Origin of the sequence: Occultella kanbiaonis (assembly GCF_009708215.1) — a bacterium.
In the GTDB taxonomy this organism is placed as follows: domain Bacteria; phylum Actinomycetota; class Actinomycetes; order Actinomycetales; family Beutenbergiaceae; genus Occultella; species Occultella kanbiaonis.
Map to the genome: position 1 here is coordinate 1,430,669 of NZ_CP046175.1, position 55,595 is coordinate 1,486,263.

The 55,595-nt window shown below is 72.4% G+C and carries 55 protein-coding genes, 1 tRNA gene and 1 pseudogene (2 of these 57 running past the window's edge); 29 read left to right on the forward strand and 28 right to left on the reverse strand.

Going from position 1 to position 55,595, the window contains the following annotated elements:
• The 5 genes in view from dapE to GKS42_RS06365 are tightly spaced (at most 38 nt apart) and all read left to right on the forward strand, a layout consistent with a single transcriptional unit that may run on beyond the window.
• A protein-coding gene (dapE, locus tag GKS42_RS06345) for a succinyl-diaminopimelate desuccinylase (protein WP_154793074.1) crosses the window boundary here: on the forward strand, positions 1-191 show its final stretch. 967 nt of this gene lie to the left of the window's left edge; the window shows 191 of its 1,158 coding nt (coding positions 968-1,158); its start codon lies off the left edge, out of view; it ends in the stop codon at positions 189-191.
• Entirely contained in the window at positions 188-994 is an 807-nt protein-coding gene (locus GKS42_RS06350; RefSeq protein WP_154793075.1) for an LOG family protein, read from the forward strand. Before dapE ends, GKS42_RS06350 begins: the two co-directional genes overlap by 4 nt.
• A gap of 38 nt (positions 995-1,032) precedes the next feature.
• Complete coding sequence (locus tag GKS42_RS06355; protein WP_154793076.1) at positions 1,033-1,284, forward strand: hypothetical protein; 252 nt, start codon at positions 1,033-1,035, stop codon at positions 1,282-1,284.
• Entirely contained in the window at positions 1,256-1,423 is a 168-nt protein-coding gene (locus GKS42_RS06360) for a DUF3117 domain-containing protein (protein WP_133106452.1), read from the forward strand. Before GKS42_RS06355 ends, GKS42_RS06360 begins: the two co-directional genes overlap by 29 nt.
• Before the next feature lie 8 nt (positions 1,424-1,431).
• Positions 1,432-2,970, forward strand: a complete 1,539-nt coding sequence (locus GKS42_RS06365; RefSeq protein ID WP_154793077.1) for a leucyl aminopeptidase family protein — start codon at positions 1,432-1,434, stop codon at positions 2,968-2,970.
• Positions 2,971-3,040: 70 nt separating this feature from the next.
• On the opposite strand, the gene GKS42_RS06370 is transcribed toward GKS42_RS06365, so the two are convergent.
• On the reverse strand, positions 3,041-3,565 hold the full coding sequence (locus GKS42_RS06370; protein WP_354002700.1) for an O-methyltransferase: 525 nt from the start codon (positions 3,563-3,565) through the stop codon (positions 3,041-3,043).
• A 282-nt stretch (positions 3,566-3,847) separates the two neighbouring features.
• On the opposite strand from GKS42_RS06370, the gene GKS42_RS06375 reads away from it, so the two are divergent.
• From GKS42_RS06375 to GKS42_RS06395, 5 genes are all read left to right on the forward strand, one after another.
• Entirely contained in the window at positions 3,848-4,588 is a 741-nt protein-coding gene (locus GKS42_RS06375) for a tetratricopeptide repeat protein (RefSeq protein ID WP_174791052.1), read from the forward strand.
• A 118-nt stretch (positions 4,589-4,706) separates the two neighbouring features.
• On the forward strand, positions 4,707-5,315 hold the full coding sequence (gene sigE / locus GKS42_RS06380; RefSeq protein ID WP_154796576.1) for an RNA polymerase sigma factor SigE: 609 nt from the start codon (positions 4,707-4,709) through the stop codon (positions 5,313-5,315).
• Positions 5,312-6,202: an anti-sigma factor family protein gene (locus GKS42_RS25970; RefSeq protein ID WP_168217770.1), complete on the forward strand. Its 891-nt coding sequence runs from the start codon at positions 5,312-5,314 to the stop codon at positions 6,200-6,202. Before sigE ends, GKS42_RS25970 begins: the two co-directional genes overlap by 4 nt.
• A 93-nt stretch (positions 6,203-6,295) precedes the next feature.
• Positions 6,296-7,741, forward strand: a complete 1,446-nt coding sequence (locus GKS42_RS06390; RefSeq protein ID WP_232847955.1) for a S1C family serine protease — start codon at positions 6,296-6,298, stop codon at positions 7,739-7,741.
• Positions 7,742-7,760: 19 nt separating this feature from the next.
• Positions 7,761-8,207, forward strand: coding sequence for a twin-arginine translocase TatA/TatE family subunit (locus GKS42_RS06395; protein ID WP_154793080.1), 447 nt, complete (start codon positions 7,761-7,763; stop codon positions 8,205-8,207).
• A gap of 54 nt (positions 8,208-8,261) precedes the next feature.
• Here GKS42_RS06395 and GKS42_RS06400 read toward each other — a convergent pair whose 3' ends face one another.
• The 3 genes from GKS42_RS06400 to GKS42_RS06410 all read right to left on the reverse strand — a co-directional run bounded on the left by GKS42_RS06400 (position 8,262) and on the right by GKS42_RS06410 (position 11,296).
• Positions 8,262-9,446 carry an Mrp/NBP35 family ATP-binding protein gene (locus GKS42_RS06400; RefSeq protein ID WP_154793081.1) on the reverse strand — a complete coding sequence of 395 codons (1,185 nt, stop codon included), beginning with the start codon at positions 9,444-9,446 and terminating at the stop codon, positions 8,262-8,264.
• Positions 9,447-9,510: 64 nt separating this feature from the next.
• The gene (locus tag GKS42_RS06405) at positions 9,511-10,023 is read right to left on the reverse strand and encodes a DUF1003 domain-containing protein (protein ID WP_154793082.1); all 513 of its coding nucleotides are present in this window, start codon (positions 10,021-10,023) and stop codon (positions 9,511-9,513) included.
• Positions 10,016-11,296 (reverse strand): magnesium transporter MgtE N-terminal domain-containing protein, encoded by a 1,281-nt coding sequence (locus GKS42_RS06410; protein ID WP_154793083.1) that lies wholly within the window; start codon positions 11,294-11,296, stop codon positions 10,016-10,018. Before GKS42_RS06410 ends, GKS42_RS06405 begins: the two co-directional genes overlap by 8 nt.
• 75 nt (positions 11,297-11,371) lie before the next feature.
• Here GKS42_RS06410 and GKS42_RS06415 point away from each other — a divergent pair, with 75 nt between their 5' ends.
• Positions 11,372-11,875, forward strand: a complete 504-nt coding sequence (locus tag GKS42_RS06415) for a YflT domain-containing protein (RefSeq protein WP_154793084.1) — start codon at positions 11,372-11,374, stop codon at positions 11,873-11,875.
• A gap of 118 nt (positions 11,876-11,993) precedes the next feature.
• On the opposite strand, the gene GKS42_RS06420 is transcribed toward GKS42_RS06415, so the two are convergent.
• Both GKS42_RS06420 and GKS42_RS06425 read right to left on the reverse strand, forming a co-directional pair.
• Positions 11,994-13,439, reverse strand: a complete 1,446-nt coding sequence (locus GKS42_RS06420; RefSeq protein WP_154793085.1) for a DUF2079 domain-containing protein — start codon at positions 13,437-13,439, stop codon at positions 11,994-11,996.
• Entirely contained in the window at positions 13,436-14,935 is a 1,500-nt protein-coding gene (locus GKS42_RS06425; RefSeq protein WP_154796577.1) for an aminopeptidase P family protein, read from the reverse strand. Before GKS42_RS06425 ends, GKS42_RS06420 begins: the two co-directional genes overlap by 4 nt.
• Positions 14,936-15,021: 86 nt before the next feature.
• Between GKS42_RS06425 and GKS42_RS06430 the strand changes: the two genes are divergently transcribed.
• Together GKS42_RS06430 and GKS42_RS06435 are read left to right on the forward strand one after the other, a co-directional pair.
• The gene (locus tag GKS42_RS06430; RefSeq protein WP_154793086.1) at positions 15,022-15,864 is read left to right on the forward strand and encodes a PHP domain-containing protein; all 843 of its coding nucleotides are present in this window, start codon (positions 15,022-15,024) and stop codon (positions 15,862-15,864) included.
• Positions 15,861-16,478, forward strand: coding sequence for a MarC family protein (locus GKS42_RS06435; RefSeq protein ID WP_154793087.1), 618 nt, complete (start codon positions 15,861-15,863; stop codon positions 16,476-16,478). The genes GKS42_RS06430 and GKS42_RS06435 overlap by 4 nt, the downstream gene beginning before the upstream one ends.
• A 100-nt stretch (positions 16,479-16,578) precedes the next feature.
• Here the strand turns inward: GKS42_RS06435 and GKS42_RS06440 are convergent, their stop codons facing one another.
• From GKS42_RS06440 to GKS42_RS06450, 3 genes are all read right to left on the reverse strand, one after another.
• Entirely contained in the window at positions 16,579-18,273 is a 1,695-nt protein-coding gene (locus tag GKS42_RS06440; protein ID WP_232847956.1) for a DEAD/DEAH box helicase, read from the reverse strand.
• Between the two features lie 228 nt (positions 18,274-18,501).
• Positions 18,502-19,293 (reverse strand): thioesterase family protein, encoded by a 792-nt coding sequence (locus tag GKS42_RS06445; protein WP_154793088.1) that lies wholly within the window; start codon positions 19,291-19,293, stop codon positions 18,502-18,504.
• An 82-nt stretch (positions 19,294-19,375) separates the two neighbouring features.
• Entirely contained in the window at positions 19,376-19,618 is a 243-nt protein-coding gene (locus tag GKS42_RS06450; protein WP_154793089.1) for a DUF3107 domain-containing protein, read from the reverse strand.
• Between the two features lie 147 nt (positions 19,619-19,765).
• On the opposite strand from GKS42_RS06450, the gene GKS42_RS06455 reads away from it, so the two are divergent.
• The 3 genes from GKS42_RS06455 to GKS42_RS06465 are packed head-to-tail and all read left to right on the forward strand — an operon-like array spanning position 19,766 to position 27,313.
• Positions 19,766-20,554: a DUF3152 domain-containing protein gene (locus GKS42_RS06455; RefSeq protein WP_154793090.1), complete on the forward strand. Its 789-nt coding sequence runs from the start codon at positions 19,766-19,768 to the stop codon at positions 20,552-20,554.
• Positions 20,555-20,594: 40 nt separating this feature from the next.
• Positions 20,595-23,951 (forward strand): ATP-dependent DNA helicase, encoded by a 3,357-nt coding sequence (locus GKS42_RS06460; protein WP_154793091.1) that lies wholly within the window; start codon positions 20,595-20,597, stop codon positions 23,949-23,951.
• A complete protein-coding gene (locus tag GKS42_RS06465) occupies positions 23,948-27,313 on the forward strand; it encodes an ATP-dependent helicase (RefSeq protein WP_232847957.1) in 3,366 nt (1,121 codons plus the stop codon). The genes GKS42_RS06460 and GKS42_RS06465 overlap by 4 nt, the downstream gene beginning before the upstream one ends.
• A gap of 28 nt (positions 27,314-27,341) precedes the next feature.
• Here GKS42_RS06465 and GKS42_RS06470 read toward each other — a convergent pair whose 3' ends face one another.
• Positions 27,342-28,718 carry a phosphotransferase gene (locus tag GKS42_RS06470; protein WP_232847958.1) on the reverse strand — a complete coding sequence of 459 codons (1,377 nt, stop codon included), beginning with the start codon at positions 28,716-28,718 and terminating at the stop codon, positions 27,342-27,344.
• Between the two features lie 72 nt (positions 28,719-28,790).
• Here GKS42_RS06470 and nudC point away from each other — a divergent pair, with 72 nt between their 5' ends.
• The gene (gene nudC, locus GKS42_RS06475; protein ID WP_154793092.1) at positions 28,791-29,759 is read left to right on the forward strand and encodes an NAD(+) diphosphatase; all 969 of its coding nucleotides are present in this window, start codon (positions 28,791-28,793) and stop codon (positions 29,757-29,759) included.
• A 42-nt stretch (positions 29,760-29,801) separates the two neighbouring features.
• Here nudC and GKS42_RS06480 read toward each other — a convergent pair whose 3' ends face one another.
• A complete protein-coding gene (locus GKS42_RS06480; RefSeq protein ID WP_154796580.1) occupies positions 29,802-30,026 on the reverse strand; it encodes a mycoredoxin in 225 nt (74 codons plus the stop codon).
• A 195-nt stretch (positions 30,027-30,221) separates the two neighbouring features.
• Here GKS42_RS06480 and GKS42_RS06485 point away from each other — a divergent pair, with 195 nt between their 5' ends.
• The 3 genes from GKS42_RS06485 (at position 30,222) to GKS42_RS06490 (ending at position 33,083) form a co-directional block, all read left to right on the forward strand.
• The gene (locus GKS42_RS06485; protein WP_154793093.1) at positions 30,222-32,291 is read left to right on the forward strand and encodes an ATP-dependent helicase; all 2,070 of its coding nucleotides are present in this window, start codon (positions 30,222-30,224) and stop codon (positions 32,289-32,291) included.
• A gap of 112 nt (positions 32,292-32,403) precedes the next feature.
• Positions 32,404-32,571 (forward strand): hypothetical protein, encoded by a 168-nt coding sequence (locus tag GKS42_RS26190; RefSeq protein WP_210769324.1) that lies wholly within the window; start codon positions 32,404-32,406, stop codon positions 32,569-32,571.
• A 143-nt stretch (positions 32,572-32,714) separates the two neighbouring features.
• Positions 32,715-33,083, forward strand: a complete 369-nt coding sequence (locus GKS42_RS06490; RefSeq protein ID WP_354002701.1) for a WhiB family transcriptional regulator — start codon at positions 32,715-32,717, stop codon at positions 33,081-33,083.
• A 40-nt stretch (positions 33,084-33,123) separates the two neighbouring features.
• Here the strand turns inward: GKS42_RS06490 and GKS42_RS06495 are convergent, their stop codons facing one another.
• On the reverse strand, positions 33,124-34,155 hold the full coding sequence (locus GKS42_RS06495) for a ThiF family adenylyltransferase (protein WP_154793095.1): 1,032 nt from the start codon (positions 34,153-34,155) through the stop codon (positions 33,124-33,126).
• A 104-nt stretch (positions 34,156-34,259) separates the two neighbouring features.
• Here GKS42_RS06495 and GKS42_RS06500 point away from each other — a divergent pair, with 104 nt between their 5' ends.
• Complete coding sequence (locus tag GKS42_RS06500) at positions 34,260-34,787, forward strand: M48 metallopeptidase family protein (protein ID WP_154793096.1); 528 nt, start codon at positions 34,260-34,262, stop codon at positions 34,785-34,787.
• 24 nt (positions 34,788-34,811) lie between these two features.
• On the opposite strand, the gene GKS42_RS06505 is transcribed toward GKS42_RS06500, so the two are convergent.
• On the reverse strand, positions 34,812-36,341 hold the full coding sequence (locus tag GKS42_RS06505) for a zinc-dependent metalloprotease (protein WP_154793097.1): 1,530 nt from the start codon (positions 36,339-36,341) through the stop codon (positions 34,812-34,814).
• A gap of 87 nt (positions 36,342-36,428) precedes the next feature.
• Here GKS42_RS06505 and GKS42_RS06510 point away from each other — a divergent pair, with 87 nt between their 5' ends.
• Entirely contained in the window at positions 36,429-37,598 is a 1,170-nt protein-coding gene (locus GKS42_RS06510; RefSeq protein WP_232847959.1) for a YlbL family protein, read from the forward strand.
• 58 nt (positions 37,599-37,656) lie between these two features.
• On the opposite strand, the gene GKS42_RS06515 is transcribed toward GKS42_RS06510, so the two are convergent.
• On the reverse strand, positions 37,657-38,205 hold the full coding sequence (locus tag GKS42_RS06515) for a PPA1309 family protein (RefSeq protein WP_328804198.1): 549 nt from the start codon (positions 38,203-38,205) through the stop codon (positions 37,657-37,659).
• A gap of 190 nt (positions 38,206-38,395) precedes the next feature.
• Here GKS42_RS06515 and GKS42_RS06520 point away from each other — a divergent pair, with 190 nt between their 5' ends.
• The 5 genes and pseudogenes from GKS42_RS06520 (at position 38,396) to GKS42_RS06540 (ending at position 42,541) form a co-directional block, all read left to right on the forward strand.
• Positions 38,396-41,335 carry a UPF0182 family membrane protein gene (locus GKS42_RS06520; RefSeq protein WP_232847960.1) on the forward strand — a complete coding sequence of 980 codons (2,940 nt, stop codon included), beginning with the start codon at positions 38,396-38,398 and terminating at the stop codon, positions 41,333-41,335.
• 87 nt (positions 41,336-41,422) lie between these two features.
• Positions 41,423-41,496: transfer RNA gene (locus tag GKS42_RS06525), tRNA-Met, on the forward strand.
• A gap of 106 nt (positions 41,497-41,602) precedes the next feature.
• Positions 41,603-41,680: pseudogene (locus GKS42_RS26420) on the forward strand (hypothetical protein); the annotation flags it as partial.
• A gap of 80 nt (positions 41,681-41,760) precedes the next feature.
• The gene (locus tag GKS42_RS06535; RefSeq protein WP_354002716.1) at positions 41,761-41,937 is read left to right on the forward strand and encodes a hypothetical protein; all 177 of its coding nucleotides are present in this window, start codon (positions 41,761-41,763) and stop codon (positions 41,935-41,937) included.
• A 58-nt stretch (positions 41,938-41,995) separates the two neighbouring features.
• Complete coding sequence (locus GKS42_RS06540) at positions 41,996-42,541, forward strand: hypothetical protein (protein WP_154793099.1); 546 nt, start codon at positions 41,996-41,998, stop codon at positions 42,539-42,541.
• Between the two features lie 68 nt (positions 42,542-42,609).
• Here GKS42_RS06540 and GKS42_RS26760 read toward each other — a convergent pair whose 3' ends face one another.
• From GKS42_RS26760 to GKS42_RS06605, 14 genes are all read right to left on the reverse strand, one after another.
• Complete coding sequence (locus GKS42_RS26760; protein ID WP_290368047.1) at positions 42,610-42,738, reverse strand: hypothetical protein; 129 nt, start codon at positions 42,736-42,738, stop codon at positions 42,610-42,612.
• A gap of 81 nt (positions 42,739-42,819) precedes the next feature.
• Complete coding sequence (locus GKS42_RS06545) at positions 42,820-44,073, reverse strand: FAD-binding protein (RefSeq protein WP_232847961.1); 1,254 nt, start codon at positions 44,071-44,073, stop codon at positions 42,820-42,822.
• Between the two features lie 55 nt (positions 44,074-44,128).
• Positions 44,129-44,878, reverse strand: coding sequence for a hypothetical protein (locus GKS42_RS06550; RefSeq protein ID WP_154793101.1), 750 nt, complete (start codon positions 44,876-44,878; stop codon positions 44,129-44,131).
• Positions 44,875-46,209 carry a DUF58 domain-containing protein gene (locus GKS42_RS06555; protein WP_154793102.1) on the reverse strand — a complete coding sequence of 445 codons (1,335 nt, stop codon included), beginning with the start codon at positions 46,207-46,209 and terminating at the stop codon, positions 44,875-44,877. Before GKS42_RS06555 ends, GKS42_RS06550 begins: the two co-directional genes overlap by 4 nt.
• A 68-nt stretch (positions 46,210-46,277) precedes the next feature.
• A complete protein-coding gene (locus GKS42_RS06560; protein ID WP_154793103.1) occupies positions 46,278-47,294 on the reverse strand; it encodes an AAA family ATPase in 1,017 nt (338 codons plus the stop codon).
• A complete protein-coding gene (locus tag GKS42_RS06565) occupies positions 47,291-47,791 on the reverse strand; it encodes a hypothetical protein (protein WP_154793104.1) in 501 nt (166 codons plus the stop codon). The genes GKS42_RS06560 and GKS42_RS06565 overlap by 4 nt, the downstream gene beginning before the upstream one ends.
• A complete protein-coding gene (locus GKS42_RS06570) occupies positions 47,788-48,624 on the reverse strand; it encodes a DUF4129 domain-containing protein (RefSeq protein ID WP_154793105.1) in 837 nt (278 codons plus the stop codon). Before GKS42_RS06570 ends, GKS42_RS06565 begins: the two co-directional genes overlap by 4 nt.
• A gap of 38 nt (positions 48,625-48,662) precedes the next feature.
• Positions 48,663-49,136 carry a dihydrofolate reductase gene (locus GKS42_RS06575; protein WP_232847962.1) on the reverse strand — a complete coding sequence of 158 codons (474 nt, stop codon included), beginning with the start codon at positions 49,134-49,136 and terminating at the stop codon, positions 48,663-48,665.
• Positions 49,137-49,157: 21 nt separating this feature from the next.
• Positions 49,158-49,955 carry a thymidylate synthase gene (locus GKS42_RS06580; RefSeq protein ID WP_154793107.1) on the reverse strand — a complete coding sequence of 266 codons (798 nt, stop codon included), beginning with the start codon at positions 49,953-49,955 and terminating at the stop codon, positions 49,158-49,160.
• A 71-nt stretch (positions 49,956-50,026) separates the two neighbouring features.
• The gene (locus tag GKS42_RS06585; protein ID WP_154793108.1) at positions 50,027-50,818 is read right to left on the reverse strand and encodes a nucleotidyltransferase domain-containing protein; all 792 of its coding nucleotides are present in this window, start codon (positions 50,816-50,818) and stop codon (positions 50,027-50,029) included.
• A 58-nt stretch (positions 50,819-50,876) separates the two neighbouring features.
• Entirely contained in the window at positions 50,877-51,650 is a 774-nt protein-coding gene (locus tag GKS42_RS06590) for a hypothetical protein (protein ID WP_154793109.1), read from the reverse strand.
• 56 nt (positions 51,651-51,706) lie between these two features.
• Positions 51,707-52,132, reverse strand: coding sequence for an OsmC family protein (locus GKS42_RS06595; protein ID WP_154793110.1), 426 nt, complete (start codon positions 52,130-52,132; stop codon positions 51,707-51,709).
• 52 nt (positions 52,133-52,184) lie between these two features.
• On the reverse strand, positions 52,185-52,739 hold the full coding sequence (locus GKS42_RS06600) for a maltokinase N-terminal cap-like domain-containing protein (RefSeq protein ID WP_154793111.1): 555 nt from the start codon (positions 52,737-52,739) through the stop codon (positions 52,185-52,187).
• A 35-nt stretch (positions 52,740-52,774) separates the two neighbouring features.
• Positions 52,775-53,929 carry a hypothetical protein gene (locus tag GKS42_RS06605; protein WP_154793112.1) on the reverse strand — a complete coding sequence of 385 codons (1,155 nt, stop codon included), beginning with the start codon at positions 53,927-53,929 and terminating at the stop codon, positions 52,775-52,777.
• A 34-nt stretch (positions 53,930-53,963) separates the two neighbouring features.
• Here GKS42_RS06605 and GKS42_RS06610 point away from each other — a divergent pair, with 34 nt between their 5' ends.
• The gene (locus tag GKS42_RS06610; protein ID WP_154793113.1) at positions 53,964-54,980 is read left to right on the forward strand and encodes an NAD-dependent epimerase/dehydratase family protein; all 1,017 of its coding nucleotides are present in this window, start codon (positions 53,964-53,966) and stop codon (positions 54,978-54,980) included.
• Between the two features lie 85 nt (positions 54,981-55,065).
• On the forward strand, positions 55,066-55,595 hold the 5' portion of the coding sequence (locus GKS42_RS06615; protein WP_154793114.1) for an NAD-dependent epimerase/dehydratase family protein. Its footprint extends 448 nt past the window's final position; only the first 530 of its 978 coding nucleotides appear in the window; the start codon lies at positions 55,066-55,068; the stop codon falls past the right edge of the window.

A 55,595-nucleotide genomic window follows, 5' to 3' on the forward strand; every position in this document is an offset into this window, starting at 1 on the left:
TGGCCCGGTTCACCGAACTCGGGATCCCTGCCGTGAACTTCGGTCCCGGCGATCCGATGCTCGCCCACGCGGACGACGAACAGGTGGCCATCGACGAGATCAGCACCTGCACAACGGCCCTGGCGGCGTGGTTGAGTACACCGGTGACCTCGAGTCACGACGACGCCCCAGACGGAACGGAACGCCGATGAGTACCACGAACCACCGCGGGAACTACCGGAAGGGCCCGGTGCGGCTGCGTGGCAAGCTGATCCCGGAGAAGACCACCGACGAGAGCCTGCTCGAGCCCGCCGAGAGTGTCGACTGGGTGCACATGGACCCGTGGCGGGTGATGCGGATCCAGGCCGAGTTCGTGGAGGGCTTCGGCGCTCTCGCCGAGCTCGGACCCGCGATCAGCGTGTTCGGCTCGGCCCGCTTCAAGCCTGACGACCCGGAGTACACCCTCGCGGGTGAGGTCGCCGGGCACATCGTCGAGGCCGGGTACGCGGTGATCACCGGTGGCGGCCCCGGGGTGATGGAGGGCGCGAACAAGGGCGCCCACGAGGCAGGGGGTACCTCCGTCGGCCTCGGCATCGAACTGCCGTTCGAGCAGGGTATGAACGAGTACGTGGACCTCGGGGTGAACTTCCGTTACTTCTTCGCCCGCAAGACCATGTTCGTGAAGTACGCCGAGGGTTTCATCGTCCTACCGGGCGGCTTCGGCACCCTCGACGAGCTCTTCGAGGCGCTCACCCTCGTGCAGACCACCAAGGTCAAGCGATTCCCGATCGTGCTCATCGGCACGACGTTCTGGGCCGGCCTGTTCGACTGGCTGAAGAACACGCTGGTGGAGCGGGGCACGATCTCCTCGCACGACCTGGATCTGATGCACCTCACCGACGACCCGCGTGAGGCCGTCGAGATCGTGCTGAACGCGAACCGGAGCCGTCGCCGCGAGGAGCTCGCGGCGGCCCAGGCAGCAGCGTCCCGCGCGGGCGCGATGGGCCCCGAGTGAGCACCGCCACGAGTCACTCCTGCGGTCGTGGCTGACGCATGGTCTGGGTGACGTGGGTCACCGGCGTGTTCGCGCTGGTGATCGTCGCGGTGCTCGTCGTCGCGTGGTTCGTCTCCACCGGGCGGATCGAGGGTCCGGCAGAGCCGACGCCACGAACTGGCATAGAATGGGCCGAGCAGAGCACCACTCCGGGGACGTCGGCAGACAACGTTGCCTCGAACCGTGAGGGCGCACCACCCGATGACAGCAGGGAGTTTGCCCATGGCCGCCATGAAGCCCAGGACCGGTGACGGACCGCTCGAGGTCACCAAGGAGGGTCGGGGCATCATCATGCGCGTTCCGCTTGAGGGCGGAGGTCGGCTCGTCGTCGAGCTGAACGCCACCGAGGCGAGCGAGCTCAGCGACGCGCTGAGCGCCGTCGCCGGCTGACGCGCCCGATGGCGCAGGCGAGTCCCGAGCTCGACGTCCGCCCGGGACCGCTGAGCCGGGACCTGCTCGCCGAGTTCGGTCCTTCGGCGGTGCTCGCGCTGCCGATCGCCCCGGCCCGCCCGGACGACGACGGCGAGCTCCAGCCCCGCGCGGGCGTCGCGGACGCCGCGGCCGCCTACGAGGTGGACCTGTACGACCTCGCCGCTCGGTCCGGTTCCACCGGCGCCGCGGGCGAGGCGGTCGCCGTGACGCTGCCGACGCTCACCGGTGCGCCGACACCCTGGCACGCGCTGCCCGGTCGGATCGTGTTCGTCGGTGTGGGAGACGAGTCCGCCGTCGCCATGCGCCGTGCCGGCGCCGCTGCAGCTCGGATCGTCGCGGGCACGCAGTCCCTGGTCACCTCGCTCGCCGCGGACGGCGTCGACGACCAGGTGCGGCCGCTCGTGGAGGGGGTCCTGCTCGCCTCCTACCGGCCGCCCTGGACGGGGACCGGGACCGGGCCGAGCGCACCGGTGAACCGGATCACGCTGGTCGGCGACGCCGATTCGGACGCGGTGGCCCAGGCGCAGATCGCCGCGGGCACCACCCTGCTCACCCGCACCCTTGCCGCCACCCCCTCGAACCTGAAGAACCCGCAGTGGCTCGCCGACCAGGTCCGCACGCTCGCCCGAGGCACCCGATCGGTCAAGGTCACCGTGCGGACCGAGGCCTGGCTGGCCAAGCAGGGCCTGAACGGCATCCTCGCCGTGGGCCGCGGCTCGGCCACCCCGCCCCGCCTGGTCACGGTCGACCACAACCCCGCCGGCGCGACCGGCGACCCGGTGGTCCTCGTCGGCAAGGGCATCAGCTTCGACTCCGGCGGCATCTCCATCAAGCCACGGGACGCGATGATCGCGATGAAGACGGACATGGCCGGTGCCGCGGCCGTGCTCGGTGCGGTGCTCGGCGCCGCCCGGGCCGAGCTGCCGATCCGCGTGATCGGTGTGCTGCCGCTCGCCGAGAACGCGTTCTCCGGGGACTCCTATCGGCCCGGTGACGTGCTGCGCATGGTGGACGGCACCACGGTCGAGATCGGGAACACCGACGCCGAGGGGCGGATGGTGCTCGCGGACGCGATGGCCTGGGCCAGGCGGGAGTACGAGCCGAGGGTGCTCGTGGACATCGCCACCCTGACCGGCGCCGCCAGCCTCGGCCTCGGTAAGCGGCACGGGGCGCTCTACGCCACCCGCGACGACCTGCGCGACGCTCTCGTGGCCGCCGGGGACCGGGCCGGTGAGACGCTCTGGCCGATGCCGCTCGTGGAGGAGTACCGCCACGCCCTCGACTCGGCGATCGCGGACCTGTCCCACATCGGTACCGACCCGCACACGTCGGGCGGGTCGATCACGGCGGCGCTGTTCCTGCAGCATTTCGCCGGGGAGACCCCGTGGGCCCACCTCGACATCGCCGGCCCGGCGCGCTCGGCCAAGGCCGAGCACGAGATCAGCGAGGGGGCCACCGGGTTCGGTGCCCGCCTGCTGTTCCGCTGGCTGCAGACCCTGTCCTGAGGCCCGACGGCGGCCCCTGCGCTGACGCCCGAGGGGGCGCCCCTGTCGACGTTGACGCCAGGCGGCCGGCTCAGCGTTTGACGGCCACCAGGAGGCCGTCACCGCTGGGCAGCAGTGCCGGGATCAGCCGTTCGTCCTCGCGCAGGCGGCGGCCGAGTTCGCGCATCGCCACGGTCGCCTCGTCGCGTCGGGCCGGGTCGGCCACACGGTCGTGCCACAGTGCGTCGGTGACGGCCAGCGAGCCGCCGCTACGCAGCATCCGCACGGCCTGGTCGGCGTAGTCACCGGCCTCGGTCGGCTCGGCGTCGATGAACACCAGGTCGTAGGCGGCGTCCGCCAGCCGCGGCAGCACGTCCAGGGCCCGGCCGGAGATCGGACGGGTGCGGGTCGCGCGGATCCCGGCAGCGGCGAAGGCCTCCTTCGCGGCCCGCTGGTGCTCGACCTCGACGTCGATGGTGGTCAGCACGCCCTCGGGGTCCATCCCGTCCAGCAGCCACAGGCCGGACACGCCCGTCCCGGTACCGATCTCGGCGACCGCGCGGGCATGGGATGCGGCCGCCAGCAGGCGCAGCGCGGCGCCCGTTCCGGTGGACACCGCGGCGATGCCGAACTCCTCGGCGCGGGCGCGGGCCTCGGCTGCGGCCTCGGGTTCGGTGATGAAGTCTTCGGAGTAGGCCCAGCTCTGGGCCTTGTCGGCAGCGATGGTGGGCCTCCCGGTGGATGCGTGTCTAGGGACTGGATCGTATCGTTATCGCAGACGAGCGGGCGGGTCGCCATCCCGCTGGGACTCGGGAGCAGGCTGCCGAGTCCAGGCCGGACGTCGAGGTCACCATCGTGCAGGTGACCGGCTCGGCGCCCGCCAAGGAGGGAGGGGCGCGTGTCCGAGGACCTCGACGCGCTCTGGGACTTCGAGGACCCCATCGGCAGTGCCGAGGCGTTCCGGGCCGCGATCGCGCGAACCGGCGGCGCGGAGCGGGACGTGCTGACCACCCAGCTGGCCCGCGCCCTCGGTCTGGCCGGGCGCTACGACGAGGCGGATCGGCTGCTGGATTCGCTCGACGCCACGACCGACGCCGCCGATGCCGGTTCCGAGGTCGCGGTGCGGGTGGCGCTCGAACGTGGCCGGCTGCGCCGCAGTTCCGGTCGACCCGACCCGGAGCCGCTGCGAAGGGCAGCCGACCTGGCGCACACGGCGGGCCTGGAGGCACTCCGGATCGATGCGTTGCACATGCTGGCGCTCGTCGCCGAGACCCCATCGGCGCAGGTGGTCGCGAACCGGGAGGCGCTCGCATTGGCGCGCACGGCGACCGACCCGCGGGCCCGGCGCTGGGAGGCGAGCCTGCTGAACAACCTGGGCTGCGCGCTCGTCGACGCGGGTGATCCGGGCGCCGCGCTCGAGGTGTTCCGGCAGGCGCAGCAACTCCGCCACGACGCCGGTCAGGCCCGCGAGGAGCAGATCGCGCGCTGGATGGTCGCGTGGGCGTTGCGCCTCCTCGGCCGGCGGACGCAGGCCCTGGCCATGCAGCGCGCGCTCAAGGAGGACCTGATCGCCGCGGGGATCGATGACGCGGACGTCGACGCCGAGATCGCCCTGCTGACGGATCAGGTGCCGCCCTGAGCCGGCCGGAACACGGCGGCGGCCCCGTTCGTTCTCTCAGGGAGTTCCCAGGTAGCGGACGTAGACTCGACGAATCATGGAGGAGCAGCCGGTGGTGGCCCAGACCGACGTCGCGGAGATGATCGGTGAGTCGACGGCGCCGGTCACGGGGGAGCTGACGACCACCGGGGCGACCGAGCCACTCTGGGAGCCGCCCACGTGGGAACGCGTGGTCCGCGAGAACTCCGACCGGGTCTACCGCCTCGCCTTCCGGCTCACCGGGAACCGGGCCGACGCCGAGGACCTCACCCAGGAGGTCTTCGTGCGGGTGTTCCGCTCGCTGCACTCCTACAAGCCCGGCACGTTCGAGGGCTGGCTGCACCGCATCACCACGAACCTGTTCCTGGACGGTCAGCGCCGCAAGAAGCGGATCCGGTTCGACGCGCTCGGCCAGGCCGCCGAGTGGATCCCCGAGACCGGGGAACGCGGATCACCCGAGCGCGGTTACGAACACGAGAACCTCGACCTGGACGTCCAGCGCGCGCTGGACGTCCTCAAGCCGCAGTACCGCGCGGCCGTGGTGCTGTGCGATATCGAGGGCCTGTCCTACGAGGAGGTCGGCGCGACCCTTGGCATCTCGATGGGCACGGTCCGGTCCCGGATCCACCGTGGTCGGGCCCAGCTGCGCAAGGAGCTCGCTCATCGCTCGCCCCTGGCCGTGGCGGCCGCCCACGAGGAGGACCGGTGAGCCATCTCGGACCGCTGATCTCCCCGCTCATCGACGGCCAGCTGCCGGCGGCCAAGGCCGAGCGCGCCATGGCCCATGTGGCTGCCTGCGCGCAGTGCCGCGCCGAGGTCGCCGAGGAACGCGCCTGGCGTTCGGCAGCTCGGTCCGCCGGCGACGCCCGCCCGAGCGAGGACCTGACCGCCCGTCTACTCGCCCTGCAGATCCCCGGCCAGAGTCCCGGCCCGGTCGGGCCAAGTCTCGACACCCCGTCCCTGGCAGCGTCGGCACGGCGGCCCACGGGAACTGCTCATCCGCTCCGGACCAGAGTGCTGACGGGCGCCGTCGCGTCGCTCGGGGTCTTCGCCCTTGCCCTGTTCGTGCTCGGAGAGCAACCGCGCCGGGTCGATGACCTCGCCCCTCTCATGGACGCCGGCGGCGCGCTGTCCGGCGCCACGAACGGCCCCGCGCCGCCCGGCGCCCAGGCGAGCGACGATCGGTCCCGGACCGACTGGATCATCGAGTCCGGCTGGGCCGCCCCGGACGAACTCCCCGCGGGCATGGTCATCCAGGCCGTCGGGCTGTTGCCGCCGGCGCCCGAGACCGGCGAGATCCTCCAGGTCACCATCGGCACGCCCGGGTCCGGCCAGCAGGTCATGGTCCTGGAACAGCACGGGATGCTCGACCCGGCGATGCTCGCACCGCTGGAGCCGACCCGGGTCGGCGAGCACACCGTCTACCTCGTCTCCGGCGAGTGGTGGGTCGTCCAGTGCGAGGACTCCGTCGTCGTCGTCAGTTCCGGTTCCGACCCGGACGCGGCACACGAGTTCATCGAGCACCTGCCGGCGGGCGGCGGCACGGTGGTCGACCGGCTGACCACCACCCTGTCCGACCTGATCCCCACGTTCTGACCGGCGCGTGCTGACCGCTGTGGGCGACGTGCGAGCCTGCACCCACCGGCGACAGGGTCCCGAGTCGCCCGCGGGCACGTCACAATGGATCACATGAGCACACCCGGCGAGGGGACCGGCGCCCCCGGCGAGCCCCGCCCGCGCCCGGCGTCGGACGCCGCCTGGGCACCGACCTCGGCTGCCCTGCCACCCCCGCCCGCGGCGGCGCCCGGCTCGGGCATCCCACACACACCGCCAGCGGCGCCGCAGGCGGCGTGGTCCTCGCCGAACCTGGCCGGCTACGCCGCACCCGGCCACCGCGCGGAGCCGAGCCCGCCGACCCGGGCCGGGCACCCGCCGTCGGGCTTCGGGCAGCAGGGCGCTGGTCCCGGACCGACCGGCCCCCACCAGGCCGGCCCGCCGCCCGGCACGGATACCGCCGCGCGGCCGCGGCCCCGTCGTCGCGGCGTTCCTGCGGGCGTGGTCGCGCTCCTGATGGCTCTGTGCCTGCTGCTGGGGGTCCTCGGTGGGATCGTCGGAGGGCGGGTGCTGTTCCCGGACCGTGCGGCGGGGTCGGGGATGCCGACGTCGGACGTGACCACGGGCTCCGGCGGATCGGCGGGTGGCGACATGAACCCGGACTCGGTGGCCGGCATCGCCGCTCGGGTCCTGCCCAGCACCGTCTACATCGAGGTGCGCACCGGCGCGGGCGGCAGCACCGGCAGCGGGTTCGTGCTCCGCGAGGACGGCTACGTGGTCACCAACGCGCACGTGATCGCGGCCGCGAACAACGGCGCCGGCCAGGTCATCGTCATCTTCCCGGACGGATCGCAGGAGGAGGCCGAGATCATCGGGTCCACGTCCGACTACGACCTCGCCGTGCTGCGAGTGGACCGCGACGACCTGACCCCGCTCGTGCTCGGGGACTCCGACGCCGTCGTCGTCGGTGAGCCCGTGGTCGCGATCGGCGCCCCGCTCGGCCTGGAGGGCACGGTCACGGCGGGCATCGTGAGCGCACTGGACCGCCCGGTCAGTGTGGCCGGGGGCAGCGAACGCAGTTTCATCAACGCGATCCAGACCGACGCCGCGATCAACCCGGGCAACTCCGGCGGGCCGCTCGTGAACACCGCCGGTGAGGTGATCGGGGTGAACACGGCGATCGCGACCGATGAGCAGGCCGGTGCGATCGGCCTCGGCTTCGCGATCCCGAGCGTGCAGGTGCGCCGCACCGCCGAACAGATCATCGAGACCGGGCGGGCCACCTACCCGATCATCGGGGCCACACTGACCGGTGACTACACCGGCGAGGGCGTGCAGATCGTGCCCACCGACGAGGCCGACGGCGTGGACCCGGTCACCCCCGGCGGTCCCGCCGAGGAGGCCGGTCTGCAGCCCGGCGACGTGATTGTCGCCATCGACGGCGAGCCGGTGACGACCGCCGACGAGCTCATCGTGAAGATCCGGTCCCACGCTCCGGGGGACGTCATCACATTGACACTCCTGGAGGACGGCGGGGAGCGGGAGATCGAGGTAACCCTCGGCGAACGGGAGAGTGAGTAGTGACGGGTAGCATGGGCTCGTGAACACGGAGGAGATCCTCATCCTCATCGTCATCGCCGCGGTGATCATCGGCCCCGAGCGACTGCCGAGTTATGCCGAACAGCTGGGCCGCCTCGTGCGCCAGTTGAAGCAGATGGCTACCGGTGCGACCCAGATGGTCAAGGAAGAACTCGGTCCGGAGATGAGCGACATCGACCTGACCAAGCTCGACCCGCGCAAGTACGACCCCCGCCGGATCGTGCGGGATGCCCTGCTCGACGACACCCCGTTCTCGAGCAAGCCGGCCAAGCCGAAGCCGGCCCGGACCACCACGGCCGCGGGCACGGTGGCGGCCGCGACGGGCACGGCGGCAGCAGTGGCGACCGCCTCGGTGGCGGCGACGGCCTCGGGTTCGGACGGGGTCACCGAAGACGCCCTGGTCGGCGCGGCCATGCTGGTGACGCCGTTCGACGACGAGGCCACCTGACCTTCGCCGGCCTGTCCCGCTGAGCGAGGTCCGGTCCCGCGGCGGATCGAGCGGTCAGCCGACCGGCGAGATGGCCAGCTTGCGACCGGCCAGGCTCCGGGAGCGGCGGGAGAGGGTGCGCGCGATGTCGCGCAGCACGTCCGCCGCGGGCGAGTCGGTGGCGGTGCGCACCGAGGGCTGACCGCTGTCCCCGCCCTCGCGCAGAGACACCTCGAGCGGGATCTGGCCGAGCAACGGCACGTCGGTCTCGAGCGTCTTGGCGAGCTCCTCGGCGACGCGCTGCCCTCCGCCGGCCCCGAAGATCTCCAGGCGGGAGCCGTCGCTCTGCTCCAACCAGGACATGTTCTCGATCACGCCGACCACCTTCTGCGAGGTGGCCTGCGCCATCGAGCCCGCCCGCTCGGCGACCTCGGCGGCTGCGAGCTGCGGGGTGGTGACCACGAGCAGCTCCGCGTTCGGCAGCAGCTGGGCCACCGAGATCGCGATGTCGCCGGTCCCCGGCGGCAGGTCCAGCAGCAGCACGTCCAGGTCGCCCCAGAACACGTCCGCGAGGAACTGCTGCAGGGCTCGGTGGAGCATCGGGCCACGCCACACCACGGGTCGCCCGGGCTGGGTGAACATGCCGATCGAGATGACCTTCACGTCCCCGGCGACCGGGGGCAGGATCATGTCGTCGACCTTCGTGGGTGGGTGCTCGACGCCGAGCATCCGGGGGATCGAGAAGCCGTACACGTCCGCGTCCAGGACGCCCACCTTGAGGCCGTCGGCGGCCATCGCCGCGGCCAGGTTCGCCGTCACGGTGGACTTGCCGACGCCGCCCTTGCCGGAGGCGACGGCGTACACGCGGGTGAGGTTGTCCGGCTGCGAGAACGGGATGACCGGCTCCGCGACGCCGCCCCGCAGCTTCATGCGCAGCGCGGTGCGTTCGTCGTCGGTCATCACGGTCATGTCAACGACCACGCGGGCCACGCCCTCGATCCGCTCGACGGCGGCGGTGACGTCGGAGATGATCGTTTCCCGCAGCGGGCAGCCGGAGGTGGTCAGGGCGATCCCGACGGTCACCACGGCGCCGTCGCCGCCAGCGTCGATCGCGACGCCGCGGACCATGTCCAGGTCCGTGATGGGCCGGCGGATCTCGGGGTCGAGGACCGTCTTCAGTGCCTCGTGGACACGTTCCTCGGTGGGTGCCGCGGCGGTGGGGGAGCTGGCGGACGGGGCCGGGGAGGGTGACGCTGACATGCTTCGAGTCTAAGCCCGCCCCACGCGTTCCCGGCCCGGCCCACAGGCAGGTGTGAGCGGGCTCTCAGCCCTTCTCCTCGGCGGCCTCGTCGGACCGCTCGGCCTGGAGGTCCTCGAGCAGCGAGCGCAGCTCGCCGCGCACGAAGTCCCGGGTCGCCACGTCGTTCAGGGCCATCCGCAGTGCGGCCATCTCCCGGGCCAGGTACTCGGTGTCGGCGAGGTTGCGCTCGGCGCGGCGCCGGTCCTGCTCGGCCGAGACCCGGTCCCGGTCAGTCTGGCGGTCCTGGGCGAGCAGGATCAGCGGGGCCGAGTAGGAGGCCTGCAGCGACAGCATCAGCGTGAGCAGCGTGAAGTTCAGGGCCCGGGGGTCGAACTGCAGGTGCTCCGGGGCCAGGGTGTTCCAGGCCAGCCACGCGAAGCAGAAGACCGTCATGTACAGCAGGAACCGGGGGGTCCCCATGAACATGGCGATCGCCTCGGCCACCTTGCCGAAGGTGTCCTTGTCCCGTTCACGACGGCGGGGCAGCCAGCGGCGCCGGGCGGACAGGGGGGTGTCCAGGCTGTCGTCGTCAGCCATGCGCGTCCCCCATCGCCTGGTCGGTCACGTCGTCGTCGGCGTCGCGCCAGTCCTCGGGGAGCAGGTGGTCGAGCACGTCGTCGACGCTGACCGCCCCGAGCAGCCGCCGCTCCTCGTCCACCACGGGCAACGCCGTCAGGTTGTACGTCGCGAGCAGCCGGGTCAGCGCCCCGATGCCGGCATCGGGCGTCACCGGCTCGATGTCCTTGTCCAGGAACGTCCCGATCGCCTCGTGCGGCGGCTCGCGCAACATCCGCTGCAGGTGCGCCACGCCGAGCAGCCGCCCGGTCGGGGTCTCCAGCGGCGGTCGGACCACGAACACCATCGCGGCCAGCGACGGGGTGATGTCCTCGCGGCGGGCGTGCGCGAGGGCCGTTGCCACCGTGGCCTCCGGCGGCAGGATGATCGGCTCGGTGGTCATCAGACCACCCGCGCTGTGGTCGGCGTAGACGAGCAGGCGGCGCACGTCCTCGGCCTCCTCCGGCTCCATCAGCTCCAGCAGCTCGGAGGCCTGGTGGGTCGGCAGCTCGGAGATCAGGTCGGCGGCGTCGTCCGGTTGCATCGCATCGAGGACGTCCGCGGCCCGGTCCGCAGTGAGGGCGGACACGATGGACACCCGGTCGTCGTCGCCGAGCTCCTCCAGGACGTCGGCCAGGCGTTCGTCCGGGAGCGCCGCGGCAACCTCCAGGCGACGCCGGTCCGGCAGGTCGTGGAGCACGTCCGCGAGGTCCGCGGGCTTGAGGTCCTCCATGGTGGCCAGCAGCGCCGTGGCGCCCTGCTGCTCCTCCGTCGGGGCGAGCCCCTGCACGTCTCCGACGTCGATCACCATGGACTCGCCGCGTCGGAACAGGCCCCCCTTCGACGGGGTCCGACGGCGGACGAACAGTTTCGTGACGAGCCAGTCCCGGTTGCGCTGCTGCTCGATGGCCGCGTCCTCGATGGCGACCTCACCGGAGCCGTCGAGCATCGCGACGTGCCGGTCGAAGAGCTGGCTGACCACCAGGGTCTCGGCCGCCCGCTGCTCGAACCGCCGGATGTTCACCAGCCCCGTCGTGATCACGGCGCCCGGGTCGATCGAGGTGACGCGCGAGAGCGGCAGGAACACCCGCCGTCGACCCGGGACCTCCACCACCAGGCCGACCGCACGGGGCGGCAGCTTGACGCGGAGCAGGACGACGACGTCGTGCACCCGCCCGACCCGGTCCCCGAGCGGGTCGAAGACCCCGGTGCCGGCCAGGCGGGCCACGAAGACCCGGCTCGTCGCAGTACTCACGGCGGTCAGCCTATGCCAGCGACCCGGGTGCGGCCCGAGGTGACAGCCGCCACGCCAGCAGGGGACAATGGCGCCATGCCAACCATGGGAACGCCGACCGACCCGCGCGGGGGAGCCCAGCCGCGCGGCGACGAGATCGCCAGCTACGACACCTATCTCGAGGCGCAGCGGGCCGTCGACTTCCTCGCGGACTCCGAGTTCGAGGTCAAGGCCGTGACCATCGTCGGCACCGACCTGAAGATGGTCGAGCGGATCACCGGCCGGCGCACCTACCCCTCGGCGGCGCTGCAGGGCGCCGCCTCCGGTGCCTACTTCGGTCTGTTCGTGGGCCTGCTGCTCTCCCTGTTCGGCACCGGGTCGCTGCTGAACACGATCCTGCCGGCGCTGCTGATCGGCGCGGGCTTCGGGATGCTGTTCGCCGTGGTCTCCTACGCGTTCACCGGCGGGCGCCGCGACTTCACGTCCTCCTCGCAGGTGGTGGCCAGCAAGTTCGCCATCCTCTGCCTCACCGAGAGCGCCAGCAAGGCGCGCGAGCTGCTCGCGGAACTGCCCCCGCAACAGGACCCGCTCGCCCGTTGATCCGGCGCGCGCGCCGCCCAGTTAGTCTCCTAGTCGTCGAGTAAGTCGTGAACAACCGGCTACCTCGACGGTTACCCGACTAACTCGGCGTCGGCACCCACGCCCGGGGGCCGCCCAGTCAGCCGGCAGCCGCGACGCGCTCGGCGACCAGGAAGCCGTCCTGCGCGAAAACCTCGACGAACGTCTCCTCGGGGAACTTCGACGTCGCGTAGTCGACCACGTCGGACGGTGGGGACCCGCCGTAGATCCCGGAGGACTGGTTGACGACCACGTAGTCGGGGACCGGGTTGCCCTCGTTGCCCACCCAGTAGACCTCGGTGCGCGGCGCCAGGTAGGCCATCATCGTGATGTCTGTGTCGACCACCGCGCCGTCCGGGATCAGCTCGAGCACCTGCCTGGCCGCCGCGTCCTGGTGGGAGGGCGCATAGGTCTGTGGGTCGGTCAGTCGCCACAGCGGGAACCACACGGTGACCACGAGCGCCAGGACGAGGGCGCCGATGCCGACCGGCGCAGCGAACCGCCGGGCACCACGCACCGAGACGAACGTGTCCACCACCGCGAGGAACACGACCGGCATGAGCACGGCCGAGTAGTGCCAATCGGTGCTCCAGTGGAACGGCACGTCCGACGTCAGCCGCCACGCGAACGTGGGCAGGGTGATCAGCGCCAGCGGCGAGCGCAGTGCGAGGAACCCGGTGACCCCGAACACGAGCAGCACCAGGGCGGCCTTGTTGCCCACCCCGGTGAACAGCCCGTTCAGGGCTGCCCCGGGGTCGGTGAGCAGCAGCGAGACGATCGAGTCGTCCGCGTAGTCCCACACGCCGTCGGGGTTGAGGGCGGGCAGGATCACCTTGGTGGTGATCACGAACGCGGCGACGCCACCCGCGGCGAGGGCGGCGCCAAGGCGGCGTGCGCCGCGGATCACGATGACGACGCCGATCGCGGCCACGGTGAGCCCGAGATCCTCCTTGACCAACAGCAGCGGCAGCGCCCACAGCGCCGCGGCACGGTGGTCCCGGCGCACCAGTGCGGCCAGCGACAGCGCCAGCAGCGGCAGTGCCAGAGCAACCTCGTGGAACTGCGAGGCCACGGCGGACTGCAGCCCCCAGGACAGCCCATAGGCGAGCCCGAGGCACGCACCGGGCAGCCGGCCGAGGTGCCGGACCGCGCACCCGGTGACGACCGCCGTCGAGAGCCCGATCAGGACCGCCTGCAGGACCAGCAGCGTCAATCCGGAGGGAAACGCCGCGTACATCGGGGCCAGGATCACGAGCAGCGGGTGGAAGTGGTCGCCGAGGATCATGAAGCCCTCGCCCTTGATCGGCACCACCGGTGCCTGCAGGTGCGAGTACGCACGCAGGATCTGGGTGAAGATGCCGAGGTCCCACGACGGCACCTGGAACCGTGCCCACTGCCGCCACGAGAACAGGACGTAGAGCGCAGTCGTGAAGAGCCCGACGGCGGTGGCCGCCACGAGCATGTGCGCGCGCTCGGGTGGTCGGTACCCGGCGGCGCCCGTGCGGTGGCTCGGCCGCTGCGCGGCCCCGGTGACGGCGGAGCTCACCGGGCCAGGGACGCCATCCAGGCCTCGACGTCCTCCGGACGCCGGGGCAGGGCGGCGGAGAGGTTCTCCACGCCGTCGGCGGTGACCAGCACGTCGTCCTCGATCCGCACTCCGATGCCGCGGTAGGCCTCGGGGACGGCGAGGTCATCGGCCTTGAAGTACAGGCCGGGCTCGATCGTGAACACCATGCCCGGCGCGAGCTCGGCGTCGAGGTACATCTCCCGACGAGCCTGCGCACAGTCGTGCACGTCCAGGCCGAGGTGGTGGCTGGTGCCGTGCGGCATCCACCGGCGGTGCTGCTGCCCCTGCGGGGTGACCGCCACGGACGCCTCGACCGGCAGCAGGCCCCACTGCTCGAGGCGCTCGGCGAGCACCTCGAGGGCAGCGGTGTGCAGGTCCCGGAACTTCAGGCCCGGGCGGGCGACGGCGAACGCGGCGTCGGCCGCGTCCAGGACCGCGGTGTAGATGGTGCGCTGGAGGTCGGTGAAGGTGCCGTCCACGGGCAGCGTGCGGGTGATGTCCGCGGTGTACAGCGAGTCCACCTCCACCCCGGCGTCGACGAGCACCAGTTCGCCGGCGCGCACGACGCCGTCGTTGCGGATCCAGTGCAGCGTGGTGGCGTGGTCCCCGGCGGCGGCGATCGTGTCGTACCCGATGCCGTTGCCCTCCTCGCGGGCCTTCGCCCCGAACACGCCCTCGATGACGCGCTCGCCGCGCGGGTGCGCCACCGCGGCGGGCAGCGACCGGACGATGTCCGCGAAGCCCTCGGCCGACGCGGCCACGGCCGCCCGCAACTGCTCGACCTCCCAGGAGTCCTTGATCAGCCGCAACTCGGACAGCGCCTCGGCCAGGGCGGCGTCGGCCTCCTCGGCGGAGGTGCCCCGGATCTTCTCGACGAGCGCCTCGACCTCGGCGTCCGAGCCCGGCACGACCCGCAGCAGGACCTGGCCGGCGTCCTTGGCGAGGGCATCGGGGAGCTCGTCGATGTGGGCGCAACGCAGCCCGGTTCGTGTCTCGAGCTCGGCCAGGGTGGGCCGGGCGCCGACCCAGAACTCGCCGTAGCGGGCGTCCGCGTAGAACTCCTCGGTGTCCCGCGCGGCCAGCGGCCGGAAGTACAGCACGGCCTCGTGCCCGGACTCCTCGGGATGCAGCACCAGGACCGCGTCGGGCTCCTCGTCGGTGCCGAGGCCGGTCAGGTGCGCGAACGCCGAGTGCGGGCGGAACCGGTAGTCGGTGTCGTTCGAGCGGACCTTCAGGGGGCCGGCCGGAACCACGAGCCGTTCGCCGGCGAACGCAGCCGAGATCGCGTCCCGGCGGCGGGCGGCGTGATCGGCCACCGGCTCCCGGGTCACGTCAGGCTCGGTGCGCGGGGCCCAGTCGGCGCCCACGAACTCGCGGAACGCCTGGGACTGGGGCCGCTGGGAACGGTTCGAACCCCGCTCGGCGAGCTCCTGCTCGCTCGTCTCGGGGATGGACTCGGAGGTCGGCTCGGACATCATGTGCTCATCGTCTCACTGTCGCCGCCCGGCGCGCGTCTCACGTGCTGGGATCCGGGCCCTCGTCTGCCCTAGTCTGGGGCCTCATGCGCATCGACCTGCACACGCACTCCCGTGTGTCCGACGGCACCGACGCGCCGGCCCTGCTGATGCGCGACGCCGCGGTGGCCGGCCTGGACGTGGTGGCCCTCACCGATCACGACACGACCGCCGGCTGGGCGGAGGCCGCGGCGGAGGTCCCCGCGACCGGCGTCGCGCTGGTGCGCGGCACGGAGATCTCCGCGCGCGCCGGCCGGATGAGCGTGCACCTGCTCAGCTACCTGCACGACCCCGAGGACGAGGTGCTCGCGGGGGAGCTGCAGGCCTCCCGTGGCTCCCGTGACAGTCGCGCCCGGGACATGGTCACCCTCCTCGCCGGCGACTTCGACCTCACCTGGGCGGACGTGCAGGCGCAGGCGCAGCACGGCACCACGATCGGGCGCCCGCACATCGCCGACGCCCTGGTGGCCAAGGGATACCTGGCCGACCGGTCCGCGGCGTTCGATCAGGTCCTGTCACCGGCCGGGCCGTACTACGTCCGGTATCACGCGCCCGACGCCGTCGCCGCGGTCGCGCTGGTCCGCGCCGCCGGTGGGGTGCCCGTCTTCGCGCACCCGCGGGCCGTGCTGCGTGGCCGCGTGGTCGGCGACGACGTGATCCGGGAGCTGGCCGAGGCCGGGCTGGCCGGGCTCGAGGTGCACCACCGCGACCACGCGCCGGCGGCCGTCGCCGAACTGCTGGCGCTCGCGGACGAGCTCGGCCTGTTCGTGACCGGCTCGAGCGACTACCACGGTGCGGGCAAGCCGAACCGGCTGGGCGAGAACACGACCACGGCCGACGTCCTGGCCCGCATCGAGGAGCAGGGCAGGCTCGCGGTGATCAGGCCGTGAACGCCGTCCTCGACGGCACGCTGTTCCTGACCACGTTCCTCACCCTGTTCGTGATCATGGACCCGCCCGGCACGGTGCCGGTGTTCCTCGCCCTCACGTCCACGATGACCGCGAAGCAGCGGGCCCGCGCGGCGCGCCAGGCGGTGCTCGTGGCGTTCGGCGTGATCCTGGCGTTCGTGCTGTTCGGTCAGGGCATCCTGAACTTCCTGCACATCTCGGTGCCCGCACTGCAGGCCTCGGGCGGGTTGTTGCTGCTCCTGGTCGCGATGGACCTGCTCACCGGCAAGACCGAGGAGCCGCAACCCTCCGGCAAGGTCAACGTGGCCCTGGTCCCGCTGGGCACGCCCCTGCTCGCGGGACCGGGTGCGATCGTGGCGTCGATGCTGGCCGTGCAGGGCTCCGACGGCAGTGTGCAGGACTGGGTCGCGATCCTGCTCGCGATCCTGGCGGTGCACCTGAGCCTGTTCCTGGCGATGCGGTTCGCGGGGCTCATCCACCGCGTCCTGGGTGACGGCGGCACCATCCTGGTCACCCGGATCGCCGGTCTGCTCCTCGCGGCGATCGCCGTGCAGCTCATCGCGGACGCCATCAAGGCGTTCATCGAGGCCGCCTGAGACTCCCGACCGGGTCTCGCCGCGGGCCGGAGAAGCAGAACGGGGCGTGACGGGCGATCGCCCGTCACGCCCCGTCCGCTTCACACAGGGGTCGCCTGGTTCACTCCGCGGTGGGCGCGGCCGTGGTGGTGCTGGACTCACCGCTGCCGGTACGACGGCGGCGACGGCGCTTGCGGGCCGGCGCGGAAGGGTCCGAGGAGCCAGACCCGGTCGAAGGCGACGCTGCGCCGGAACCGGTGGATCCGCCGTCGCCCTGACGGGCCGGACCGTCCTCACGACGGCGACGGCGCTGGCGAGGTGCCCGATCGCCGTCGTGCTTCGCGCCGGGACCACGGCCCGAACGATCCGAGCGGTCGCCGGCGCCGGTCCGCTTGCCGGTCTCGCCAAGGTCCTCGACGGCCTCGGCCGACAGACCCGCGCGGGTCTGCTCGGACCGGGGCAGCCGGCCCTTGACGCCCTGGGGGATGTTCAGGTCGCTGTACAGGTGCGGCGACGAGGAGTACGTCTCCGGCGGCTCGCCGATGCCGAGCTCAAGAGCCCGGTCGATGAGACCCCAGCGCGGGACGTCGTCCCAGTCGACGAAGGTGACCGCGGTGCCCGTGTTCCCGGCGCGGCCGGTGCGCCCGGTGCGGTGCAGGTAGGTCTTCTCGTCCTCGGGACACTGGTAGTTGACGACGTGCGTGACGTCGTCGATGTCGATCCCGCGGGCCGCCACGTCGGTGGCCACGAGCACGTCCACCTTGCCGTTGCGGAACGCGCGCAGCGCCTGCTCGCGGGCGCCCTGACCGAGGTCGCCGTGGATCGCGGCGGCGGCGAAGTTGCGGTCGTTGAGCTCGTCGGCGACCTTCGCGGCGGTGCGCTTCGTGCGGGTGAAGACGATCGTCAGGCCGCGGTCCTTGGCCTGCAGGATCCGGGCCAGGACCTCCACCTTGTCCATGGCGTGGGCCCGGTAGACGACCTGCTTGATGGCCTTCAGGGTGGCGCCGTCGTCGTCGGGGTCGTGCGCGCGGATGTGCGTGGGGCGGCTCATGTAGCGGCGGGCCATCGCGACGACCGGGCCCGGCATGGTCGCCGAGAACAGCATCGTGTGCCGGGTGGCCGGGGTGCCGGACAGCAGCGTCTCCACATCCGGGAGGAAGCCGAGGTCGAGCATCTCGTCGGCCTCGTCGAGCACCACGGTGCGCACGTGACCCAGGTCGAGGTAGCCCTGCTTGAGCAGGTCGATCATCCGGCCCGGGGTGCCGACGACGACCTCGACACCCTTCTTGAGGGCGTCGATCTGGGGCTCGTAGGCACGGCCGCCGTAGACCTGGAGCACGCGCACCGAGCGCCTCCGGGAGGCCGTGGCGAGGTCGCCGGCGACCTGGACCGCGAGCTCGCGGGTCGGCACGATCACGAGTGCCTGCGGCTTGCCCTGCTGGCGCACGGCGTCCCAGCCGTCCTCGCCGGGACCAGCCACTCCCTGCAGCAGCGGGATACCGAAGCCGAGGGTCTTGCCGGTGCCGGTCTTCGCCTGGCCGATGATGTCGCGGCCCTGCAGGGCGACCGGGAGCGTCAAGGCCTGGATCGGGAACGGGTGGGTGATGCCGACGTCGGCCAGGGCGTCCGCGATCGCGGCGCTGACGCCGAAGTCGGCGAAGGTCTTGGCGACCTCGGCGTGCGGGTCGGCGACGGGGGCGTCGACCGTCTCGGCGACGACGTCGTCGAGCGCCTCGATCGCCTCGGTCGCAGGTTCGGTGGTGGCGTCGGTGCTCGGCTCGAGCACGTCGGACGCGGTGGTCTCTTGATCGTTCAACGCAAGTGCCTTCGGCTGGCGGCGTCGCTCGCTCGGATCCGCCCCACGCGGCGAGGGGGAGAGGAAGGACACCTGGTCGTGGCAGCCGATCGCGAAGGATTCGTTGTCGGCCTGCGCCGACGTGTACCGCGTGATCTACCAGTGGTTCAGTGGCGACCGGGCAACCGTGTACCCACCAAGTCTAGCGGCAGCAGGCGTGCAGGTGCGCCGCGGGCCCGCAACGGCCGTTCAGAGCGGCCGCACCGTCAGGATCTGTTCCGCCCGCCCGACCGGTCCGGCGACGTCATGCAGCGTGGTGCTGGTCAGCCCAAGGCCGCTCGGACCGAAGGTGACGGATGTGTCGAGCCCCACCCAGCCGCCGGCCGGCTGCCGGTGCAGATGGATGGTGAGGTCGAGGTTCGGGTACATCCACGCCGTCGGTGGCTGGCGGACGGCGATACCGTTCGCCGTGTCCACCAGGGCGATGAACGCGGCCTGCGGGCTCACGCTCGTACCCGCCACGAGGTCCGTGCCGGTGCGCAGCCACGCGGTGGTGCGGCCGGGCCGTGCGGGCGAGACGGCCCGCACGTCAAGGGATCTGACGTAGCCCCCATCCCAGGTCTCGGTCATCGGATGACCGGGTGCCTGCTCCGGTGCGGGCAGTGGTTCCGGTGCACCGCCCGCCACCGACGTGGTGTCCGTGGTGGCGACGAACCAGGCGCGGGCGAGGACCGCCGCGCGGCCCGCGATGCTCGCCGTGGCCTGGATCAGCTCGATGGTGCGGCCGGGCCGGATCGTCTCGACCTGGATCTCGCACTCGTCCTGGCCGAGCTGGCCGAGGATGTCGAAACTGAGGCGGCCGAGCTGCTTGCCGTCGCGCGGCTGGTCGGGCTCGGCCCGGTGCAGGTCGATCGCGTGGGTGATCAGGCCGCCGAGCGGGCTGAAATGGATCTCGTCGTCCCGCCAGGCGCCGCCGGCCTGCTCGGTGGGGCGGTAGCGGCCGGGGCCGACCGGCTCGAAGTACGCGGGTCGCTGCGTCATGGACACCATCCTCGGCGTGTGGGCTCGGTGAGTGACGGCAGCAGCGCCGGCGGCCGGGCGGCCCACCGCCGGTGGGGACGGCTCAGAGCGTGCCGAAGCCGACCCGGCGCGGCTCGTCGGCGCCGATCTCCACGTAACCGAGCGCCGCGACGGGGACGACGACGCGCCGGCCCTTGGTGTCCGTGAGGTCAAGCACGGCGCCGTCGGCGCCGTCGGCCGACTTGGCGAGCGCCTCGTTGATCGACGCGACCACGGCGTCGCCGTCCTCGCTGATCTCGAGGTTCAGCTCGCGGGCGACGTTCTTGATGCCGATGGTGATCTCCATGGTGCTCTCCTCGAGTTCTGGCGGGCCGCCCGCCGCGTCGGCGGGCTCCGGGCCCGGGGTTCCGGTGCAACTGAGTTCGCGGCGTATGTGTTCCGGCGAGCGGCTGCGGGTTCGAGTCTATGTCCCGGTCGATGACACGATGGACCCATGCGTGCCCGGCTCCTGATCGTCGCTGCCCTCCTGGTGGGGGCGGTCGCCGGGTGGCTCATCGCGCCCGCGGTGCTGTCGGGCGCCTGGCCCCCCGGTACGCCGGCGGTGCGGATGGCGCAGACCATCCAGACCGATCAGCCGGAGGCCACCCTGCCGTTGGCCACCCTTGGCCCGCCGCCGCCCACCCCGGAACCGGTCCTGAGTCCCGAGCAGACCGCCGATCTGGCCGCCGGGGTGCTCGGGCGCGAGGTTCCCCCCGTGGCCGGCGCGGACCTGGTGGTGGTGCCCGGGTCGGTGCCGGCGCCGGTTCCGACGGCTCCGGAGGTGGTGCAGGTCCGGGTGGAGGTGGAGCAGGGACTGCCCGTCGACGCCGCGGTGTTCGCGGGGTTCGTGATGGAGGTCCTCAACGACCCGCGCGGCTGGGGTGCGGGCGGTGCCATGAGCTTCGCCCGTACCGACGGTTCGGCGGAGATGCGCGTGGTCCTCGCCTCACCCACCGTCGTCGATCAGATGTGTGCCCCGCTGCGCACGGTCTCGTTGTACTCGTGTGGTCGCAACGGGCATGCGGCACTGAACGCGGAGCGCTGGGCGATCGGCGGCGAACCGTTCCTGGCCGGCGGCGGTGACATCACGGCCTATCGCCAGTACCTCGTGACCCATGAGGTGGGGCACCTGCTGGGACATCCGCACGAGCAGTGCCCCGCCGCCGGCTCGCTCGCACCGGTGATGGTGCAACAGAGCATGTCCCTGGAGGGCTGCCTGCCGAACGCGTGGCCGAACCCATGACCGGGCCGCCGGTGTCGCAGCCGCGTGATGTGATGCCCGCATGAGTTCCGCAGCCGCCCCCGACCCGTCGGGTCGGCCGGACCCGTCCCAGCAGGCGGCGCGGCGGGCCATCGGTGCGGGCGGCCACCACGTGGTCCATGGCGCGCCGGGCTCCGGCAAGACGCAGACGGCGCTGGCCGCGTTCGTCGACGCCCTCGAGTCCGTCGACGCCCGGTCGGCGAACCTGTTCCTGGTGCCCACCCGCCAACGCGCGGCGGTGCTCCGCGACGAGGTGGCGCGCCGGTTGCGCCGAACGACCGGCACAGCGCTGGTCCGCACGCCCGCATCGCTGGCGTTCGCGATCCTGCGGCTGCGGGCGAGCCACCGCGGCGAGGCCGCACCCACGCTCATCACGGGCCCGGAGCAGGACCAGGTGCTCGCCGAGCTCCTGGCCGGACACCTCGAGGGGGAGGGTGCGAGCATCGACTGGCCGGCCGCCGTCGGGCCCGAGACCCGGTCGTTGCGAGCCTTCCGCGACGAACTGCGGGACCTGTTGATGCGCGCGGCCGAGGCCGGCCTGGACGGGCCCGGCCTGGCTGCGTGGGGCGAGCGGCACGGCCGGCCGGAGTGGCGGGCAGCGGGCCGACTGCTGACGGAGTACACGGAGGTGACCTCGCTCGGCGAGCTGACTCCCGATCGCGGCGCCAGGTTCGACGCGGCCACGATCGTCGACGAGGCGGTCGGGGCGCTGCGGTCCTGGGAGCGTGAGGTGCCCGGGGTGCCCCGCCCGCGGTGGGACCTCGTGGTCCATGACGACTACCAGGACGCCACGATGGCCACGGCCCGCCTCCTGGAGGCGATGGCCGACGACGGCACGCGCCTGGCGTTGTTCGGTGACCCGGACATCGGGGTCCAGGGCTTTCGTGGCGGGCTGCCCGCGCTGCTGCACTCGGCGACCCTGCCGCCCGCCCGCGGCGGGCCGGAGGCCGGACCGACGGCCCCCGGCCTGTGGGGGGCAGGCGAACACGTCCTCGAGACGGTCTGGCGGCACGCGGACCCGGTGCGCACCGCGGTCGCGACGCTGACCGCATCGTTGCCGACCATGCAGGAGACCCGCCGGCGGCGCGCTCAGGCGGCGGGCGACGGGTCCGACACGGTCGGTGAGGTCCGCACCGCGGTGCTCGCGAGTCAGGCCCAGGAGGTCGCGTTCATCGCCCGGGAACTTCGCGAGCAGCACCTGCACGACGGCGTGCCGTGGTCCCGGATGGCGGTGATCGTGCGTTCGGGATCGGACATCGGCACGATCCGGCGTGGCCTGCGCACCGCCGGGGTCCCACTCGCGATCGCGGCCCCGGACCGTCCGCTGCGGGACGAGCCGGCTGTCCGTCCACTGCTGATCGCGCTCGAGTGCGTGCTCGCCGATGACGTCGATCCGGTGGCCGGCACCGAGCTGCTGCTCTCCCCGCTCGGCGGCCTGGACCCGGTGTCGCTGCGTTCCCTGCGCCGGGCTCTGCGCCAGGCCGAACGGACCGACGGCGGCGACCGGCACTCCGATGACCTGCTCGCGGCGGCACTGACCGATCGGGCGACCCTCGCCGCGCTACCGGTCCGGCACCGGCGCGGTCCGCAGCGGGTGGCCGAGGTCCTGGCCGCGGGGCGGGCGGCACTCGACGCGCCGGAGTCCAGCGTCGAGACGGTCCTCTGGGCCCTCTGGGACGCCGCGGGTCTCGCGGCGACCTGGCAGCAGCGCGCCCTGACCGGAGGCGCCGCGGCCGACCGGGCGGACGCCGACCTGGACGCGGTGATGGCGCTGTTCCGCGCCGCGGAACAGTTCGTGGACCGGACCGCCCGGTCCACGCCGTCTGGCTTCGTGCACCACTTGGCCGCCCAGGACTTCCCGGCCGACACGCTGGCCGCGCGCGGGTCGTTGGGCGACTCGGTGGCGGTGCACACCCCGGCCAGCGCCGCCGGAGCGGAGTGGGACGTCGTGGTCGTGGCCGGTGTCCAGGAGGACACCTGGCCCGACCTGCGGATCCGGGACACCCTGCTCGGCGCCGCCGACCTCGCCGACATCGCCACGGCACGGCACGTGCACCTGTCCAGCGGGGCCGGTGCGGCCACGGGCGGGGGTGCGGGCGCCGTCGGTGCAGACGCCGATGCCGGGGGAGCCGGCGGCGCGGGCAGCACCGGCGGCGCGGGCCCGCGCCACGGCTCCGCGAACCTGATCGCAATCCGGGCGGAGCGGAACCGCCGGGCCCGCCGTGAGGTCTATGAGGGCGAGCTCCGCACGTTCGTGATGGCCTGCTCGCGGACCCGCCGGAGCCTGCTCGTCACCGCGGTCCTGGACACCGACGCCCGGCCGTCGGAGTTCTTCGAGGCGCTCGCCCCGGACGCCGTCGAGGCCCAGAACGTCCGGAGCGTGCCGAGCCCACTTGACCTGCGCGGCCTGGTCGGCGAACTGCGGGCCGCGGTCCGCCCGGTCCTGAGCGGGGCCGAGATCCGGCCCGACCAGGTGGCCCTCGCCTCGGAGGCGGCCGCCGTGCTCACCCACCTGGCCGGACATCACGTGGACGGTGCGGACCCGGGCACCTGGCCGGCTCTGACGGCGCCCACGTCCAGCGCGCCGCTCTGGCAGGAGCTGACCCCGGTGACGGTGACGCCCTCCACCGTCGAGACCGTCGCGGCCTGCCCGTTGCGGTGGGCGCTGACCACCTCGGGTGGCCGCCGCGGCGACAGCGCGTCGCAGAGCCTTGGCAATCTCGTCCACGAGATCGCCGCGGCGGCGCCGCACGGCACGGAGCCCGAGCTGCTCGCGGACCTGGACGCGCGCTGGCACGAGCTGGACCTCGGTGACGGGTGGATGGGCCGGCGCGACCGGAGCCGCGCCGAGGAGATGATCCGCAAGCTCGCCGGCTACCAGGCCGCCCATCCCGGCCGGGTGGAGACCGAGGTGGAGTTCGGCGCGGACCTCGGCCGGGTGGCGCTGCGGGGCCGGGTGGACCGGGTCGAGTACACCGGGGCCGGGGTGCGGATCGTCGACCTCAAGACCGGCAGCACGGCCATCAGTGCCGCCGACGCCGGGCGCAACCCCCAACTGGGGAGCTATCAGGTGGCCGCCGAGCAGGGGGCCTTCGACGGGGAGGGTGCGGCCGGTGCGGCACTGCTGTACGTGGGTACGAGCGCCAAGTCGGGGGCCGTGACCCGGGATCAGACACCTCTGTACGATGACCCCGAGCCGGGCTGGGCCACCGAGATGCTCACCGCGGCGGCCGAGACCATGGCCGGGGCGGGCTTCACCGCCCAACCGGGACCGCTGTGCCGCACCTGTGTGGTGCGGACCTCGTGCCCTGCCCAGCCGGAGGGGTCACGGGTCACCGGCGCCCTCGGCGGCGCGACCACCCAGGAGGGGGCGCGGTGACCGACCCCGCAGGTCGCGCGGCGTCCGGCGCGACGCACTCCGGAGCGCCGGTCGCGGCCCGGCCGAACGATGCCGCGAACGCGGGTACGACGTGGACCGCGGCGCGGATCGCCGAGGCCCTCGGCCAACCGCCACCCACCGCCGAGCAGACCGAGGTCATCGAGGCACCGCTGACGCCGATGCTCGTCGTGGCCGGGGCCGGATCGGGCAAGACCGAGACGATGGCAGCGCGGGTGGTCCACCTGGTCGCGAACCGCCTGGTCGCGCCCGGGGAGATCCTCGGCCTGACGTTCACCAGGAAGGCCGCCGCCGAACTGTCGGGTCGGATCCGGGTGCGGCTGCGCGCCCTGGCCCGGGCCGGGGTGGAGGGCGGGGACACCGTCGAGGACCGGCCACGGATCGCGACCTACAACTCCTACGCCTCGGCGATCGTGCGCGATCACGCGCTGCGGATCGGCGTGGATCCGGACGCCACTCTGATCGGGGACGCCGGCCGCTACCAGCTCGCCGAGCAGATCGTGGCCGCGTGGCACGGCGACATCGACACCCCGCTCGCCCCCACCACCATCATCGACGCGGTCGCGGCACTGTCCGCCGAGCTCAGCGAACACGGTCTCGAGCCGGCGCAGGCTGCGGCCGCCATGCAGCGGATCGCCGGCGAACTCCTGGAGAAGGCACCGGCCGGCCGGAGCCAACGGCCGATGGCCCAGACCCTCAAGGTGACCGAGTCCCTCGGCACCCGTGCCCAGCTGATGGACCTGGTGGCCGCGTTCGCCGAGCGGAAGCGGCGCGGGGGCGTCGTCGACTTCGGGGACCAGGTCCGCCTCGCCGCCACCATCGCCGCAGCGGTCCCGGAGGTCGGCGAGGCCGAACGGTCCCGGTACCGGGTGGTACTGCTGGACGAGTACCAGGACACCTCCATCGCCCAGGTGCAGATGTTGCGTGCCCTGTTCGCCACCGGACACCCGGTGACCGCAGTGGGGGACCCGAACCAGGCGATCTACGGCTGGCGTGGCGCCGCTGCCGGGACCCTGTTCGCGTTCCCCGAGGCGTTCCGTGAAGCGGACGGTGGCACGGCCCGGATCGCGCACCTGAGCACCGCCTGGCGCAACGACACCGCCATCCTGACCGCCGCCAACCGCACCGCCGGCCCGTTGCGCGAGCTCGCCGCCGTCGGCGGGGCCGTCCGTGAGCTGCAGGCCCGGCCCGGCGCCGGTCCCGGCCGGGCGGTGGCCGTGTTCTGCGAGACGGCGCAGGAGGAGGCCGCCCGGATCGCCGACCTGCTCACCGAGCAGTGGCACCCGGAGCTGGCCAGCGCGGCGGTGCTGTGCCGCAAGCGAGCCCAGTTCCCGGTGATCGAGGCGGCACTGAGGGCGGCTGGGCTGCCGTGTCAGGTGGTCGGGCTGGCGGGGCTGCTGTCCACGCCGGAGGTCTCCGACATCCGCGCCGCGCTGCAGGTGGCGCACGATCCCTCCCGTGGGGACGCGATGATGCGGCTGCTCACCGGGCCGTCGGTGAATCTGGGGGCGGCGGACCTGTACGCACTGTCCCGCTGGGCCAGGTCCCAGGCCAGCGCCTGGGTGGCGCGCTCCGACGACGACGATCCCGACGAGGCGCCGGTGGTCCTGGAGGCGGCCGAGCAGGCTTCGCTGGTCGAGGCCGTGGACGTGCTGCCACCGCACGCCTGGCGCACGGGGGACGGGCGCAGCCTCAGCGAGGGCGCACGCCGTCGGCTCGGACGGCTCGCCGCACAGATCCGTCAGATCCGGTCCCTCACCTACCTGTCGATGCCGGAGCTCGTCACCGCCACCGAGACGATCCTCGACCTGGACATCGAGGTCCTCGCGTCCGTGCCGGGAAGCGTCGGCCATGCCCGTCGGCACCTCGACGCGTTCACGTCCGCGGCCGCGTCGTTCGCCGGGGACTCGGATGCCCCGACCCTTGGCGCGTTCCTGACCTACCTGGACGTCGCCGAGGACGAGGAGCGGGGTCTCGAGGTGGTCGAGGCCGAACCGGACCCCACCGCGATCCAGATCATGACGGTGCACGCGGCCAAGGGACTGGAGTGGGACACCGTGGTGGTGGCCGGCCTGAACGAGGGCAGCTTCCCGTCGATCCCGAGCCGGAACGGCTGGCTCACCGCGGTCGCGAGCCTCCCGTACGAACTGCGCGGCGACGCGGACTGGCTCCCGGAGCTGGACATCGAGGGTCCGACCACCCACAAGGAGATGGATCTCGCGCTCGCCGAGTTCAAGGAGGCCGAAGGGGATCGGCTCCTCGCCGAGGAACGCCGGCTCGCCTACGTCGCGCTGACCCGGGCCAAGCGCACCCTCATGCTGAGCGGCTCGTTCTGGTCCGGTGACCGCAAGACCCCCACCGCGCCGTCGGTCTTCCTCACCGAACTCGTCGGCGGCGGCCTGGTGGAGACCGGCCCGGACTGGCCCACCGCGTCGGCGCACGAGGTGAACCCCGGCACGGGCGCGCAGACCTACGGGTACTGGCCCGAGCAGCGCGATCCCAGCGCGGCGATCGCGGGACGGTGGGAGGAGATCTGGGCCGGTGCGGCGTCAGACCCGGCCGGGGCACCCGACGCGCCGGTCACCGCATCGGGAGCGGCCTGGTGGCGCGATGCCCAACTGCTACTCGCCGAGCGGGGCGCCGCCGCGCACACCCAGGTTCCGCCGCCCGAGCACCTGTCCGCGTCGGCCGTCGTCGGGCTCGCCGCCGACGCCGAGGAGTTCGTCCGCAACCGCCGACGTCCGATCCCGCGCCGCCCCAGCGTCGCTGCCCGGCGGGGCACCCGCTTCCACGCCTGGGTGGAGCAGTACTTCGGTGCGAGCTCCCTGATCGAGATGGACGCGCTCCCCGGCGCCGACGACGACGCAGCAGGATCGGAACGCGCCCTCGCCGAGCTGCAGCAGGCGTTCCTCGGCTCGCCGTGGGCAGCCCGCACCCCGGTGGCCGTCGAGGTCGACATCGAGACCCCGGTCGCGGGAATCACGATCCGCTGCCGCATCGACGCCGTCTTCAGTGACGGTGACGGCGTCCACATCGTCGACTGGAAGACCGGGGCGGCACCACGCTCACCCGAGGCGCTACGGGCCCGGCAGATGCAGCTGGCGCTCTACCGGATCGCCTGGTCCCGGCTGCACGGCATGCCGCTGGAGCACGTACGCGCCTCCTTCCACTACGTGGCCGAGGCGGTCACGGTCAGCGGCGACGACATCGCCGAGGCGGACGTGGCCGAGGTGCTCGCCCAGGTCGGTCCCGAGACCATGCTGGCCGCCCGCCCGCGCGCCAGGATCGACCGCTCGGACCGACCCGGTGCCGACGTCGAGATCGTCGCGGACACGCTCTGGTGAGGAGACCGGCGCCGCCCGAGCGCCGCGGTCAGGTGCGGTGCGGCGGGAACTCGGTCGTCGGGGTGTCGTCGAAACCCCGACGCGGCTGGGTGCGCTCGTAGTCGGGAACGATGAACTCCTCCTCGTCGTCCTCGACCACCGCGTGTTCGGCGGTGTCGGAGTCGTCGCCGGCGAGTTCGCTCGTGCGGCGCCACAGCGGACGGCTCGGCGCCACGGCCGACCGGGAGTGTTCGACCTCTTCGCCGTCGTCGATGCCCGTCGTCCCGTCGTCGGCCGCGTCCTCGTGGTCCGCGACGGCCTCGTGGTCGCCCAGGTCCTCGTCGCCGGCCTCCCCCCGCTCGTCCGAGGCGACCGTGTGCTCCTCGTCGGCCCAGTCCTCGGCGTCACCCGCGTCCTCGCCGTCGGCCGCGTCCTCGCCGACCTCGGGGAGCGGGGCGACGTCCGGGATCACCGGCTCGGAGTACCCGATCGGCGGCTGACCGGTCACCTCCTCGTCGAGCTCGAGCAGCATCTGGACGGCGTCGTCGATGATCGCCCCATCGCGGTGCCGCACCCCGTGCATCAGCCACCGGGCCACGGCGAGCTCGCTCGCCAGCAGTGCCCGCGCGGTCAGCTGCTCGTCGGCACGCTCGGTCCGGGCCAACGCGTATGCCTCGAGGATCGCGTCGAGTGACTCCTCCGGCGCTGCGGCCAGCAGCCAGGCCAGGTCGTCGGCAGGGTCGGCCACCCGGGCGTCGGACCAGTCGAGGATCCCGACCACGTCGTCGTCGACCACCAGGACGTGCTCGGCCGCGAGGTCCCCATGCACCGGGGTGGCCCGGAACCGCCACAGGGTGACGTCCTCGAGAGCGTGCTCCCAGCGGCGGAGCAGGCCCGGCGGGATATGCCCGGTCGCGGCCGCCTCGTCCACCTCCGCGAGGCGTCGACGGCGGTAGGCATCCGCGTCGTAGGTGGGCAGGCCGGCATCCGCGACCACCGTGCTCGGCAACTCGTGCAGACTCGCGATCGCCCGGCCGACCTGCGCGGCCAGGCCGGGACCGGCGGCGAGCCGCTCGATCGGAAGCGGCTTGCCCCGCAGCTCGGGGTAGACCATCGCGCGGCCACCCTCGGGCAGCGGTGCGAACCCGGCCGGCCTCGGCACGTCGAAGGTCAGCAGGTCGTCGTCGGCGGCGCGGCCGAGCGCCTCGAGCAGCGCGACCTCTCCCTCGAGCGCGGCCCCGGCGGCGGAGTCGCGCGGGGACCTGACGATCCACCGCGACCCGGTGGCGTCCATCACGCCCACCACGTCGAAGTCGGCGCCGGGCGTGCGCGGGGGACGGGTCGCGACCACGTCGAGACCCGGCAGTGCGACGGTCGCCAGCGCGGCGAGGGCGAGTGGGGACCGGGAGGCGTTCGGCTCGGACACAACACCACGGTAGGTGACCTTGCCGCCAAGGGAGGGTGCGCCGCATCGGCGCGTCTGATCTACGGTGAACCCGTGCACTCCGATCTCCTGCCCCTCGCCCGTGCCAGTGTCGATCGGGATGCGCATGCGCGGGTCCGTCCCGGCCTCCTCGAGGAACTGCTCGCCGACACCTCGACGCGGATGCTGACCGTCGACGGCGACCGGGTCGCCACCACCGGTGGTGACGACACGGCGCTGGCGTTCGTGCCGCCGTCGGACCGGGCCGACGGGGCCCGACTGCTGTACCTGGGGCGCGATGACGACGGTGCCTATCTGGCCCAGATCCTCGGTTCCGAGCACCACGCCGGCGCCGGCGACGTGGACCGGCGCACCGACGACCCGCAGGGTTCCACCACCGGTGGATCGGTGTCCTACGCCGTCCTGCGCGAGATCGGCTGGCAGCTCGGGGACCGGGACGCCGGGCTGGCCGTCGGGGCGCTCGCCCTCGCGAACTGGCATCACACGCACAGCCACTGCCCCCGGTGCGGGACGGCGACCGAGGTGATCGACGCCGGCTGGGTGCGACGATGCCCCGCCGATGAGTCGCTGCACTATCCGCGCACGGACGCCGCCGTGATCATGGCGATCACCGACGACACCGGGCGCATCCTGCTCGGGCACGCCCCGCAGTGGCCGGACGGCCAGTTCTCCGTGCCCGCCGGGTTCGTCGAACCGGGGGAGTCGCTGGAGGCGGCCGTCCGCCGCGAGGTGTTCGAGGAGACGAACGTGGTGGTCGGCGAGGTGACCTACCGGGCCAGTCAGCCCTGGCCGTTCCCGGCCTCCCTCATGGTCGGCTTCGCCGGTCGTGCCCTCGCCATCGACGTCCGCCCGGACGGGGAGGAGATCACCGAGGCCCGGTTCTTCTCCGCCGACGAACTGCGGACGGCGTGGACGACGGGGACGGTCCGGCTCCCGCGACCGACTTCGATCGCACGCAGCCTCATCGAGGAGTGGTTCGGCGAACCGCTTCCCGAGGTCGAGACGGCCCGGCGATGGGCCTGAGGACCGCGTCAGGTCTGCGCCGGCTTGAGCGCATCGCGGCGGTCAGGCGCCGAGGCGCTCCTGCACCTGGGCGAGGGACGGGTTCGTCGCGGCGGACCCGTCCGGGAACAGGATGGTCGGCACGGTCTGGTTGCCGTCGTTGACCTGCTCCACGAACGCTGCGGCGCTCGGGTCCTCCTCGATGTTGACCTCGTTGTAGGCGATCCCGGCACTCTTCAGCTGCGTCTTCAACCGGCGGCAGTACCCGCACCAGGTGGTGCTGTACATCGTGATGGTGCCGGCCTCGGGTGCGGTGGTGCTCAACGGATTCCTCCAGTAGGGAGTCGGATCGGCGTTCGGCCCGCCGGCCGGACGGTGGTCGGCCCGGGCGTGGTGCCTCACCTGAGCGAACCACCGGACCCGGCCGATTGTTCCCCCGCCTGTGGACACCGGGCACCGGTGTCGGACCGGGCTGCGAGAATCATGTCGATGTCCGCACCCACCCTGCCCGGCGCCGAGGAGCTGCTCGCCGCACTCGACGAGGACCAGCGCGCCGTAGCCTCGCAACTGACCGGCCCGGTGTGCGTGCTCGCGGGCGCCGGGACGGGCAAGACCAGGGCGGTCACCTACCGGATCGCACACGGTGTGGTGACCGGCGTGTACAACCCGACCACGGTCCTCGCGGTGACGTTCACGGCCCGGGCGGCGGGTGAGATGCGCACCCGGCTGCGCGAGCTCGGGGTCTCCGGCGTCCAGGCGCGCACGTTCCACGCCGCGGCGCTGCGGCAGCTCTCCTACTTCTGGCCGGCCGCGATCGGTGGCGGCATCCCCCGGATCGTCGAGCACAAGGCCCCGCTGATCGCCGAGGCGGCCGGCCGGCTCGGCGTGGCCGTGGACCGGATCGCGATCCGCGATCTCGCCGCCGAGGTCGAATGGGCCAAGGTGTCGATGGTCACCGCCGAGGACTACGTGGCGGCCGCGGCTCGCGCCGGACGCTCCGGCGCGGCCGGCCAGGACCTGACCACCGTGGCCCGGCTGCTCTCGGTCTACGAGGACGCCAAGACCGAACGGCACGTGATCGACTTCGAGGACGTGCTGCTGCTGATGGTCGGCATCCTCGCCGAGCGCGGCGACATCGCCGCCGAGGTCCGCAAGCAGTACCGCCACTTCATCGTCGATGAGTTCCAGGACGTCTCCCCGCTGCAGCACCGCCTGCTGGAGCTCTGGCTCGGGGATCGGAACGAGCTGTGCGTGGTCGGGGATGTCTCCCAGACGATCTACTCCTTCACCGGCGCGAGCCCGCGCTACCTGACCGAGTTCGGCCGGCGCCACCCCGACGCCACCGTGGTGCGGCTGGTCCGGGACTACCGCTCGACGCCGCAGGTAGTCTCGCTGGCCAACAACGTGCTGGCCCGCGCCGGGCGAGCCCGCTCCAGCGCCGCCGTCGAGCTGCGCGCGCAGCGGCCCTCCGGGCCGGCCGTGGCGTTCGAGACCTACGACGACGACGAGTCCGAGGCACGTGCGGTCGCGGTGCGGATCGGAGAACTGGTCCGCGGCGGCGTGAGGGCCAGCGAGATCGCCGTGCTGTACCGGACCAACGCCCAGGCCGAGGCGTTCGAGCAGGCGCTCAGCCAGGCCGGCGTCGGCTACCTGGTGCGCGGTGGGGAACGGTTCTTCTCCCGCAAGGAGGTGCGTGACGCCGTCGTGCTCCTGCGCGGCGCCGCCCGCAGCCAGGGTGAGACGCCGATGCCGGAGCTCGTCCGCGATGTCCTGACCAGCGTCGGCTGGGCACCGGAGGCGCCTGCCGCGCGGGGGGCGGTCCGGGAACGGTGGGAGTCGCTGAACTCCCTCGTCGGGCTCGCTGACGAGCTCGCGGCGTCCAGGGGGGCGGACCTGCCCGAGTTCGTCGCCGAGCTCGGGGAGCGGGCCGCCGCCCAGCATGCGCCGACCGTGGAGGGGGCGACGCTCGCGTCCCTGCACGCCGCGAAGGGGCTGGAGTGGGACGCCGTGTTCCTGGTCGGGGTCAGCGAGGGACTGCTGCCGATCTCGCTCGCCGAGGGCGACGAGGCGATCGAGGAGGAGCGCCGGCTCCTGTACGTGGGCGTCACCCGCGCCCGCGAGCATCTGCAACTGTCCTACGCCAGGTCGCGCAACACCGGTGGCCGCGCCACCCGGAGGCGGTCCCGGTTCCTGGACGGGATCTGGCCGTCCGAGGAGGCCGGCGGACGCCGGCACGGTCGCCATACGGACTCCCGGGCAGGTCGGCGCGAGGCGCTGACCGCGGCGGTCACCGAGCAGGATGCGGACCCGGACCTGGTCGAGCGGCTGCGCCGCTGGCGAGCCGAGGTGGCCGAGCGGATCGAGAAGCCGGCCTTCACGATCCTGCATGACACCACCCTGATCGCGGTCGCCGCCGCCCAGCCGCGGGAGCTACGACACCTCGCGATCCTGAGGGGGATCGGGCCCACCAAACTCGAGGCGTACGGCCCCGCGATCCTCGCCGTGGTGCGCGGCGAGGACCCCGTCGGAAATCAATCTGAAGAAAGTTCTTAAAAAGGGTTGGGTCCTCGGGTGCGGCCGACGTAGGCTGTCACACGTTCCTGATCGATGGGTTGCGCCTAGCCAGCACCGAGCGGCCCCCAAAGCCTGAAAGGAGTGAGCACACATGATGAATCTGATCGATACCCAGTCCACGCGAGTCGATATCCGACCGCGCGCCGTTGTGTTCACTCCGGGCCGTGCCAAGGGCACGGCCGGCGGCTCGCGTCTCGCGCCCATCGGTTTCGCCGTTCCCGGCACAGCCATGCCCGGCTCCGCATCCAGGATCAGTTAGCAGCAGCACTGCACTGAGTCCCAGCCGCGGAGCCCACCAAGGGTCCGCGGCTCTTCTCACTACTCCAGGGATAGATCTCCCCGGTTTGTGACAGACCCGGTAACCCACCGGTCGACCCACACACCATGCCTCAGGAGCATCTCGTGCAGTTCACTTCAGTTCTCGATCAGCTCACCCTCGGGGGATCGGCCACGACCTGGCCCCTACCCGAGCAGACGATCGACCTCCCGATCTCGGGCGACCAGCCGCTGCCGTGCCAGGACGCGCGGAACCAGGACCTCTGGTTCGCCGAACAGGGCGCCGACGTCGAGCGCGCCAAGGCGCTCTGCGTCACCTGCCCGATCCGCAAGGAGTGCCTCGAAGGCGCCATCGAGCGGCGCGAGCCGTGGGGCGTCTGGGGCGGGGAGGTCTTCATCGACGGTCAGGTCGTTGCCCGTAAGCGTGGCCGCGGCCGGCCCCGCAAGGACGACCCGTATGCACCGTCCGCCAGGCGGGACCCGTCAGCCGCGTGAGCGGCGGGCGGGCTCACCGCAGCGACAGGGCGGGCACCGGTCACCGGTGCCCGCCCTTCGCCGTCCGCGGCGGGGTACCGGACGGCACGCCGAGGGCGACCGGGGAGCAACCGCACTCCGGGTGCACCTGCCAGTCCCGCACGACCGGGATCGGGTCCCACGCCGTCAGCGCCAGCTCGGCACCCTCGACGACGGCCGACCGGCCGTCGAGGACGGCCAGGATCTGGCCGGCGGCGAGGGCCGCGCCCGACCAGCCGAGTGATGTCTCGACCCCCGACGGCGGGCGCGTGGCAACCTGGGTGGCGACCGCCGGCCAACGCGCGTCGGCCTCGCACCGGTACAGGTCCACGCACCGCAGGCACACGCCAAGGCCGGGGCGCACCAACGGGCCCACCACGACGTCCAGCTCCCGCACGAGGACCGGGAGATGCGCGACATCCTCGCGCATCAGGACACGTAGCGGCACTGGATCGACCACCCCGTGGTCGACCACCACGACGAGGTCCGGGCGGGTCCGGGCGGGCACCGTCACGCCGACCTTCGGGGCGGCCGCCCGCAGGACCGCCCGCCCCACCTCGGCCCGGTTGACGCCCACGTCACCCGGGCGGAACAACCCGGCTCCGACGTCCTCCGGGCGCACCCTGGACCGGTCCTGAAGCAGCACCGAGCCGATGCCGGACTGGGCCAGGATCACCGCGATCCGCAACCCCAGCTGATCGACGCCGCAGACCTGGATCACGCGATCGAGACGCGACCCGGGGGGTTCGATCCCGGCCGCGGCGGCCACCTGCCAGTACCGGGCGTCCGGGTCGCCGGCGACGGTGCCCTCCTCCAGCAGCACCCCCGCCACCCGGAGTCGCTCGAGCAGGACGTCGACCGCAGCGGTGCGCACCGAGTGCGCGTTCGCCAGGCTGAGCAGGGCGGCACGGTCGACATCGCGGCCGAGGGCCTCGAGCACCTGCTGCTCGCCCTCGCTCAGGTCCTCCAGAAGCACCGCGCAGCGCGGATCGAGCCCCACCTGACTGGCCCCCGGCTCGCGCCAGTAGACCTCGAAACCGTCGCGAATGCGCATGTCCCCTCCCTCTGCCACGAGCGTGACACAGCGGGCCGGCGCGGGTCGGCGATGTGGCGGTGCCTGTGGATAACGGGGACGCGCTGTGCCAAAGTGAAGCCGACATGAGCGAGCGGGAGATCGAGGGGCACGGCACGGTCGAGGTGCGACGCAGCACCCGCCGGCGCAAGACCGTGTCCGCGTACCGGGAGGCCGGCCGCACCGTGGTGGCCATCCCGAGTCGGTTCACCAGGGCCGAGGAGGACGCCTGGGTCAACCGGATGCTCGAGCGGATGGCCGCCTCCGACCAGCGCCGCCGCCCCTCCGACGCCGACCTCGCCGCGCGCGCCGCGGACCTGTGCGCCGCGTACCTCGACGGCCTCGCCCCGCCTGCGTCAGTGGAATGGGTCGCCAACCAGGACACCCGATGGGGCTCCTGCACACCGGCACGCCGCACGATCCGGATCTCCGACCGGGTGCAGGGCATGCCCGAGTGGGTGCTCGACTACGTGCTCCTGCACGAGTTGGCGCACCTGCTGGTCCCCGGGCACGGCACCGACTTCTGGCACCTGGTGGAGCGCTACCCGCAGACCGAGCGCGCCCGCGGGTTCCTGCTCGGGATCTCCCACGCCAGGGACACCCCCGCCCGCTGACCGGGCGGTGTCACGTCAGCCGATTCAGTCCCGGCCGCCGTCGGGACCGTCGCCCGAGCCGCCGTCGCCCGTCGTGCCGTCGGGCCCTGCTTGCGTGCCGCCGTCGTTCTCGGCGCGGTCCGGACCAGCCGCCGTGCCGCCGTCGGGACCGGCCCCGGTGCCGCCGTCGTTCTCGGCGGCGCCCGCCTCGTAGCCGAGCTCGCCGTCGAGCAGCGCCGCCAGTGCGGCGTCGACGTCCTGGTCCACCTGAGCGGCGAACGCCCGGCGGTCCAGGAAACCGGCCGGCTCGTCGAGGTCGGCCGCCGTGGGGATCACGTCCGGGTGTGACCAGAGTGCGTCCCGGACGTCCTGGCCCTGCTCCCGGGCCACGAGCGCCCACAGGGATGCCGCATCGCGGGCCCGGCGCGGCCGCAGCTCCAGCCCGACGAGCGTGTGGAAGGTGTCCTCGGCGGGACCACCGGCAGCGCGTCGCCGTCGCAGCATCTCCCGGAGCGGCACGTGGTGGGGCAGGTGCGGGGCGACCGCGTTCGCGGTGACCTCCTCGACCCAGCCCTCCACCAGGGCCAGGGCCGTCTCGAGCCGGGACAACGCCTGCTCCTGGGACGGGGTGTGCTGGGTCGAGAAGATCCCGCCGGACAGGGCGCTGCGGAGCTGGTCCATGTCCGTGGGGTCGATGGACCGCACCGACTCCTCCAGGTGTGCCAGGTCGATCTCGATGCCGCGGGCGTACTGCTCGACGGCGCCCAGCAGGTGCCCACGCAGCCACGGCACGTGGGCGAACAGCCGCGCGTGCGCGGCCTCTCGGACCGCGAGGAAGTGCCACACCTCGTCCTCGGGGGCGTCCAGATCCGCCGCGAACTCATGCAGGTTGGCCGGCACCAGCAGCAGACTGGGCTCGGGCAGGAGCGGCAGGCCGGTGTCCGTGCCACCGAACACCTCGCGCGCCAGGGTGCCCGCCGCCTGACCCACCTGCATGGCGAAGCTCAGGGCGCCGAGGCGGCGCATCATGGCGCCGATGTCCACGCCGCCGAGCATCGCCGTCGCCTCCTCGGGCAACTCCTCGACACTCATCATCGTGGCCAGGGCGTCCGCGACCGACGTCGCGATGGGTTCGGCGACCGCACGCCAGGTCGGCAGCGTGCGCTCCACCCACTCCGCCCGGGAGGCGGCGATCTGCTGGCCGCCCGAGGGAGGCAGGTCGGTGGCCGCGTCGAGCCAGAGGTCGGCCACGCTGAGCACCGAGCGGGCCTTCGCCGCATCCGCGGCGGAGACGCTCGGGTCACCGCCGGTGTGGGCGGCCTGCCTCGCCACGTCGTGGGCGATCCGCCAGTCCGACGCACCACCGTCATCGGCCGAGAGGATCTGGCGCATCTGTGACATGGCCGCGGCCATCTGCTGCGGGTTCTGCGGCATGCCGGCGACCGACGCGAACTGCTCCGGGTCCACGCCACTGGCCTCAAGCGCGCGCATGGCCTCCTCGGCCGCCTCCGGCCCGAGCATCTGCTCGAGCATGCGGCGCCACTCGTCGCGGCCTGACGGGGTCTGCTCGGTCATGCCCCACGGTAACCACACCGGAGGGTCGGTGCGACGCCCGACCGGGTGGCTTTCGCTCAGGGCGCACGCTCGGGGGATGATGGGCCCATGTCGACGCAGGCTCCCGAGTCAGTGATGCACTCCGACCAGCCCGAGCACACCGCCCCGCCGACGCCCGGCGGTCGCTGGCGGGCCCTGCGGCGACGCCTGGTCCTGACGAACCGGTCGATCACGATGACGATCTCGGGACTCGCCGCCTTCGGGCTGCTGCTGACGATGATCCTGCAGCCGGTTCCGTTCGCGGTCCAGGGCGCCGGGCCCACGTTCGACACCCTCGGCTCCGTGAACGACGTGCCGCTGATCACCGTGGAGGGCGCCGAGACCTATCCCACCGAGGGCGAACTGCGGCTCACCACGGTGACCACGGCCGGCGGGCCAGGGTTCCCGGTGGACGTCGGCAGCGTGATCCGCGGATGGCTGTCCGCCGGACAGCGGGTGGTGCCGGTGGAGACGGCCGTGGACCCCTCACTGACCCAGGAGGAGCAGGACCTGATCGGTGCCCAGCAGATGTCCTCCTCGCAGGAGAACGCGACGGTCTCGGCGCTGACCACCCTGGGCTACGACGTGCCCGCCACCCTGACCATCTCCGGCGCCGACCCCGACCGCGGCGCCGCCGGAACCGTCGAGGAGGGCGACGTGATCGCGTCGATCCGCACACCCGACCTGCCGACGACGACGATCACCACCTACGCCGACCTCGACGACGCGCTCGAGGCCACACCCCCCGGCACCACGGTCACCCTCGGCGTTGACCGCAACGGGGTGGCCACCGACGTGGAGATCCTGACCACCGACGACGGATCCGGTGGGAGCCTGCTCGGGATCTACCTGAGCGCAGAGTTCGAGTTCCCGGTCGAGGTGGACATCAAGATCGAGAACGTCGGCGGCCCGAGCGCTGGCACGATGTTCGCGCTGGGCATCATCGACCAGATGACCCCCGGTGCGCTGACCGGTGGTGAGGTCATCGCCGGGACCGGCACGATGTCGCTCGGCGGCGACGTCGGGCCGATCGGTGGCATCACGTTGAAGATGTACGCGGCCGAGCGCGACGGCGCCGACTTCTTCCTCGCCCCCGCGGACAACTGCGGCGAGGTGGTCGGGAACATCCCCGACGGTCTCGAGGTGTTCCGCGTGGCCACCCTCGACGAGGCCCGGACCGCCGTCGAGGCGATCGCCGACGGGAACACGTCCGACCTTCCGGTCTGCACCGCCGGCTGACGCGCGTCCGGCTGGGCTCGGTGGTCCTGGCGACGGCCTGAGCGCCCGGGCGCCCGGCTCAGCGCAACGTGGCTGCCAGCGCCTCGACCAGCCCTGGGACGGCGTCTGGGCCGCCGGCAACCGCGTCGTCGTTGTCGTTCGCGCGGGATCGGAGCGCACACCAGCTCTCGCCGGTGCGCAGCCGGCCGGCGGCGATGCGCACGTCCTGCCGGTCCGGGTGATTCATCAGGTAGTCCACGCCGGCGTCCGGGTCCTGCGGCATGTTCGCCTCGGCCTCCGGGGGCACCACGATCCGCTCGACCACGATCGCCGCACCGGCCACCGTCTCGGGCCACGCCAGCTGGGCGAGCAGCTCCTCGAGGTTCGTCGACTCCGGCAGACCGTCCTGCTCGATCGAGGTGAGGTGCTCGGGATCGTGCCGCGCCGCCTCCACGACCTCGGGTGGGAACTCCTGAGCGAGCGCGGGGTTGTCCGCGAGGGCGTCGGCGGTGCGGATCAGGGCGAACACGCTCACGGGCGCATCCCAACCGGCCGCGGCCGAATGCTGCTCGATCTCGATGACGGCCATGGTGAGTGAGCGTTCGCGGGGGGTCATCTCGGTGTTCACGACCCCATCGTCTCAGCGCCCGGAGAGTATGCGAAACTTCCCAGAGGGCTCGTGCGTTGTGAAGTGTGTGAGCACGCCGTCCAACGCTGTGCCCGCGCTCGCCGTCCTGACCTAAGCCCCTGAGGTGTCACTCGTGTCATTCGCTGCCAGTCGTTCCGCCCGCTCGAGCGGGGGGCGCCGCCAACGTGGCGTGTTGCTGCCAACCCTGCTGGTCCTGGTCGGGGTGGTGGTCGCCTTCCTGATCCTGGCCCGGTTCTGGACCGAGTGGCTCTGGTTCGACCAGGTGGGCTACAGCGAGGTGATCCGGACCGAATGGGTCACCCGGGCGCTGATGTTCATCGCCGGTGGCGTGGTCATGGGCGGTGCGATCTGGCTGAACCTGTACCTCGCCTACCGGCACCGTCCGATGTACGTGCCGACCACCCAGCAGCAGCAGGACCTGGACCGGTACCGGGAGGCGTTCGAGCCGCTGCGCCGGATCGCGTTCATCGGCGGCCCGATCCTGGCCGGCTTCTTCGCAGGCTCCGCGGCGAGCACGCAGTGGCAGACCGCACTCCTGGCCCTCAACGGTCAGGAGTGGGGAACCACGGACCCCCAGTTCGGGATCGACCTGTCCTTCTACATGTTCACGCTGCCGTTCCTGCGGTTCATCGTCTCGTTCCTGATGACGACGACGTTCTTCTGCGCGGTCGCGGCCGTGTTCACCCACTACCTCTACGGCGCGCTTCAGCCGATGGGCCGCGGCGAGAAGATCTCCCGACCGGCCCGGATCCACGTGGCGATCCTGGCCGCCGTGTTCACGCTGCTGATCGCCATCAACTACTGGCTGGACCGGTACTCGCTGCTGTCCAACGACGGTGACCGCTTCAGCGGGGCGTCCTACACCGACATCAACGCGGTGCTGCCCGCGAAGGCGATCCTCGCCGTCATCGGAGTCTTCGTCGCGGTGCTGTTCATCTACACCGGGGTCCGCGGGAACTGGCGACTGCCCGCCGTGGGGGTCTCCCTCATGGTGGTCTCGGCCATCCTCGTGGGCGGGATCTACCCGGCGATCATCCAGGGGGTGCGCGTCGGGCCGAACGAGCAGGCGCTCGAGGCCACCTATATCCAGCGCAATATCAATGCGACCAGGGAGGCGTACGGGCTCACCGACGTCCAGGTGCAGCCCTACAGTGCGGAGACCGTGGCCGAGGCCGGGGCTTTGCGCGAGGACGCGGAGTCGACGGCGAGCATCCGGCTGCTCGACCCCCAGGAGGTCTCGCCGACCTTCCGCCAGCTCCAGCAGAACAAGCAGTACTACAACTTCCCGGCGACCCTCTCGGTGGACCGGTACACGATCGACGGGCAGAGCCAGGACACCGTGATCGCGGTGCGCGACCTGGACCTGGCGGGGGCCGGGCAGAGCAACTGGGTCAACGACCACACGGTGTTCACCCACGGGTTCGGGGTCGTGGCCGCGTACGGCAACACGGTCACCTCGGACGGTCGGCCGGCGTTCTTCGAGAGCGGGATCCCGAGCACCGGCATCTTCGGCGACACCTACGAACCGCGCATCTACTTCAGCCCGAACTCGCCGGAGTACTCGATCGTAGGGGCGCCGGAGGGCACCCCGCCGTGGGAGCTCGACTACCCGGACGACAGCGCGCCGAACGGTCAGGTGAACAACACGTTCACCGGCGACGGCGGCCCGTCGATCGGCAACATCTGGAACCAGGCCCTGTACGCGGCCAGGTTCGGCAGCGAGCAGATCCTGTTCTCCGACCGGGTCACCTCCGAGTCCCAGATCCTCTACAACCGGGACCCGCTGGAGCGGGTCGCCCGGGTGGCTCCGTTCCTGACCCTGGAAGGGTCCACCTACCCGGCCGTGGTGGACACCGACGACGACGGGATGAAGGAGGTCGTCTGGGTCGTCGATGCCTACACCACCTCCAACGAGTACCCCTACTCGGCCCGCCAGGAGCTCGAGTCCGCGATCACCGACTCGCTGACCGAGTCCGGTGAGGTGCCGGTCGCGGCCCTTCCGGACTACATCAACTACATCCGCAACTCGGTCAAGGCGGTCGTGGACGCCTACGACGGCTCCGTGACGCTGTACGCGTGGGACCCGGAGGACCCGATCCTGGCCACCTGGGACGCCATCTTCCCGGGCAAGATCCAGCCGATCTCCGAGATCAGCGGTGACCTGATGAGCCACCTGCGCTACCCCGAGGACATGTTCAAGGTGCAGCGTGAACTGCTCACCCAGTACCACGTCACCGACGCCGAGAGCTTCTTCACGACGGCCGACTTCTGGCGGGTCCCGAACGACCCGACTTCGGACGCAGAGGTTCCGCAGCCGCCGTACTACCTGACCCTGGCGCTGCCGGAGCAGGACCAGGCCTCGTTCTCGTTGACCACGTCCTTCATCGTCGACGACGACACCAGGAACGTCCTCACAGGTTTCCTGGCGGTGAATGCCGAGCCCGGGAACACCCCGGGGGAGGTCGCGGAGGACTACGGCACGTTGACCCTGCTCGAGCTCCCACGGGACGAGACCGTCCCGGGACCGGGTCAGGTACAGGGCAACTTCGACTCGGATGCCGCCGCGGCGAACGAATTGAACATCCTCGGCCGCGGAGGCTCGGAGGTGATCCAGGGCAACCTGCTCACCCTGCCCGTCGGTGGCGGTGTGCTCTACGTCCAGCCCGTCTACGTGCAGTCCTCGGGCGGCACCCAGTACCCGCTGCTGCGGCGCGTGCTCGTCGCGTTCGGTGACGAGGTGGGCTTCGCGCAGACCCTCGACCAGGCGCTCGACCAGGTGTTCGAAGGTGACTCCGGTGCGAACGCCGGGGATGCCGACGTCGATCCGACCCCCGACGAGGGGACCGGAACCGGCGGCGGCGAGGGAACCGAGACCCCGGACGTCGACGCCCAGCAGCGCCTGAACGACGCGCTGGCGGCGGCCGGTGCCGCGCTCACGGCCTCCGACGAGGCGCTCGCCAGCGGCGACTGGGCCGCGTACGGCGAGGCCCAGACGCAGCTGGAGGAGGCGATCGCGGACGCGATGGCCGCCGAGCAGGAGCTCGCCGGCGCAGCCCCCGCCGATGATGGGGCCACCGAGGAGCCGACCGACACCGCGACCACGGGCTGATCGTGCGGCCGTGGCGCCGGTGTGACCGGCGCCACGGCCCGCGGATTTGCCCCGGCGCGGGCGGACCCGTAAGGTTGTGTTTACCGACGCGGGGTGGAGCAGTTCGGTAGCTCGCCGGGCTCATAACCCGGAGGTCGCGGGTTCAAATCCCGCCCCCGCCACAAATCCTTCAGGCCCGGAATCCACGGATTCCGGGCCTGAAGGCATTTCAAGGGTCCGGAACACAGCGACCGGAGTTGGTCCAATCGGGTCGGGCATACTGAGCGCGTGCTCCTGACCCTGACGACCACGCACCAGCCGGCCACAGATCTCGGTTACCTGCTGCACAAGCACCCCGACCGGGTGCAGGAGTTCAAGCAGTCGTTCGGCACGGCCACGGTCTTCTACCCCTGCGGATCATCTACGGCCCGGACTACACGGACTCGCTGGATCTCCTTCGTGAGCGCCACCTCGGGAAGGAGCGTCAGCTCGCCGTCCGGGAGCACGGGCTGGGCCTCGACGCGCTCACGGCGTTCGTCGAACACGATCCGCTCTGGAAGGTGCACCAGTCGGTGTTCGGGGTCCTCGCGCTCGAGTCCGAGCCGGTCGACCCGCGGCTGTGAGTGCGCGGATGTGAGGACCGCTACTCTCGCCGAGAACTGATCAAGGACTGGAGCTCCCATGGAAACCTGGCAATTCATCGGCATCGCGCTGCTCGTCATCGCGCTGCTCGCGTCCCCGCTCTGGAAAGGGCTCCTCACCAGCCGGGCGCAGAGGGCCGGGGAGAACGCCGGCAGAGCGTTCGCAGCCAAGCGGCTCCCGACGGCGTTGGACGCGCTGTCGACCACGCTGGACCTGCGGACGGACGCCGGCACGGCCACCGAGGTGATCAACGCGGCCGTGGCGGCCAAGCCGAAGAAGGCGGCGGCGGCCGGTCCCGGGCAGTGGTACGTGACCTTCGCCGATCGCGACGACATCCACGTCCGGCTGACCGGCGTGCCCGGAGGGGTGCGGCTCGCAGTCGTCAAGACCATCGAGTTCCAGGAGTTCCCGCAGGGTGGCGGGGACTGGGCGAAGTTCCGCGAGCGGGTCGTGGCGGCCGCGCAGGCGCGTGGTGTCGCGACCACCCAGGGTGCGTCGCCGCACCTGCAGCGGATCGCCGACCCGTCCGGCAGGGAGACGCTCGGCGGCGCGCGCGCGAGTATCTGGGTCGCTTCGGTCGCCTAGCCGGCAGCGGCGGAGCGTGGTCCGCGTGAGCCGCCCCCGTCAGACGGCTCGCGCGGACCGGCGCCCGGTCAGGTGGTCTCGGGTTCGTCCTCGTGCGGAACCGTGTACGGGTTCGTGACTTCGCCGAGCGTGGGCGCCTGGCCGACGGGTTCGTCGTCGTCGGCGCGGCGCGGATTCAGATCGATCCTGGGTGACATCTCGTCCTCGATGGTGGCATCCCCTGCGTGACCCGAGAGTAGTCCCGCCTCCAGGGTCGTGTGATGCGTTTGACGAGCCGATCAGCGGGGGAGCACCGTCCGGTCCAGGTAGTCGTTGCGGAAGCAGCCCTGCGGGTCGAGCCGGCCTGCGAGCTCGGCGAAGTCCCCGAGCCGCGGATACAGGGTGGCCAGGCGCCCGGGCCCGGTCGTGAACCACTTGCCCCAGTGCGGGCGGGCGTCGAACGGGTCGAGGGCATCCTCGATCCGCGGGAGCAGCGCTCGGACCGCGTCCGGCTCCCGGGCGAACGTGAGGTGGAACGCGACCCGGTCCCCGCCCTCGGCTGCGCTGAGCCACAGGTCGTCGGCGGCGACGGTGCGGATCTCGGAGACCTGCAGCACCGGCGCCATCGCCTCACCCAGGCCGCGCAGGGCCGTGATGGCGGCGACGGCGTGCGCCCGGGGCACGAGATACTCGCTCTGGATCTCGGCACCAACACTCGGGGTGAAGCCCATCCGGAAGTGTGGCAACCGGTCGTACCACGGCCCGGGCCGGCCGAGCTGTGCGGTGCAGTTGACCGCGTCCAGGCCGTCGATCGGATGCTGTTCCACGGTGGCGGGCACCCCCCACGGGGCGTCCGGCTCGGCCGCATCACGGCTCTTCATCCAGACCCGGCCGGCGATGTCACCGAAGCGGGTGAACACGCTGACGCTCTGCGCCGCGGAGGTGATCGCGTCGAAGTCGCCGAGCAGGTCCTCCCACGGCACGTCCCGGCGCACCCACTGCCGCACCTCGTAGCGGGGTTCGACGGCCAGCGTCACCCGGGTCACGATGCCCAGCGCCCCGAGGTGCACGACCGCGCCCGGGAAGTCCGCGTCGCCCCGGCTCAGGGTGAGCTGGTCGCCGTCCGCCGTGATCAGTTCGAGGCGCACGACGGCGGAGGCCAGGTTCCCGGTCGCGTCACCCGAGCCGTGGGTCGCGGTGGCGGTGGCTCCCGCCACCGAGATGTGCGGCAGCGAGGCCATCGCGCCGAGCGCCCAACCGGCCCGGTCGAGGGCGACGGCGAGGTCGCCGTAGCGCACGGCCGCGCCCACGGTGACGGTCCGGGCGTCGGGGTCGATGTCGATCTCCGGGTCCACGCGCTCCAGGCTGATCAGGTCCCCGGGGGAGTCGGCCAGGTCGTGGAAGGAGTGCCGGGACCCGAGTGCCCGGATGTGCGAGGCGGCGGCGACGATGCGACGCACCTCGTCGAGCGTGTCCGGTCGGTGCAGCGTCGCCGCCGTGTACGCGTGGGTACCGGCCCACGTGGTGCCGGGCTCGGCGCGTCGGTTGTCCAATGGGTGCTCCTGATCGGGTGCGGTCTGGTGGGGGAGAAGGGCGCGTGCGTCGAGGTCAGGCGTCGGGGTCCACCGACCGCCACGTCGGCCGGGCAGCCGGCGGCTCGCCGCCGTCCTGCGGCGGTGCATCGGAGGACGTTCTATCACCTCCGGGCCCGGCCGGTGTGCTGCCGGTGGTTCCTCGAGACGGCTTCGCAGGCAGGCGGCGGGGCCCCGGGCCGCCCGCCTCGACGGCACGCAGTGCCCGCACCCCCACCAGGACGAGGACCGTGATCGCGATCAGCGCCAGCACGGCGAGCCAGGGGAAGGGGGAGGCCGGCCCTGGCAGGAACCAGACGACCACGCCGACCAGTTGTGCGAACCCTTGAACGACCAGGGCCGGGACGAGCCCTCGCCGAAGGGCGGCCAGTTCCACGCGGGCCCGCGGGGACAGCCCGGAGACCCTTCGGGTCAGGTAGTGCATGCCGTGCAGGCACAGCAGCAGGCCGGCGCCGACGGCCGGGGACGGCTCCCGGGCCGCGAACGCGACGATCCCCGCGACCAGCGCGATCATCGGGATCGCGCCCTGCGGACCGATCGCGACCCCGACGCCGAGCGCCGCGGCCAACGCGAGCTGGGTCGGGTCCGCGGTGAGGATCGGGCCCGCGGCGAGTACGGCAAGGCCCGCGACCACCCGGACCACCCAGGCCGGCACCCAGCGGCCGACGTCGATCTCGACCGGCGGCAGTGGCCGCTCCCGCGGTGTGTCGACGTCCCAGCCGAACATCCACTGGCGGACGCTGCTGAGGCGGCCGGGGGCGCTCATCGGGTCCGCACCCGGTGCCCGGGCCGGGACAGCACCAGCAGGTCGATGTCCGCGGACGTCGACGAACCGTGGCCGTCCGGGTCACCGACCCAGTGCACCACCTCGACGCCGGTGCGGCGCAGCCGCTCGAGCCGGATCCCGCGCTCCAGGCGGACCAGGGCGTACGCGGTCCGCTGGTAGGAGTCGAGGTGATGGTCACGAACCTGGGGCAGCACGTCGACGGCGATCACCCGGTGCGCCTGGGCGTGCCACTGGTGCGCCATCCGGGCCGCCTCGTCGTCGAGGAACGTGGAGAAGATCACCACCAGCGCGGACGATGGCACCTGCGGGGCCCGTTCGCGGGCGGTCGGTGAACCCTCCGGTGCGATCGTCGCGAGCCGCTGGGTGATCCGGTCCAGCTGCTTGCGCCCGCCCGCCGGAGCCACCGGCCGGCGGCGCAGCCCGAGGTCGTCGAGTCCGACCCGATCGCCGCCGTCGACGTACCGCTTCGCGAGCGACGTGGCCGCCTCCCGAGCCAGGTCGAGGGAGGTGGGCTCGTCCACCCGGGCCTCCTTGCCGCCGCCCCAGGTGTCCACGTCCGGCCCGACGTTGTCGCGCGAGTCGACCACGAGCATGATCGTGGCGTCCGCCGTCGCGAACGTGCGGCGCACGTAGAGCTCGCCGAGGCGCCCGGTGGTCACGTCCAGGGATCGGCGGGCCGTGACCCGCCAGTCGATGCGGCGCAGCCGGTCACCCGGGGTGAACAGGTTCACGTCGTGCAGGTCGGTGCCGTCGCCGACCCGCCGGGACGTGTGCGGACCGGTCAGACCCTGCAGCCTGCGTGGCATCGGGAGCCGGCGCAACGGGATCGCGGTGGGGTAGACGGTCACGCGCAGCGGCCCGAGGCGACTTGGCCCGGCGACCATCGTCTGGTCGTAGGAGGACCACACCAGGTCGGTGCGGAACATCGGCTGCACGCCGGTCCGCGCGGTGTCCAGGTGCAGCCGGACCGTCCGGGGCCCGGGGCGGCCGACGTCGATCAGTGCCTGACCCTCGCGGTGTCCGGCGCTGGACACGCGGACCCGGAGCACCTCGGCCCCGGGCGCGGGATCGAGCACCAGGTCGGCGGACACGGTTCCGATCAGGCCGTCGGCGGCGGCGTCGGTGCCGGCCCCGCGGCGATCGGTCGCCTGACCCAAGGCCTGGCTGGAGGTCGAGGTGGGCCGGGTGAACCAGGCCCAGGCGAAGCCGAGCACGAACGGCAGGCCCAGCACGGCGACGTCGGGCCGGGAACCGATCACCCCGAGCGTGAGGGCAGCCACGCCGATGACGGCGGCCGCGATCGACTGCACGCCGGGACGCCAGGGCGCCGCTGCCGGAGGCGGGCGCTCACCGGTGCGCGGGGGGATGTCGGCCGCACTCACCGGCCGGCCCGCCCGGCGGCCACCCCCGCGCTCGCCGGCCCGGGCACCTCGTCCAGGAGGGCGGTGACCACCGCTTCGGGTACGGTGCCCGACGCCCAGGCCGACGGCGTCAGGACGAGACGGTGGGCGAGGGCGGGCACCGCGATCGCCTTCACGTCCTCCGGGGTGACGAACGCGCGGCCATCCAGCACTGCCATGGCGCGGGCGATCAGCAGCAGCGCCTGCGAGCCACGGGGGGAGGCGCCCACCTCGACCGCGGGGTGGGCTCGGGTCGCCACCGCGAGGTCCACGCAGTAGCGCAGGATGTCCGGGTCCACCTCGACGGCCTCGACGCCGGCCTGCATGCCCCGCACGGTCGCGGCGTCCACGACGGCGCGGACCTGCGCCTCCTCGCGTCGGCGGGCGACCCGGCGCGCGAGGACGTCCACCTCGGCGTCCGGGTGCGGGTAGCCGACGGACAGGCGCACCATGAACCGGTCGAGCTGGGCCTCCGGCAGCGGGTAGGTGCCCTCGTACTCGACCGGGTTGGACGTGGCCATCACGTGGAAGGGGCGTTGCAGCCGGTAGCTCGTGCCCTCCACGGTGACCTGTCGTTCGGCCATCGCCTCAAGCAGTGCGGACTGCGTCTTCGGCGCCGTCCGGTTGATCTCGTCGGCGAGGAACAGGCCGGTGAACACCGGGCCCGGCCGGAACACGAACTCGGAGGAGGTCGGGTCGTACACGAACGAACCGGTGATGTCCGCGGGCAGCAGGTCCGGGGTGCACTGCAGACGGCGGAAGTCCAGTCCGAGGGCGGCGGCCAGGCAGCGCGCGGCGAGCGTCTTGCCCAGGCCCGGCACGTCCTCGAAGAGCACGTGGCCGCCGGCGAGGACCGAGGCGAGCGCGATCCGCAGCGGGGCCTCCATGCCGACCACCACGGTGCCGACCTCCGCCAGGACCGCCGCACCGGAGCGGGCGACCTGCTCGATCGGCAACGGGGCGGCGTCGTCCGGGGTGGCGCTCGGAGTGGTCATCGGTGAGCCTTTCGTAGCGGGACTGCGGTCAGTGCGGTCAGGGTGCGTTGGACGCCGCGCAGGTCCGGCGCCGGCTGGTCCTCGTCGATCAGGAACGCGGTCACGGGACGGCCGAGGAGGTCCTCGACCGCGCGGACGCCGTCCGGGGTGTCGAGGGAGTACCCGGCGAGCTCGAGGGTGTCCAGACAGACCCGGCGCAGCCGCCGACGGCCGGACCCGGTCAGCTCGCGCTGCTGCCCGTACAGCGACCAGGACAGGCTGGAGACGTCGCGGCGGGCTCCGTCGCGGCGCCCGAACGGCAGCCGTGGCCACACGGCCTGGTCGCCCAGTCCGATCACGCGACTGCCCGCGACGACGAGTGCGACGGCGAGACCGATCATCAGTGAGTGCGCCACGTCCAGCCCGATGGTGAACGCGAGCACGGGGCCGCCGACGCCCACCACCACGGGCCAGACCCACAGGCGGCGCCTGCGCCCGTTGTCCGGTTGGCCGCTCACTCCTGCTCCTCCGGTGCCGGCCGGCGCGACCCGGCGTCGCGCCTGGCGGCCTGGAGCGCGGTCCAGCTACGGGCCAGGTCGGCGAGACAGGTCGAGGCGGTGGTGACGTCGTCGGCCGTGACCGGAGCGGTCGAGAACCGGGCCCGGTGGTAGAGCCGGAGCAGGGTGGCCGTGGCGTGCGGGTCCGCCTCGGTTCGGTCCAGCACCCCGGCGGTGAACTCGGTGGGTGTCTGCGCGGGCGCCCGGACCACACCCGAGCGGGCAGCGGCGTCCTCGAGGGCGAGCCAGGCCGCCACGATGGCGTCCCGTGGCTCCCGGATCTGGTCGAGGTGCTTCAGGGCGGCGCTCACGCCCTGCTCCAGCACCGGCAGTTCCGGCTCCGCGTCGGCGACCTCGCCGCCGACCAGCCGGCTCTGCGCGTCCGCCTCGTCCTCGAGCGGCCGCCGCAGGTAGGCGAGGTACCGCATCAGGAGGGCGATCACGACGACCGCGGCGACGAGGCCGGCGACCAGGCCGAGCCAGCTCAGGTCCGGCACCGGCAGGTCCTCGAGGAACGCGGGCATGGTCGGGGTCGGGTCGGGCGTCGGCTGCTGCTCCGAACCGGTGACGCTGGGCGGTTCCGCGGTCGGCACGTCGACCTGCCACCGCTCGGTGATCTCCCAGGGCCCGACGGCGGTCGCAGCGAGCACCGCGAACAGGCACACGGCCGCGACCAGCGCCGTGCGGCCGGCCGCGACGATCGGCAGCAGGCTCGGGGGTCGGGACGGCTCGTCGGGCCGGGTGCTGCCCGGGCCCGCGTCGTCGCCGGCCTCGGGGCCGCCTGGTGCAGTCATCGTCCGAGCAGCCTACCCAGGTGTGTCGGCCGTCACGTTCACGGGCGCCGATAGGTCAGGATCCGGAACCGCAGACCGCCGGCGCCGGTGCGCCACGGGCCGGCCTCGGTGACCTCCCACTCCGGCCCGATCGGTGGGGCGAAGGTGTCGCCCTCGACGTCCAGGTCGATCTCGGTGACGACGAGGACGTCCGCGTGGTCGATCGCCCGCGAATAGACCTCACCGCCGCCGCAGATCCAGGCGTCCTCCTCGGCGACGAGCGCCAGGGCGGCGTCCAGGGTCGTGACCAGCTCCGCGCCCTCCGCCTCGTAGCCGGGATCCCGGCTGAGCACCACGTTGCGCCGGCCGGGCAGCGGCCGGAACCGCTCGGGCAGCGACTCCCATTGGCGCCGGCCCATGACCACGGCGTCCCCCGCCGTCGTCGACCGGAAATGGGCGAGGTCCTCCGGAAGCCGCCAGGGCAGGTCGTTGTCGCGTCCGATCACCCGGCCGCGGGCTTGCGCCCAGATCATCCCCAGCATGCTCGCTCCGTCTCAGACCGCGATCGGAGCCTTGATCGTCGGGTGGTGGGAGTAGCCGACGACCTCGACGTCCTCGTAGGTGTAGTCGAACAGACTCGGCGCGGTGTTCAGGCGCAGGGTCGGGAACTCGTACGGCTCCCGGGTGAGCTGCTCGCGGACCTGGTCGACATGGTTGCTGTAGATGTGGCAGTCGCCGCCGGTCCAGATGAAGTCGCCGACCTCGAGGCCGACCTGCTGGGCGACCATGTGGGTGAGCAGGGCGTAGGAGGCGATGTTGAACGGCACCCCGAGGAACAGGTCGGCGCTGCGCTGGTACAGCTGGCAGGACAGGCGACCGTCGGCCACGTAGAACTGGAAGAACGCGTGACACGGGGCCAGTGCCATCCGGTCCAGGTCGGCGACGTTCCACGCGGAGACGATGATGCGCCGGCTGTCGGGGGTCTGGCGCAGCTGGGTGAGGACCTGGTCGATCTGGTCGATGTGACCGCCGTCGGGTGTCGGCCACGAGCGCCACTGGACGCCGTAGACCGGGCCGAGCTCGCCGTCGTCGTCGGCCCACTCGTCCCAGATCCGAACCCCGTTCTCACGCAGGTAGCCGACGTTGGAGTCGCCGCGCAGGAACCAGATGAGCTCGTGCACGATCGACTTCAGGTGCACGCGCTTGGTCGTGACCAGCGGGAAGGCGCGGGAGAGGTCGTAGCGCAACTGATGTCCGAACACCGAGAGGGTGCCGGTGCCGGTGCGGTCGCCCTTGGTGGCCCCGGTGGTCAGGACGTGGGCGAGCAGTTCCTCGTACTGGGTGTCCGGCATGGAGCCAGTGTAGGTCGGCCGGCAGCGGGCTCACCGTGCGTGCCGCGCCGAACGCCAGGAACCGAAGTCGGTCAGCCCCAGCCCCAGTGGCGGCGCTGGGCATCGATCGCCCAGTCGTTGATCCGGTCGACGTCGGCGACTGCGGGGAGCGGCGTCGCGCCGTCGTCCAGCAGGGTCCGGACCTGGGCTTCCAGGCCGGCGATCTCGAGGGAGACCTCGATGCGCGGCACCTCACCACGCTTCACGGCCAGGACGCGCTCGCGCTCCCGCACGGGCAGGGGCAGACTCAACGTTCCCGTCGAGGCGATCTCGAACCCTTGATAGGCGAGCCGCAGCGCATGGCTGCCGTACTTCACGTCCCAGCCGTACTTCTCGATCAGTTCCGGCCGGTTGGGGACGTCTCGCTGCGACGCGCCCAGCATCCGCTCGTGTTGGGATCGCATGTAGCCGAGGAATCGCTCGACGGCCCGCTGCGACAGGAAGGACGACCGCATCGATCGCAGTTCCGTTCCGAGCGGTGTCACGACGACCAGGGACTCGTCGGGCGCGAACAGAGGCAGCATCACGGTCGGGTTGCCCCGGATCCCCAGGCGGAGGTACTTGCGCAGCGAGTACAGGATCAGATCGGTGTCGCCGTGACCGCTGCGCACCCCCTCGGGCTGCGTCCGCCAGACATAGTCGTCGCGGTACTTCCCGACGCCGAGCGCGTGCGAGGGCGGCTCGATGTAGACACCCATCTCGTCGTGGTCGTCGGTGCCGGCGATCGCGATCCCGTGCACACCGCTGCCGACCACCGACCGCAGGATCTCATTCGGGAGCGCGACGGCCGAGTCGCCGTACTCGACGTTCCTGACCTCCGACATGGCGACCACCCTGCCGGACCACCCCGGCCGCGTGCACCCTGTTATCGGGCCGCCCGTTTCAGGAGCCGTCCGCCCCGGCTTCGCTGCCCTTCGGCAGCGGCTCCTTGAACAGGTCATCGGGCTCGACCGTCACGGCGGTGCCCTCCACCTCCCGCGTGAAGAAGGCCGGGGCCGGTCCGAACGCCTCCTTGGTGCCACCGATCATCGTCTTGCCCATCAGCCGGCCACCGGCGAACCCGACCACGGCGCCGACGCCGAACGGCAGCAGCCGCCCGAGCATGATCGACCCGCCCTTGGCCGCGGCCACCTTCACGACCCGACCGCGCAACGCCTTGTTGACGCTCTTCACGGTCGCCACCGGCAGCCGGGTGAGCAGCACCTTCGCCCAGGTGACCGAACTCAGCCCGAGCTGCTGCTCGAACAGCTGCGGGCCCTGCTCGCCGAGCAGGGAGCTCATCAGCAGCGCCCGCCGCCGGTGGACGTCGCCGACGGCGATCCCGTGCACGTCCGCCACCGCCAGGGACAGTGCGCTCGAGGCGGCCAGGAACACGCCGACCTGTCCCGCGGTGAGGGCCACCGCCGCGGTGGTACCGATGACCGGGAACGCGGCGGCCGCACCGACCGCCGCCCCGGAGCCGCTGACGGCGAGCAGGTACCGCTTCTCGAGGAGGGCGATGATCTCCTCCGGGGAGGCGGTCGGGTTCTTGCGCCGCAGGCCGTCGACGTAGGCGTGTACGCGTCCCGCGGGCACCGTGACAGCCGTGTCGATCAGGCGCTCCAGGGTCCCGGCGTCCTGCTCGCCGTTCTGGTCGTCCTTGGCCCTGCGTCCCATGGGTCCTCCTCGTGGTGCCTGTGCTCGGTGCGATGTGCTCGGGTGTCGAGGCCGCGCTAGCGGGCGTCGGTGATGCTCAGCCTGTGGGGCATCCCGGCATCCAGTGTGCGCCCCACGGTGCAACCGCGCTCCACGGCGCGGCGCACCACCTCCTCCAGGTCGGCTCGGCCCTGCTCGTCGAGACCGGACAGGTCGAGCACGATCTCGACCCGGCCGGAGCCGTACCGGTTCTCGTCCTCGACCTTCTCGGTCTCCACCCCGACCGAGGCGCGGAAGTCCCGCCCGAGACGCCGTGACAGCGGCCAGTCTGCGCTCATCAGGTTGCAGGCCGCGAGCGAGAGCTTCATCAGTTCCCCCGGCGAGAACACGCCCTCGGCGTCGTCCGGTCCGATCCGGACCTCCGCGCCACGCGCGTTGTATCCGGTGTAGGTCCGTTTGCCGGTGCGGTCGGCCCAGAGGGCAGCGGCGGGGGTGGCTTCCATGCTCCGATCGTGCCACGTGAGGCCGGGCGCGCGAGTGCTCACCTGCCGGGCTTCAGGCGGTGGCGACCACGCCGCTGCCGCCGTCCCAGGTCGCCAGGAGCGCCGGTGACCCGGTCTCGACGGCCCCCGGCTCACGGGCGAAGCGCACGACGAGCCCGTCTGGCGACGCGGCGGGATCCCACACGGTCAGGTGCACCGTCGGCTCCCGGGTCTCGACGAGGGTGTCGCCCTCCCAGACCTCGAGAGCTGCCTGGTGCTGCACCCCGGCAAGGGCGCGCTGGTAGGCGGCCAGGGCCACGGGATCACCCGTGCCGTCGTACACCCAGCGCCGCCCGAGGACCGAGTGCTCCATGGTGGCGATCAGGTGCTCGCCGGCGCCCTCCAGCGGTGCGGCCCGGTAGGTGAGGACGACCTGCCGGACGGGGCCGCCACGGGTGACCAGCAGCGCCTCGATGCCGACCTCGCCGGCCGGGTCGTCGAAACGGTAGCTGCCGACGCGGCGCAGCTGCCCGGGTCCGGCCAGTCCACCTGAGGCCGGTGTGGCCAGCCACTCCTCGAGCAGTTCCAACTTGGTCGGAGTCAGGGTCGAAGGATGGATGATCGCCATGAAGCGGAGCCTACCGACCCGCTCCGACCGGGGCCTCAGTCGGAGGTGGCCGCCTCGCGCGCGGCGAGCAGGCGCCGGTAGCGCACCCGATGCGCGGCGACGTCGGCCATCTTCACCGCCATGTCGTCGATGAAGTCGACCCGGTAGACCGCGTCGGTGAGCACCGAGATCGCGTAGTACAACCCCGTGAACGTGGCCATGGCCACCGATACCCGGATCAGGGTCTGGCTGAGCACCAGCGTGTCACCGAACAGGTTCACCTCCTCGCGCCAGTTGCCGCCGTCGATCGCCCACTCGGCCATCAGACCCGGGGTGATCGTGAGCACGCCGAGCGCCAGGAAGAACACCCCGACGCCGAGGCTCACCACAATCACCTGCAGCAGCTGGTTCGCGCCGACCATGGCCGCGACGTTGGCCTGCTGCGGGCGGGTCAGCGCAGGCAGGTCCGCCGCCTCCGGAACCGCCCGCTCCGCCCGGTCGAGGATCTCCGCCGTCTCCCGGGACAGCCGGATCCGCAGGATGAGCACGATCAGCGCCACGAAGAACGCCCCGAGGATGAGGTCCGAGGCGCCCGGGGTGTGGTCGAAGACCTGCCACACCTCGGTGGTGTAGAAGAGTGCGATCGAGAAGATCAGCAGCAACGGCAGGAACCGGATCAGCCGCAGCAGCGAGTCCCCGAGCTCCTTGCCGACTCGCGACATGCCCCACCAGAGGGTGGCCGCCAGCCCGTAGCCGACCACCCCGCGCACGATCGCCAGCAGCACCACGTTGCCGACCGCCACGGAGATCCCGGTGATCCACTGCCCGCCGAAGACCACGGGCAGCACCGCGGGAGCCAGCACGAAGAAGCCGAGCTCGGCCGTGCCGACGTCCTGTGGGAGCGTGCTCCAGGCCCGGCCCCGCAGCACGTTCAGCCCTGCGTAGCCGGCGAACAGCAGGCCGATCGCGCCGACCAGGACGGCCAGGTTGACCCACCACGCCCAGTCCAGGCGCACCGCGGCGGACACCTCGAGCAGCATCACCACGACCAGGAACGGGGCGGCCCGCCCGTACACGTCCCGTCGGGAGGTGTGCCCGTGCACGAGCAGGGGCAGTCCGTACCTGCGGAAGGTGCGCTCGCAGGCCGCGATCTGCGCGGCGGCACCCTCAGGTCGCGCCGGCGACCGCTCGGACGTTGTCCCCGATGTCATGCACGCAGGCTACTTGCGCCCCTACGGTGGGGTGATGAGCACCGCGCTGATCATCGGCGGCAACGGACAGATCGGCGTCCCCGCGGCCCTCGCGCTCGCCGCCGACGGGTGGCGGGTCCGGGTCCTGCACCGCGGCAGCCGCCCGCTCGAGCCGGAGCTGGCCGAACGCGGCGTACACGAGATCCGCGGTGACCGCGACGACGGGACGGTGCTCGCCACCGCGGTCGGCGACGGTGTCGACCTGCTCGTGGACTGCGTCGCCTTCAACGCCGGCCACGCCGACCAGGTGCTGCGCCATCGCGCGGACCTGGGCTCCGCCGTCGTGATCTCCTCAGCGGCCGTCTACGCCGATGGTGAGGGCCGGTACCTGGGTGGACCGGAGTTCCCGCACCTGGACGTCGGGCAGGGCGAGGACGGCCCGACGGCGCAGCCCGGCCCGGGCGGGTACGCGCCGGGCAAGGTGGAACTCGAGCAGGCGTGGCTCGCCGCCGACCTTCCGGCCACCGTGCTGCGGCCCGGTGCGATCCATGGTCGCTTCGCCCAGAACCCACGGGAGTGGTTCGCGCTCAAACGGGTCCTGGACGGCCGCACGGACGTGGTGCTCGCCCACGAGGGCAGGTCCCGGTTCCACCCGAGCGCCACCGAGAACGTCGCCGAGCTGATCCGCCTCGCCGCGGCCCGGCCGGGGCGCCGGGTGCTCAACGCGGTGGACCCGCAGGCCCCGACCACCGCAGAGATCGTGGCTGCCGTCTACGCGGCCCGCGGCCGTGACGTCACGCTGCACCCGATGCCCGGTGAGCCCGAGGGGAACGTGGGCCTGAGCCCGTGGGGTGTGCCCGTGCCGTTCGTCCTGGACATGTCCCGGGCGGCCGCGGACCTCGGCTACCGGCCGGCCATCGACTACGCGGCCTCGCTCGGGCCGTATCTGGACTGGATCGAACGCGCGGCCACCGAGCGGGACTGGCGTGAGGCGTTCGGCGACTTCGCGGCCGGCGGCGCCGACCTGTTCGATTACGCGGCCGAGGACGCCTGGCTCGCCGCACGCCGGTAGGTTCGTACCTGTCGGCACCGCGCCTGGGCCGATCCTGTGCCAGAACCGCCCCGGCCCACCTGGGCCACGCCCGAGGAGAGACATCGTGACGAGTGTGTTGTTCATCGGTGGGAACGGGCAGATCAGCGCGTCCTGCGTGGATCTTGCCCTGTCCCGGGGGATGGCCGTGACGGTGCTGAACCGCGGGACCACGCACACCCGGACCCTGCCCGACGGCGTCGAGGTGCTGCACGCGGACGCGCACGACGTCGCCGCGCTCGGCGAGGCACTGGCCGGCCGTGAGTTCGACGCGGTGGCCCAGTTCCGTTCGTTCAAGCCGGAGCATGCGGCCGCGGACGTGGAGTTCTTCACGGGCCGCACCGGTCAGTTCGTCTACATCAGTTCCGCCTCCGCGTACCAGACCCCACCCGCCGTGCTTCCGGTCACCGAGCAGACGCCACTGGAGAACCCGTACTGGCAGTACTCCCGGGACAAGGCCGCGAGCGAGGAGCTCCTCTTCGCCGCGCACGCCGACCGTGGCTTCCCGGTGACCGTGGTACGGCCCTCGGCCACCTACGACCGAACCCGGGTACCGACGTCCGGCGGCTGGACGGACGCCGCCCGGATGCTCCGCGG

What these genes read in the sequence shown, in the direction of transcription:
- GKS42_RS06350 (WP_154793075.1), top strand. Translation starts at nt 188, where the DNA reads ATGAGTACCACGAACCACCGCGGGAACTACCGGAAGGGCCCGGTGCGG.
- GKS42_RS06355 (WP_154793076.1), top strand. Translation starts at nt 1,033, where the DNA reads ATGGTCTGGGTGACGTGGGTCACCGGCGTGTTCGCGCTGGTGATCGTC.
- GKS42_RS06360 (WP_133106452.1), top strand. Translation starts at nt 1,256, where the DNA reads ATGGCCGCCATGAAGCCCAGGACCGGTGACGGACCGCTCGAGGTCACC.
- GKS42_RS06365 (WP_154793077.1), top strand. Translation starts at nt 1,432, where the DNA reads ATGGCGCAGGCGAGTCCCGAGCTCGACGTCCGCCCGGGACCGCTGAGC.
- sigE (WP_154796576.1), top strand. Translation starts at nt 4,707, where the DNA reads ATGATCGGTGAGTCGACGGCGCCGGTCACGGGGGAGCTGACGACCACC.
- GKS42_RS06390 (WP_232847955.1), top strand. Translation starts at nt 6,296, where the DNA reads ATGAGCACACCCGGCGAGGGGACCGGCGCCCCCGGCGAGCCCCGCCCG.
- GKS42_RS06400 (WP_154793081.1), bottom strand. Translation starts at nt 9,446, where the DNA reads ATGTCAGCGTCACCCTCCCCGGCCCCGTCCGCCAGCTCCCCCACCGCC.
- GKS42_RS06405 (WP_154793082.1), bottom strand. Translation starts at nt 10,023, where the DNA reads ATGGCTGACGACGACAGCCTGGACACCCCCCTGTCCGCCCGGCGCCGC.
- GKS42_RS06415 (WP_154793084.1), top strand. Translation starts at nt 11,372, where the DNA reads ATGCCAACCATGGGAACGCCGACCGACCCGCGCGGGGGAGCCCAGCCG.
- GKS42_RS06425 (WP_154796577.1), bottom strand. Translation starts at nt 14,935, where the DNA reads ATGTCCGAGCCGACCTCCGAGTCCATCCCCGAGACGAGCGAGCAGGAG.
- GKS42_RS06430 (WP_154793086.1), top strand. Translation starts at nt 15,022, where the DNA reads ATGCGCATCGACCTGCACACGCACTCCCGTGTGTCCGACGGCACCGAC.
- GKS42_RS06445 (WP_154793088.1), bottom strand. Translation starts at nt 19,293, where the DNA reads ATGACGCAGCGACCCGCGTACTTCGAGCCGGTCGGCCCCGGCCGCTAC.
- GKS42_RS06450 (WP_154793089.1), bottom strand. Translation starts at nt 19,618, where the DNA reads ATGGAGATCACCATCGGCATCAAGAACGTCGCCCGCGAGCTGAACCTC.
- GKS42_RS06455 (WP_154793090.1), top strand. Translation starts at nt 19,766, where the DNA reads ATGCGTGCCCGGCTCCTGATCGTCGCTGCCCTCCTGGTGGGGGCGGTC.
- GKS42_RS06460 (WP_154793091.1), top strand. Translation starts at nt 20,595, where the DNA reads ATGAGTTCCGCAGCCGCCCCCGACCCGTCGGGTCGGCCGGACCCGTCC.
- GKS42_RS06480 (WP_154796580.1), bottom strand. Translation starts at nt 30,026, where the DNA reads ATGTACAGCACCACCTGGTGCGGGTACTGCCGCCGGTTGAAGACGCAG.
- GKS42_RS06485 (WP_154793093.1), top strand. Translation starts at nt 30,222, where the DNA reads ATGTCGATGTCCGCACCCACCCTGCCCGGCGCCGAGGAGCTGCTCGCC.
- GKS42_RS26190 (WP_210769324.1), top strand. Translation starts at nt 32,404, where the DNA reads ATGATGAATCTGATCGATACCCAGTCCACGCGAGTCGATATCCGACCG.
- GKS42_RS06495 (WP_154793095.1), bottom strand. Translation starts at nt 34,155, where the DNA reads ATGCGCATTCGCGACGGTTTCGAGGTCTACTGGCGCGAGCCGGGGGCC.
- GKS42_RS06500 (WP_154793096.1), top strand. Translation starts at nt 34,260, where the DNA reads ATGAGCGAGCGGGAGATCGAGGGGCACGGCACGGTCGAGGTGCGACGC.
- GKS42_RS06505 (WP_154793097.1), bottom strand. Translation starts at nt 36,341, where the DNA reads ATGACCGAGCAGACCCCGTCAGGCCGCGACGAGTGGCGCCGCATGCTC.
- GKS42_RS06510 (WP_232847959.1), top strand. Translation starts at nt 36,429, where the DNA reads ATGTCGACGCAGGCTCCCGAGTCAGTGATGCACTCCGACCAGCCCGAG.
- GKS42_RS06540 (WP_154793099.1), top strand. Translation starts at nt 41,996, where the DNA reads ATGGAAACCTGGCAATTCATCGGCATCGCGCTGCTCGTCATCGCGCTG.
- GKS42_RS26760 (WP_290368047.1), bottom strand. Translation starts at nt 42,738, where the DNA reads ATGTCACCCAGGATCGATCTGAATCCGCGCCGCGCCGACGACGACGAA.
- GKS42_RS06550 (WP_154793101.1), bottom strand. Translation starts at nt 44,878, where the DNA reads ATGAGCGCCCCCGGCCGCCTCAGCAGCGTCCGCCAGTGGATGTTCGGC.
- GKS42_RS06560 (WP_154793103.1), bottom strand. Translation starts at nt 47,294, where the DNA reads ATGACCACTCCGAGCGCCACCCCGGACGACGCCGCCCCGTTGCCGATC.
- GKS42_RS06570 (WP_154793105.1), bottom strand. Translation starts at nt 48,624, where the DNA reads ATGACTGCACCAGGCGGCCCCGAGGCCGGCGACGACGCGGGCCCGGGC.
- GKS42_RS06575 (WP_232847962.1), bottom strand. Translation starts at nt 49,136, where the DNA reads ATGATCTGGGCGCAAGCCCGCGGCCGGGTGATCGGACGCGACAACGAC.
- GKS42_RS06580 (WP_154793107.1), bottom strand. Translation starts at nt 49,955, where the DNA reads ATGCCGGACACCCAGTACGAGGAACTGCTCGCCCACGTCCTGACCACC.
- GKS42_RS06585 (WP_154793108.1), bottom strand. Translation starts at nt 50,818, where the DNA reads ATGTCGGAGGTCAGGAACGTCGAGTACGGCGACTCGGCCGTCGCGCTC.
- GKS42_RS06590 (WP_154793109.1), bottom strand. Translation starts at nt 51,650, where the DNA reads ATGGGACGCAGGGCCAAGGACGACCAGAACGGCGAGCAGGACGCCGGG.
- GKS42_RS06595 (WP_154793110.1), bottom strand. Translation starts at nt 52,132, where the DNA reads ATGGAAGCCACCCCCGCCGCTGCCCTCTGGGCCGACCGCACCGGCAAA.
- GKS42_RS06600 (WP_154793111.1), bottom strand. Translation starts at nt 52,739, where the DNA reads ATGGCGATCATCCATCCTTCGACCCTGACTCCGACCAAGTTGGAACTG.
- GKS42_RS06605 (WP_154793112.1), bottom strand. Translation starts at nt 53,929, where the DNA reads ATGACATCGGGGACAACGTCCGAGCGGTCGCCGGCGCGACCTGAGGGT.
- GKS42_RS06610 (WP_154793113.1), top strand. Translation starts at nt 53,964, where the DNA reads ATGAGCACCGCGCTGATCATCGGCGGCAACGGACAGATCGGCGTCCCC.